Genomic DNA, 48,672 nt, shown 5'->3' on the forward strand with positions numbered 1-48,672 from the left:
GACGTAACTTGTGGTCCAGCGGGCTGCCGCACTCCTCCTGGGCTGAGAGGCCTCCACCGGGGCACCCACTAGACTGGATCGGCATTGCAGGCAGCCGGCGAAGCGGGAGCTCATGGACGACAACAGGGACCGGATGACGGACGAGCTCGAGGTCGAGGTCCGTCGCAGCCCCAAGTACTCGATGTTCATCATCATGGGTGTCCTGGTGGGGTTCATCGCGGCGGGGATCCTCTCCGTGCTGCCGGTGGACACCTCGGACCTCACCGCCGACTACTCCCAGGGCGCCGTGCTGGGCATCCTCATGATGCTGCTGGGCATCGTGGGGGCGGCACTCGGCGGCTTCGTGGCCCTGGTCATCGACCGGCGCAACCTCAAGAAGGCCCGCCGGTACACGGTGCAGGCGGAGTATGTGGCACGCCGCCGCACGGCAGCGCAGAAGGCGGAAGCGGAGCAGAAGGCCGAAGCGGAACGGAAGGCCGCAGCGGAACGGGCCGCCGCCGAGGACGCACAGGTCGCCGGAGCGCCATCCGCCGGGGCCGTGCAACCCACAGCGGCAGGGCCGGCAGCCGGAGCCGCGGACACCGCCGCCGAGGCCGCGCGGCAGGCAGGGACCACGTCCGCGGAGGCGACCGGCACCTCGGGCACCCCGCCGGAGGAGCTCCGCTCCTGAACGCGGACGCACACCCGCGGACCCGGCGACGGGGCCCGCCCCTGGGCCCGGTGACGGGTCCTCCCGCCCGCATCTATGTGGGCGGGAGAGCCCATACGCGGTGTGTCGGAACTCGAAGCCCCGCTCACCGGCCGTGCCAGTCACGTATATGTGTGCGGGCGAGTCCGTACGCGGGGTGAGCCCATACGTGGATGAGCCCATATGCGGGCGCGGCCCCATGCGCGGCGCGAGCACTCCGTGCACCCGGAGGCGGCGGAAGCGGCCCGGACACGGTCTCACGCCCGGACGCGTCGGTAGGGGCGCGAGGGAGTGTGGAACAATGTCCCCGTGCCAGCAGTGAATCTGTCCCGAACGGACCGCAGCCCTCACTCCGACCCCTCCGACCGTGCTTCCGGCTCCCGGAAATCCCCGGAATCCCCTGAACTCCCCGACCTGCCTCCCGGCGAGGAGTGCGGCGTTTTCGGCGTCTGGGCGCCCGGCGAGGAGGTCGCGAAGCTCACGTACTTCGCCCTCTACGCACTGCAGCACCGCGGTCAGGAGTCCGCCGGCATCGCGGCCAGCAACGGCGAGCAGATCCTCGTCTACCGCGACATGGGGCTCGTCTCCCGCATCTTCCGCGAGTCGGACCTGCAGACGCTGCCCGGCCACATCGCCGTGGGCCACACCCGCTACGCCACGACCGGGGCCTCGGCCTGGGAGAACGCGCAGCCTACCCTGGGACCCACGCCCTTCGGCACCCTGGCACTCGCCCACAACGGCAACCTCACCAACGCGGAGACGCTGGAGACGCTCGCGGATTCGGCGCGGGACCACCACCGGCAGACCGTGGCCGAGGCGACGCAGAAGACCCATCGCACGCGCCCGCACCGCGACTCCTCCTCGGACACCTCGCTCATCACGGAGCTGTTCGGCTCCGCCGGCGGGCAGACGCTGCTGGAGTCCGCACAGGAGCTCCTGCCCACGCTGGAGGGCGCCTTCAGCCTCGTCTTCATGGACGAGGGCACGCTCTACGCCGCGCGCGATCGCCACGGCGTCCGCCCGCTGGCCCTGGGCCGGCTGGAGCGCGGCTGGGTGGTCGCCTCGGAGACTGCGGCCCTGGACATCGTGGGCGCGAGCTTCGTCCGCGAGGTGGAGCCCGGCGAGCTCATCGCCATCGACGAGGACGGCCTGCGCTCCTACCGCTTCGCGGAGCCCGACCGCGCCCACTGCGTCTTCGAGTACGTCTACGTGGCCCGCCCGGACAGCGTGCTGGCGGGCCGCACCGTCCACACCGCACGCGCGGACATGGGCCGGGCACTGGCTCGTGAGCATCCGGTCGACGCCGACCTCGTCATCGCCACGCCTGAGTCCGGAGTGCCTGCGGCGGTAGGCTACGCGGAGGAGTCCGGCATCCCGTTCGGCCAGGGCCTCATGAAGAACGCCTACGTGGGCCGCACCTTCATCCAGCCCACGCAGTCGCTGCGGCAGCTGGGCATCCGCCTCAAGCTCAACCCGGTGCGCGAGAACATCGAGGGCAAGCGGCTCGTCATCATCGACGACTCGATCGTCCGCGGCAACACCCAGCGGGCCGTCATCCGCATGCTGCGCGAGGCCGGCGCGGCGGAGGTGCACGTGCGCATCTCCTCGCCGCCGGTGAAGTGGCCGTGCTTCTACGGCATCGACTTCGCCACGCGCGCGGAGCTCATCGCCAACGGGCTCTCCGTCGACGAGGTCGCGAAGTCCCTGGGCGCGGACAGCCTGGGCTACATCTCGATCGACGGCATGGTCGAGGCCACGCGCCAGCCGGCGCACACGCTGTGCACGGCGTGCTTCTCCGGGGAGTATCCGATCCCCGTCGAGAACCCGGGATTCGAACTCACACGCAGGGGGTGCTGACCATGGCAGATCACGAGACCACATACGCCTCCGCCGGCGTGGACGTGGAGTCCGGGGACAAGGCGGTCGAGCTCATGAAGGCGGCCGTGGCCGCAACCCACACGCCCGAGGTCGTGGGCGGGGTGGGCGGGTTCGCCGGGCTCTTCGACGCCTCGGCGCTCAAGGACTACCGCCGCCCGCAGCTCGCGACGTCCACGGACGGCGTGGGCACCAAGGTGGCGCTGGCGCAGCAGCTCGACATCCACGACACGATCGGCCACGACCTCGTGGGCATGGTCGTCGACGACATCGTGGTGCTGGGTGCCAAGCCGCTGTTCATGACGGACTACATCGCCTGCGGCAAGGTGGTGCCGGAGCGCATCGCGGCCATCGTCCGCGGCATCGCGGAGGCCTGCCGGAGTGCGGGTGTGGCCCTGGTGGGCGGCGAGACGGCGGAGCACCCCGGCCTGCTGGGCGTCGACGAGTACGACGTCGCCGGTGCGGCCACCGGTGTGGTCGAGGCGGACCAGGTGCTGGGCGCGGACCGTGTGGTCGCCGGCGACGTGCTGGTGGGACTGCCGGCCTCGGGCCTGCACTCCAACGGCTACTCGCTGGTGCGCCGGATCATCGCCGATGCCGGCTGGTCCCTGGGCCGCGAGGTCCCGGAGTTCGGCCGGACGCTGGGGGAGGAGCTGCTCACCCCCACCCGTGTGTACACCGGTCCGCTGCTGGCCCTCCTGGAGGAGCTGCCCGGCGCAGTCCACTCGATCTCGCACGTGACCGGCGGCGGCCTCAGCGCCAATGTGGCCCGCGTGCTGCCGCGGTCCACGGTGGGCGTCATGCGCCGCGACTCCTGGCAGATCCCGCCGGTGTTCTCCGTGCTGGGCGACCTCGGCGGAGTGCCCCTGCTGGACCGGGAACGGACGTGGAACCTGGGCGTGGGCATGGTGCTGGCCGTGGACGGGGCCCGGGTGGACGAGGTGCTGCACGCCTATCCCGGCGCCTGGGTGCTGGGAGACGTGCGGACGGACGACGGCGCGTTCACCCGCGAGGAGGCCTATGTGCGCGGTGCCAAGGGCGTGGACGCCGGTGGGGCCATCCTGGTCTGAGCGGCCCACGGCCTCGGCGGCGTCGCTTGAGAGGCCATTCCGCCGAGGCCCTTCGCCGCGGGTCCGCGTCATGGGCTGACCGTGCTGCCGAGGGGCGGCGTCGGTGCCCGGCGAGGGCCGTGCGTCAGCGGGCGGTCCGGGCTCCGGGGCGAATGGCACCAGGGTGAATGCGGAGAAGGGACCGGATGCGGTCCGGTCCCTTCCTCCTGCACCTGATGCTCAGCCGACCGTGACGCGATGGCCGGTGAGGCGGTGGCAACTCCGTGAGACGTGTGCAGCCTGCTGGGATCAGCGTGCGGCGTCCTCGTCCTCGTCCGGCTCGCCGTACTTCTCCGCGTAGTCGGAGTAGTCGTCCTCGAATCCGTCCGGACCGTAGCTGTCCGCGTGCGCAGCCTCTCCGCCGAGCTCCCTCTGAAGTGCGCTCAGATCTGTCTCCGGGCTGTTGTACTTGAGCTTCCGAGCGACCTTGATCTGCTTCGCCTTCGCGCGACCACGACCCACTGGCCTGACCCCCTCCGTTGCTCATCCAGGGTGGGATGAGGTCCCTGGTCTGTAATGTGCACGTACTCTGGGGGATTCTACCCGGAATGAAGAGAGGGGGCCATTCTGCCCCGGTACGAGGGTGTCCCGGCGGACGGGAGCCCGCCGGAAGGCGCACGACGCGCGGATACGGAGATTTGAGACCGGCCGATAAGCTGAGGGGCATGTCGTTCTCACGCCCGTACGAGGTCTACCTGCGCGTCTTCGAGCCGGTTTTCGCACATCCGGCGTGGGAGTCCGACGCCGTGTCCGCGAACGACGACGAGGTCCGTGAGGATCTGCGGGCCGAGGCCGACCGCCGCCTGCTCGTGCTGCCTCCGTCGCCCGTGCCCAAGGCGACGCCCGGCACGCGCATCTATCTGCCCGCCTCCGAGACCCGCGACGGGATCACCCGCGCGTGGCCCGTGCAGCAGGAGGTGCTGTCCTGGGGTGCTCTGCAGGAGCTCGAGGAGAACGTTCCCCCTGCTCTGCTCGACCCGCTCGTGCCCCGCGGGGTGCGGCGCGAGGCTGCGATCGAACGCATGTCGTGGCTGCGCGAGGAGCGCGGTGACCGGGTGTTCTCGCAGGTCTCGGCGTGGACCGTGCCGTTCCAGTGGTGGCTCGCGTTCGACGACGAGGAGGACGAGGTCGTCGAGGACGAGAGCGAGGACGGCAGCCTGCGGGTGCGGGTGAGGTGCGATCTGGTGCGCAGCTCCGCGCGGGTGGACTGGACGCGGGACATGCTCGCGGAGAAGGGTGTGCCCTCCGGTGCCAGCGCGGTGGTGGGGGAGTTCAGCGAATGGCTGGACGGCTTCGACGTGAATGCGGTCCTGGAGCTGGATCTGGGTGGGCTGTCCGAGGTGCACTGGCACGGTCGGATGCGCCATCTGGTGGTCGAGTGCATCGCTGCGCTGGCCGCGGGCGAGGACGACGAGGCCGGCGAGATCTTCGCGCGGTACCTCCACCAGGTCGAGCACCTGCGCCTGCTGGCCCGCTCGAACTGACGTGCGGCCGCCGGAGCGCCGGCCTGTGTTGCGGCCTGCGCCGCGGCCGGTGCGCGTCCGGGAATGAGCGAAGCCCGCAAGGTGCCCTTCAGCAGGCGGTGCCCTTCAACAGGTGCGTCTCAGCAGGCGGCGTAGACGTGGGCCTCGTCGCCGGGCGGGGTGAGTCCGCGGTCGCGCAGGAGGGTGAGCGGAGCGCGGCCGGGGGCGGCACATGCCTCCGCGAAGGTGAGTCCGGCCTCGGCGAGGGCATCTGGGTACTCGATCTGGAGGACGTGCTCGCCGTAGACGTCCGTGTAGGCCCGGCACTCGTCCCAGACGGCGCATTCCTCCGTGACGGCGAAGTCGAAGCCGAGGTCGTGCTGGGCCGTGGCGGCGACCTCGGCGGCGTTCTTCTGTCCGGCGGCCATACCCGCCGCGTGCGCCTGCGCCGTGAGGCTGCGTGCGAGCGCGCCGGCACCCGCCTCGCTGATCGCGGGGAACCGCGTCCAGGTGTCGAGGTTGTCGAACTCGACGGCGTCGAACCCGTCGTCCGCGCAGGCCGTGATCACGGGCGCGAGGTGTTCCAGGATGCCGTCGCGCTGCTCCTCGGCAGACGGGTCCAGCACGTATTCGTCCGGCCAGTCGGGGTCGCGGACGGGTTCTCCCGCGGGGGTGCGCAGGAGGAGAGGAGCACTGCCTCGGCGGAGCCGTTCCTCGTCACGGGCCAGCCACTCCGCGGACTCGTCCGGCTGGGTCTGGAAGGCGTTGACGTAGCAGACGCTGTAGGCGCCGGGCTGCGGAGCCGCGGAGGCATCCCGGACGACCACGTCGAGCGGCCGGCCGTCCGCCGTCGGGTGTGCGCCGCCGAGCTGGTAGTCGAAGACCCCGGTGGTGGGCGGGAGCGCGAACGCCCCGGGCGCAGGCGCTGTGCCCACGGATGCGGTGTTCGCAGATGCTGCGGTCTGGGAGGGGCCGGCCTCGGGCGCCGTGCCCGAGGCGTCCGAGGACTGGGCGTGTGCCGGCTGCGGGGAGTGGGAGGGGAGTGACTGCGGGGCGTTCGCGGGCTGCGCGGCGCACCCTGCGAGAGTGAGGCCGCACAGCAGAACGAGGGTGGCGGGGAGGGCGAAGACGGAGGTGGGCACGCCTCATTCTCGCAGGAGGCGGAGACGTGATGAGCCGCAGTGCCGCGGTTCTGCCGGCGCGGGAAACGGGACCGGGCGCGCAGGAACTCCACCGAGCCCCGTCGGAACGGGAGCCGATGGAGCCTCCTGCGCCGGGGCGCCGTGCTCCGGTACCGTCCTCACCGGATCACCGGATCACCGGGTGCGGCGGTTCCGTCCCAGCCCTGCGCTCATCATGAGCGTCGCGCCGCCCAGGGCCAGCAGTCCGGCGCCGAGCGCGAGTCCGGTGAGCTCCGCTCCCGTGCGGGGCATCGAGCTGCCGCCGGCCTCGGATCCGCCGCCGTCCTGTGCGCCGGTCACCTCGAAGCCGCCGGTGAGCGTTGCGAAGCCGGGGCAGCGCACGGTCACGTCGTAGGCGCCGGTGTACAGGTCCGGCCGCGACGTGTCGAGACCGTAGATGAGGACGGCGCCCGCACCGTCCTCGTCGAGCTCCCGGGTGTCCTCGTATGCGACGACGTCCGAGTCCTCCGCGGCGGTGACCGTGAAGGTCGCGAGGTCACCGGGTGCGCAGTCGCTGACCGCGAGGGTCACCCCGCCGTTCTCCGCGTCCACGAACCTCTCGGCGCTGATCGTCGTCGGATCCACCGTGAGGCTCGGTTCGGTCTCCGGCTCGCCGGTGGGATCGTCGCCCGTGATCGTGAACGCGGTGCGGGCGAGCACGCTGGGGCCCTCCCCGCTCTCCAGGACGGAGAGCTCGACCTCGCCGGGCTCCGGTTCCACCCCGTCCGGACGGACGGAGCCCGTGAGCACGCCGTTCGCGTCAGCGGTGAGCTCCTCGAGGTAGAGGGTGCCGGAGGTCGTGTAGGCGGCGGTGGCGACGACCTCCTGATGTGGTTCGAACCCTGTGCCGGAGAAGCCCAGCCCGTCCGCCTCGAGCTCCGAGACGCTGATCGTGTCCCGATCGGTCTGGACGCGGGGTTCGGCGGGAGCCTCCTCCTCCGTGAGGGTGAGGTCTGCCGCGGCCACCAGTGCGCCGGAGGCGTCGCGTACCTCCACGGTGTGCGTGCCGGGGATCGCCACCTCGGTGGTCGCAGGGTGGAGCTGGGCGGCTGCTCGGCCGTCCGCATCGGAGTGCAGGCTCTCCGGCCGGACGCTGTATCCGCCGTCGGCCGTGACCTGGACGGTGTATGCCGTGTCCGGGTCGAGCCCCGTGGCCTCGGCGGTTACGCCGTCCTCGAGGAACTCGATGTCGGTGAGCGTCGTGGGTGAGACGGTAAGCGCCGGTTCTGCGGCCTCTTCCGTGCTGTCCTCCGTCGCCTCCTCCGTGCTCTCCTCCGTGGGTTCTGCGCTCTCGTCGGGCGGGTTCCCGGCGTCGTCCGTGGGGGTCGCCGTGTCCTCGGTCCCGTCTGCGGGCGGAGCCGTCTCCTCCGTGGCCGAGGTCGTCTCCGCGGGAGCGGGTGCCGCCGATGCGGCTGCGGCGCCGTAGCCGGTGAAGGTGAGAGCGACCGCGACGGCGAGGACTGTGCTCTTCAGGGTTCTCATCGTTCTGCCTTTCCGGGCAGCGGATCGTCCTGGCGGGTGCGAAGTCGTCGCCGACACCGGTGCCGGCCGGGCATCCCGTGCGATCCGCGGTCCTTCCGACGGTAGCCCGGGAACACGGGTGCGTCCTGCCTTCGGTCGTTCTGTTCCCGTCGATGACGAAAGTGTTCCACGGGCGTGACCGAGGTGAGACGGCGATGACACCGGTTCGTGATCGTGCCCGGGCCGCTCCCGCGTGCGTCTGCGCTGCACGTGGGGCGGGGGGCCGCGGCAGGTGAGCGGAGGGCTGTCCCCGCCCGCCGGAGTCAGTCGAGGTTGGCGATCCGTGCGACGGTGGCGTTGGTGATCATCACGAGGTCCGTGGGGCGGAGCTCGAGTTCGAGACCGCGCCTGCCGGCTGAGACCAGTACGGTCGAATGGGCGACGGCGGACTCGTCGATGAAGAGGGGGAGGGAGGCGCGCTGTCCCATGGGGCTGATGCCGCCGGTGACGTAGCCGGTGCGGCGTTCGGCCTCGGCGATGCCCGCGAGGACGGCCTTCTTGCCGCCGGCTGCGGAGGCGAGTGCCTTGAGATCGAGCTGGCCGGAGACAGGCACCAGCGCATTCACCGGCGTGGAGTCGACGAGGATGTGGAGCGTCTTCAGGACTCGCGAAGGTTCGACGCCGAGCTTCTCGCATGCCTCACTGCCGTAGCGGCGGGCGGCGGGATCGTGGTCGAACTCGTGTACGGAGAACTCGACGCCGGCGAGGCTGAGCACTCGGATTGCCGGAGTCGCTGCAGCGACTTTGGTTTGACGGGACATGATGCCGTCACGATACGAGATTCTCGGACCGTGAGCGAAATCAGCGTCATGACGGGCCTCGGACCAGGGGTTTTCCCTCGGCTCCCGACAGTGGGTGTTGCGGTGAGCGGTGTGCCGGCGCAGCAGTCCGGTGGTGTGCGCGAGCGGGTCTCAGCCCCACCCCAGCTCGTGGAGCCGGTCCTCCTCTATGCCGTGGTGGTGGGCGATCTCGTGGACGATCGTCACGAGGATCTCCTCACGCAGATGGTCTGCGTCCTCGGAGAAGCGGATGAGAGGGTGCTTGTAGAGGGTGATGGTGTCCGGCGGGACGAAGCTGAACGAGCCGGAGTCCCGTTCCGTGAGGGGGACCCCGTCGTAGACGCCCAGCAGCTCCGGCGTCTCCGGCGGGGGATCGTCCTGGACGAAGAACGCCACGTTGTCCGCGTGCCTGAGCACGCCCGGCGGGACGTCCTCGAGCGCTTCGTCGACGAGGCGGTCGAACAGCTCGTCGCTGATCTCGCTGAGGTCCATGGGAGGAGTCTAGTGAAGGTGCTCGGCAGGCCGAGCCGTGATGCCGGAGGAGGACCCCGCGGCACCTTCCGTGACGCGGGGAGGGCCGGTGAGTGACGCCGGAGGGCGGGTGAGCAGAGTCACGCGCGATCGGTGCGCTGCGGCTTTGCGCTGGGGTCATCCGAGAGGGTAAGCTTACGGAGGTCGCGAGCCGAGCAGGCACGGTGACTGCTGGGCCCCCATCGTCTAGAGGCCTAGGACACCGCCCTTTCACGGCGGCGACACGGGTTCGAATCCCGTTGGGGGTACGTGTACGATGGGTGCTCGTGCCCGCACACAAGAGAATATGGCCCTGTGGCGCAGTTGGTTAGCGCGCCGCCCTGTCACGGCGGAGGTCGCGGGTTCGAGTCCCGTCAGGGTCGCAGAGCAGTGGGAGGGGTTTCCGTGAGGAGACTCCTTCTGCTCTCCGGCCGGCATATTCGGTCCAAATTGAATACGGCTCTGTAGCTCAGTTGGTAGAGCGTTCGACTGAAAATCGAAAGGTCACCGGATCGACGCCGGTCGGAGCCACTGCACAGTTCCCCCGGTTCTCCGGGGGTCTCGTGTGCCGCACGGTGGATGTTCGCATCCTGGCCGTGCAAGCAAGGCCCTGTGGCGCAGTTGGTTAGCGCGCCGCCCTGTCACGGCGGAGGTCGAGGGTTCAAGTCCCTTCAGGGTCGCCAAACGAAAGTGCCCCGCTCTTCTCACGAAGAGCGGGGCACTTTCGCATCGCCGTTGCGCCCAGCCCCCACGCGCAGAGAGCCGGTGGGGCCACGGGCCACGCGAGAGCGGGAGCACGCCGGGGCCGGGTAAGCGCCGTGCGGTGCGTGTCGCCCGTGTGCGATCCCGCGGCCCTACGCCGAGGCCCCTGGGGCGGAACCGCTTCCGCCAGCCCCGTGTGCCGCCGTGCGCGAGCTGCCGGAATCCGCTCCACTCGAACCGTTCGCCTCGCCCTGCGACACGGAGTCCCCCGCCCCGGAACCGCTGGAGCCGGACCCGGAACCCGACCCGGCCGAACCCGAGCCGGAGCTGCCCGAACCGGACCCGGACTCGCCCGAGCCACCGCCGGTCCCGCCGGAACCACTCGAGGTCCCCGAACCGCTGCCCGAGCCCTCGGAATCCCCTTCGGAACCGCTGGTCCCGCCGTCCTCTCCGGTCGAGCCCTCGGAACCGCTTCCCTGCCCCGCGCCCGACTCACCGGTGTCCGTGTCCCCTCCGGATCCGCTGCCGGTCCCGGTCCCACTGTCAGCGCCGCCCTGGTCCGTGCCGCCGTTCCGGGTTCCGGTGCCGGTCCCGGAGTCGCTGCGGCTGCCTGCGCCGTCCCCGGAGCCGTCGTCCGCATCCGCCGAGCCGCCGGACACGGACCTGGAGATCTGCGAGGTGCCGGGCGAGATGTCGGCATCGGTGAAGGATTCGGCGATCACCACCGCGCCCAGCCCGACGCCGAACACCACGGCGCCGATCGCCACCGGGTACAGGACCCGCCTGCGCCGCAGCTTCTGCATCCAGGTCTGCGGGCCGCTGCCGGTCTGGGCGGTTTCGGTCTCTCCGGCGGCCGGGCTGTCTCCTTCGGCTGTGTCCTCACCGTCGCTCCGGCCCTGGGCAGGCCCCTCCGGGCGGCCGTCATGCACTCCCAGCGCACCGGCGCCAGTGCTGGGGAAGCGACGCACCGCGCCCTTGCGTCCGGCACCGCGGCCGGAGGCTCCCGGCTCCGTCTGCACCAGTTTGGTGCCGACCTCCTTGATCTTCTCCTTGCCCTTGTCGAGGCTCTTGCTGTAGAGCGTCACGGCGAGGGCGGTGACGATGCTCGCCACGCTTGCGCCCGCCACCGTTCCGGCCACGCCCAGCTGACCGCCGATGACCGAGGACGTGGCGGCCGCACCCGCACCGGCGAGCAGCTGCGTGACCGATATGCCGCCGTCCTTCTTCTCCTTCTTCCCCGCCTCGTCCCTCTCAGCACCCGCCTCGGCTCCGGCGTTCTCCACACCTGCGGGATCGGGCACTGCGCGGCCTCCGGCGGACGCGGGCCCTCCGGCAGCGGCCGCTCCGCCTCCGAAGTCTGATTCCGTGGCGGGGCCCGAATCCCCGGCGGGAGCCGATGCCGCAGCGGGGACGGCGGCAGCGGTGCCGCGCTGCGCCCCTATCGCACCCGTCTCCTGCGCCGCCATGAGCTCCTCGGTGATGAGAGGCAGCGTCTGCGAGGGCAGCGGCGCGGCCGCAACGGCAGAGCCGCCCGACCCGGCCTGCGTGGAAACGGCCTCATACAGGTCACGATCACGGCTCGCGCCTTCGCGCCGCGAGGGATCCCAGGCACGGGGCAGATCGTCCTGATGCGAAGTCAATGGTCCTCCAAGTGTCTGATCCGACGAGTGTCCCTCATGCCGGTGGGGGTAACCTGACCGGCCGGACGGCAGGCTGAATGGACCCTGACAGCCGTCGGCAGGCCCTCCTCCCTGATCAGCGACGACGTCCGCGACCGTGACCCAGCTGACGCTCGGGTCTCAGGGCGATCACGGGATCGCCGCGCTTCTTTCACCTGTGGGAGAGGAGCCGCCGGAGACCGCCTCGGCCCTCGCCACCGAGGACGGGACGGCACCCTGCTCCGGGTCGCGTCTGCTCAGACCCGCGCCCAGACGTTCTCACCCGCCGTGGCCTCGGCGGATCCGGCGCTGAGATCCGCGAGGGTGCGCAGGCCAGAGTCCAGCTCTGCCGGCGGGACGAACAGGGTGAGGGCGACCTCGGCCCCGTATTCCGCCTCCGTGCTCCAGCCTGCGGACCGAGCGGCGCGTTCCAGGGCCGCGGCCAGCGCGTAGTCGGCCGTGAGGGTGAGGGGAGTGCGCTCCGCGAAGGTGTCGATCCGCGCCGCGTCCGCCGCTGCCGAGGCCGCCTCTCCGTACGCGCGGACCAGCCCGCCGGCGCCCAGCAGGGTTCCCCCGAAGTACCGCGTGACGACGCACAGCACATAGGTGAGGTCTCTGCCGGTGAGCACGTCGAGGATGGGTGCGCCCGCCGTGCCCGCAGGTTCGCCGTCGTCGCTGAACCTCCGCGTCCTCGCGTCCGGATCGAGGACGAAGGCCGTGCAGTGGTGGCGGGCCTTGGGGTGCGCGGACCGGCGCTGAGCGATGAGCGTGCGCGCCTCCTCCTCGGAGGCCACGGGCGCGACGAGCCCGAGGAAGCGGGAGTGCTTGATCTCGATCTCCGCCTCCGCAGCACCCCGCAGCGTCCGGTACTCCTGCGTCTCAGCCATTCCCCGAGCCTATCTGCAGGCATGGCTTATCGGCAGGCATGGCCTGGGGCGGCCTCGGGCCTCTTGGCGGCCCCGGCCTGGAGGCGGCCCGGTCCATTTTGCAGCCCCGGCGCTCCCGGCAGATGCAGGTGCTCTCAGGGCCCGCCTCCGGAGGCCGCCGGCGCACCGTCCCGCCACGTGGAGACGAGGTGCTGAGCGGGCATCCGGCCCCCTATTGTGGACGCGTATTGTGATCGCAGTCTCCGGTCGGCGGGTGTGCCGCACGTGAGCGCTCACCGGGAGCGCGGACCGGGAGCAGGAGGAGGGAACCCCAGTGCTGGAATTCAACGAGGACGAGCTCGAGCAGCTGCGCGCGGATGCGCAGCGCGCCTACGACCTGGACCGGGCGCACGTCTTCCATTCGTGGTCCGCGCAGAAGCAGATCACGCCCATGGTGATCTCCCGGGCGGAGGGCTCCTACGTCTACGACGGCGAGGGCAGGCCTTTCCTCGACTTCTCCTCGCAGCTCGTGAACACGAACATCGGCCACCAGCACCCCAAGGTCGTCCAGGCCATCAAGGACCAGGCCGACGTGCTGTGCACCATCAACCCGGCCCACGCCAATGACAAGCGCTCCGAGGCGGCCCGCCTCATCTCCGAACGTCTGCCGGAGAACCTCAACCACATCTTCTTCACGAACGGCGGCGCTGACGCGGTGGAGCACGCCGTGCGCATGGCGCGGCTGCACACCGGCCGCCGCAAGGTGCTCTCCCGGTACCGCAGCTATCACGGCGGCACGGAGCAGGCGATCAACATCACCGGCGATCCGCGCCGCTTCCGCAACGACGCCGGCGACGCCGGGGTGGTCCACTTCTTCGGTCCGTTCCTGTACCGCTCGGAGTTCCACGCGACCACCGAGGCCGAGGAGACCGAGCGCGCCCTCAAGCACCTCCGCCGCACCATTGAGCTTGAGGGGCCGGAGACCATCGCTGCGATCATCCTCGAGTCCATCCCCGGCACCGCCGGCATCATGATCCCGCCCAAGGAGTACATGCAGGGCGTGCGTGCGCTCGCGGACGAGTTCGGCATCGTCTACATCGCGGACGAGGTCATGGCCGGGTTCGGCCGCTCCGGCAAGTGGTTCTCCTTCGAGCACTTCGACGTCGTCCCGGACCTCGTGACCTTCGCCAAGGGTGTGAACTCCGGCTACATCCCGCTGGGCGGTGTCGCCATCAGCGACGACATCTACGACACCTTCGCCGATGTCTCCTACCCCGGCGGTCTCACCTACTCCGGCCATCCGCTGGCCTGCGCCTCCGCCGTGGCGACCATCAACGCGATGGAGGACGAGGGCATGGTGGAGAACGCCGCGCACCTGGGCGAGACGGTCGTCGGCCCGCGTCTGCGCGCACTCGCGGAGAAGTCGTCCATCGTGGGCGAGGTGCGCGGTGCGGGCATGTTCTGGGCGATCGATCTCGTCAGGGACAAGGAGACCCGCGAGGAGCTGGCGCCCTACGGCGGCGCCTCCGCGGAGATGAACGAGGTGGTGGGCAAGCTCAAGGCAGGCGGCATCCTCCCGTTCGTGAACTTCAACCGCCTCCACATCGTGCCGCCGCTCAACATCACCGCCGAGGAGCTGAACGCGGGCCTCGACGTGTACGAGAAGGTGCTCACCGAGGCCTGAGCCGCGGATCTCTGCGGGCTGAGCCGCGGTCTCGCCGCGCTGCTCTTCGCCGTGTGATCAGTTCCCCCAGCCGTTTCTCGCGAAATGGCTGGGGGAACTGATCACACGGCGTTCTGCTTCGGCAGGGCCTCGGGCGATGTGCCGTACGGAGCGAGCGTACAGCCGCCGCCTCACTCCCCGGCTGGCACACTGGGTGGAGACCGGCCGTGCCCGCGCGGCCACGAGGAAAGCGAATCGACGATGCTCATCTGCGAAGACCTGTTCCTGCTGCTGACCACGGACGAGGGCGGCACCGAGCCGTGGGTCTCCTACCGGGACTACGGCCTGGCCGCCGGTCTGCTCGCAGACCTCACCCTGGCCCAGTGCCTCACGGTGGAGCCCGGCCGCTGGGGCGGCACCAAGGTGAGCCTCGCTGCTGAGGCCGACCCCGCCTCGACCGCAGCGCTGCGGGAGCAGTCGCCGCCGCTGGCGTTCGGCATCGAGGCGCTCGCGGACAGGAAGCCCACCGCCGTGAGCACAGTCGTCGTGGCCGGCTGGTTCAACCCTCGGCAGGCGATCGTCGACGGACTGACGGAGCGCGGCATCGTCGGCGTGGTCGGGAAGCGGATGCTCGGTCTCGTGCCGGAGAAGCACCCCACCCTGGACGCTCGGCCGGAGGCGGACACCCGCGCCCGGCTGCTCGCTGCGCTGCAGGGCGCCCGCCCGGCAGCGGCGGATGCGCTCATCCTCAGTGTCCTCAAGAGCCTCGGCGCGGCTCCGCACGTCCTCAAGGCGGAGCTCGAGGCCGCCGGGATGCGGCGCGGCCAGGCGCACAAGCGGATCGACGAACTCACGGAGGCGCTGCCGGTCGAGGCCTCGGCAGGTGGGAAGGCCGTGGCCTCTGCGATCGCAGGCATCCAGGCGGCGATCGGCGCGGCAGTGGCGGCGAGCGTCGCCGGAGGCGCAGCGGCCTCGAACTGAGCGGTAGCCTTCTTCTCATGCCTGAAGGCCATCTCCTCGTCGACAACCTGCTCTCCGTCTGGTGGATCCTGCTCGCGGCGGCGCTGGCCCCGGTCTGCGCGCTCGTGGTGCGGCGCCGTGTGCCGGACGTCGTGTGGCTGCTGGCGTTCGGCGTGCTGATCGGTCCGCACGCCCTGGGGCTGGCGGCGCCCACGGAGGCCGTGGAGTTCCTGCGTGAGCTGGGCATGGGCTTCCTGTTCCTGCTCGCGGGCTTCGAGGTGAGCCCCGCAGACATGCGCGGGAGGCAGGGACGGCATGCGGCTCTCACGTGGGTGATCTGCGCGGTGCTCGGAACGGCGGCCGGCCTCCTGCTCACGCAGGGCGAGGTGCAGGTCGCGATCGTCCTGGGCATCGCCTCGACCTCCACGGCGCTGGGCACGCTGCTGCCCATCCTCAAGGACTCCGGGCTCATGAGCCGCCCGCTGGGTGCGGCCGCCATGGTCCACGGTGCCTACGGCGAGCTCCTGCCCATCCTCGCGATGTCCCTGCTGCTCTCCAGCCACGGCACCTGGCAGGCAGCACTCGTGCTGCTGCTGTTCATGGCGGCCGCGGTCATCACGGTGGTGACCCCGGCGAGGATCCTCCGGCGCATTCCGCTGCTGGGCCGGGCCGTGGCGGCGGCGTCCAACACCACGATGCAGACGACGCTGCGCCTCACGGTGTTCATCCTCATCACGCTCATGCTGCTGACCGCGGTGCTCGACCTCGACGTGGCACTGGGCGCATTCGCCGCAGGTCTCCTGCTCAACGTCGCCTTCCGCGCGGTGGCGCCGGACCACGGCCAGGAGATCGCGCACAAGGTCGAGATCGTGGGGTTCAGCTTCCTCATCCCGGTCTTCTTCGTCACCAGCGGAATGGGCATCGACCTGGGCGCCGTGCTGAGCGAGTGGCCCATGCTGCTGGGCTTCGTGTGCGTCATCGCGGTGGTGCGCGGCCTCGTGGTGTGCGCACGGGAGAGGTTCACGCCCACCGGCTCCGGGCTCACGGATCCGCGGGAGCAGATCGCACTGGGCCTCTATTCCGCCACCGGGCTGCCGCTCATCGTCGCGGTCACGCAGATCGCTGCGTCCTCGGGTCTCATCAGTGCGACCACCGCCTCCGTCATGGTCACCGGCGGTGCGCTCACGGTGCTGGTGTTCCCGTTCGTCGCGGGTCTGCTGGTGAAGGAGAAGCGGCCCGAGGCGGAGGCCGGCTCCGGGACTGTGCCGGCCGACTGAGGGCAGCGGCGGACTGTGGACAAGCACGCCCCTTCGTTTCGCACCTTTCAACGGTGTGCGCACGAGCACACATGCGCACACCGTTGAAAGGTGCGAAACGTGCCTGCGCAGGCGGGCGAGGCCGCACCCCTCACAGCGCCCAGTGCGTGAACTCCCCGCCGGCCATCGTCGCGAGCACGTCGATGTCCCTGATGCGTGCGGGGTCCGCCGTGACGGGATCGTCCGCCAGGACGACGAGGTCCGCGACCTTCCCGCCCGTGAGGGTGCCCTTGAAGGACGAGTGGCCCGAGGCCTCGGCGGCGGTCCGGGTGTACGCGGCCACCGCCTGCTCCGGTGAGAGACATTCCTCTGCCGCGCCCATGACGTCACCGGTGCCGGTCGCCCGGTCCACGTAGGCCTGGATCCCGCGCAGCACGGCACCGTCCGCGCAGGGGCGGTCCGAGGAGCCCGGCATCATCACGCCGGCGTCCGCGAACGAGCGCGCGCGGTAGAGCAGCCTGCGGCGCTCCGGCCCCAGCGAGCGGTTCATGCCGTCGCCGATGTCCCTGGCGAACGCCGCCTGCGGCGTCACCGCGATGCCGTACTCCGCGAGGGTGGGCAGATGCTCGTCATGGACCACCGCGGCGTGCTCGATCCGGTTGGGGTGGGCGCGAGGGCCGTAGGTGTCGATCGCCTCGACGATGGTGGCGACGGCGTGGTCCACCGCGAGGTCGCCGATCGCGTGCACGGCCACCGACCAGCCGGAGCGGTAGGCGTCGAGGGTGAGGCGGCGGAGGGCCTCGGCGTCGTCCTGCAGGTATCCGGCGGTGTCGCGGCCGGCGTAGTTCTCGCGCAGCGCCGCGGTCTCACCGCTGAGGGCACCGTCCATGAAGATCTTCACCGGCCCCAGACTCAGCCATTCGTCGCCGAACCCGGTGCGCATGCCGGTGTCCAGGCCGATCCCGTAGTCGTCCGCCTCGTGCGCGCTGATTCCGTGGAGCCCTGTGGCCATCGGCATGAGCTGGGCCCGGGCGCGGAGCAGCCCTCGTTCGCGGGCCAGCTGGTAGGCGTGGAGCTCGATGGGGGAGTGGCCGATCCAGCCGGCGAAGATGCCGCACTCCCCGAAGCTCGTGATCCCCTCCCGCGCGTACTGCGCGGTGGCGAGGTCCAGCGCGTGCACCAGCGTTTCGAGCGAGTAGGGGCGGATGAGGTCCTGCACCAGCTCCTGCGCCGTCTCCTCGACGAGCCCGGTGGGGTTCCCTGCCGCGTCGCGGACCACTCTGCCGCCTGCGGGATCCGTGAAGCCCGGTTCCAGGATGCCCGCCAGGCGCATCGCCGCGGTGTTGACGATGGCGGAGTGCCCGGACTGCTGGCGCAGGAACAGCGGCCGCCCGCCCGTGATCCTGTCGAGGACGGCGAGGTCCGGGTAGGCGCCGCCGTAGTCGCGGTGCCCGTAGCCGGTCGCGCTGACCCATTCCCCGGCAGGCACCGCCGCCGAGGCCGCCTCGAGCTTCGCGTACACCTCCGGCAGGCCGCCGGGCAGGGCGGTGCAGTCCACGCTCGCGAGGGTGAGACCGTACCAGGCGGTGTGGCAGTGGACGTCGTTGAAGCCGGGCAGCACCGCGGCGCCGTCGAGGTTGATGCGCCGGCGGGCGTTGAGGCTGCGGACGTCCGCGTCGAAGCCCACGATGCGGCCGTTCCACACCCCGAGGGTCCGGGCCGCCGGCTTGGAGTCGTCGATGGTGCGGATCCGTGCGTTGTCGAGGATGAGGTCGAGCATCATGCGCTCACTCTAGGGCGCGGGGAGGCGCGGCGCTGCTGCGGTTCAGCGCCGGTAGACGCGGCTCAGCGGTGGCGCGGTGTCTCCGCCTCCCACAGCAACCCACCCCGGAAACGCACTCTGCCACCCACCTATAGGTGGGTGGCAGAGTGCGTAAGGGGTGTGAAGCTGCATGCAGGGCGGTCGGAGGCGTACGTCCTCCCACCTGCGGGCTCCTCCACCTCCGAGCGCTCACGTCCGCGGCAGGCGCACCGTGGGATCCGTCCGGATGTGCAGCAGCGCCGGACCCTCGTGGGCGAGGGCCTCTGCGAGGGTGGGGGCGAAGTCCTCCGTCCGCTCCACGGTGTATCCGCGCCCGCCGCACGCCCGCGCGTAGGCCGCGAAGTCCGGGTTCGTCATGCTCGTCCCGGACGGCCGGCCCGGGTACTCCCGTTCCTGGTGGCCCACGATGGTGCCGTAGACGGAGTTGTCGTCGACGATCACCGTGATGTTCGCGCCCTCGTGCACCGCCGTGGCGAACTCCTGGCCGTTCATCATGAAGCAGCCGTCCCCCGCCAGTGCGATGACGGGTGCTTCTGGCCTGGCCAGCGCCGCCGCAACCGCGGCCGGTGTGCCCATGCCCATCGCGCCGTTCTTGGGTGCCAGCACGCGGGAGCCGGCCTGCAGTGGCCAGTACCGCAGGGCCCACGCCGAGTAGTTGCCCGCGCCGTAGGCGAGCGTGAAGGCCTCCGGCAGCACGGCTGCCGCCTCACGATAGGCGCGGTCCCGGTCGAGGTACTCCTCGCTGCGCTCGCCGCCGACCACCGTGGTCCGCCACTCCGCGTAGCGGACGCGGAAGGGCGCGTACCACGCGGATTCCGCTGCGGCCGGCTCTTCCGCCTGTGCAGCCGCCGGCCGGTTCTGTTCGTTCTCCGCCAGCGCTGCGACGAAGGAGTTCACGTCTGCGGTGATGAGCGTGTCGAGCGGTCCGAAGTGCCCGTGGGCATCCGGATCCGGTCCCACCACGATGGTCGTCCGCGGCTCCGTGCCGATCGAATACGAAGCGCTCATCACATCGGAGCGGACGCCGCCTAGGTAGAGCTGGAGATCCGCGGCGTCGAAGGCTTCGCGCGTCCCGGCGAAGCTCGAGTAGCCCAGCGGTCCCAGGAACGCCGGGCTGCGGTGGTCGACGATGTCGTGTGCGCGGAAGTCTGCGATGATGCCCACGCCGCGGGCCTCGGCCCATGCCGCCAGTGCCTCGCCGGCCTCCGCGGTCCAGCCCTCGCCGCCCACCACCACCGCGGGGCGAGCTGCCGCGGCGATGGCGGCCTCGACCTCGGCGATGCCCTGCGGTGCGGGTGCGGACACCGGGCGAGGTGCCACCACGGGAGAGGTCGTCAGCTCCAGCAGGCGCTCCTCCGGCAGGCCCACCACCACCGGTCCGGGGCGTCCGGACGCGGCGGTGTGGAAGGCGTCCGCGACGATGCGGGCCGTGGAGTCCGGGTCGTCGACGATGAGCACCTTCTTGGCGGTGGAGCCGAACCACGCGGTGATGTCGAACTCCTGGAACGCCTCCCGGCCGCGCTGCTCCGTGGGGATGAGGCCGGAGAACAGCACCAGCGGAGTCTTGTCCTGATACGCCGTGTGCACGGCGATCATGGCATTGGCCGCCCCCGGTCCGCGGGTGACCATGGCGACGCCGGGGCGACCGGTGAGGCGGGCCTCGGCCAGCGCCATCCAGCCGGCGCCGCCCTCCTGGCGGCACACCACGGTGCGGACGGGGGAGTCGTAGAGGCCGTCGAGCACGTCGAGGTAGGACTCGCCGGGGACGCAGTAGACCCGTTCCACCCCCTGCTCCTCGAGCTGGCGGACGAGGAGGTGGCCTGCGGACCGTGCGCCGGATGCGGCCGGGGAAGCTGACACGGCCGCATCCGGCGCGGACGCCGGGGAGGCCGCGGAGGAGGGTGTGGATGCGGAGGAAGCCGTGGATGCGGAGGCGGGTGTGACTGCGCTCATATCCCACATCTATCACGCGGCGCGGACGCGAAGGAGGGTGTGTCTGCGGGGTGGACCCGGCTGGGGCGCGGTGTGAGGCGGGTGGTGTCATCCGGCGGGGCCCGGAAACGGACGCAGCCGCCCACATATGCGTGGGCGGCTGGGACGCTATGCGGTGTGGCCTTCGGGAGGGCCCCGGAAACGGGCGTTCCCACCCACTCATAGGTGGGTGGGAACGCCGGTATGAGGTGTGGGCCGGCTTTCCCTCTGTGCGGTGCGCGGACTCGGCCCCACGCTGTGCGGGCGCAGGTGTGCGGATCCGGAGGTGCGGGCGGCTGTGCCGACACGCGGCGTGTGAACGGCAGCGCCGATGTGCGGCGCAGCGCCGCACATTCGGAGAGGCGAAACAGCCCCGCCGCTCAGGCCCAGTCCAGCTCCGCCCCTCAGCCCACTGACGCTCGTTCGGGCCCAGACCGACCGCTCAGCCGAGGTCGACGACGGAGCGGCTGCGGCCTTGGCCCAGGCGGATCGCGATGAGGAGCACGGCCGTGCCCGCCAGCGCCAGCAGCACGCCCACCGCGGAGGGTGCCCGGTAGCCCCAGCCCGCCGTGATGACGACGCCGCCCAGATAGGCGCCCAGCGCATTGGCGAAGTTGAACGCGGCGTGGTTCATCGCCGCGGACATGTTGGGTGCGTCGCTGGCCTCGCGCAGCAGCCGCGCCTGCAGCCCCGTGGTGAAGAGGCTCATCGCGATCGCGTTGAGGAACATGACGGGCAGCACCAGGTACCAGATGTGCGTGAGGAGCGCCGTGAGGGTGAGCAGCACGGCCATGCCGAACACGCCGGCCAGCGCGGACTTGTCGATCGAGCGGTCGATGCACGGGCCCGCCACCAGCGAGCCCACCGTCATCCCGCAGCCGTACAGGACCAGCACCCAGGGGAGCAGGTTGGGCGAGATGCCGGTGACCTCGGTCATCGTGGGGGTGATGTAGGTGTAGAAGGCGAACGAACCGCCGAACCCGATGGCCCCGGCCGCCAGCGGCAGCCAGATCTGCGGGCGCGTCATGGACGCGAGCTCCACCCGTGCGGACGCCCCCGGCCGGGCCGGCACGGAGGGCAGGTACGTCAGCAGCCCCACGATCGTCACCAGCCCGATCACCGCGACCACCAGATAGGCCGAGCGCCAGCCGAAGTGCGTCCCCATCCAGGTGGCGGCCGGCACGCCCACGATGTTCGCGATGGTCAGCCCCATCATCGTCCGGGCGATCGCCGTTCCGGACCTCTCGGGCTTCACGAGGCTGGCGGCCACCACTGCGGCGATCCCCAGGGTGACTCCGTGGGGCAGGCCGGTGAGGAACCGGGCGATCAGCAGGGTGAGCAGGTTGGGCGCGATCATGGTGAGCAGGTTGCCCACCGTGAAGATCCCCGCGCACATGAGGAGCAGGCGCTTGCGGTCCATCCGCGAGGTGAGGGCCGTCAGCACCGGTGCGCCCACGACCACGCCGATCGCATAGGCGCTCACCGCCCAGCCCGCCTGGGGGTTGGTGACGCCGAGGTCCTCGGCGATCCACGGCAGCAGGCTCATGGAGGCGAACTCCGTGGTGCCTACGGCGAACCCGCCTGCGGCGAGCGCCGTGATCGCCATGGGCGTGGAACGTGCACGGGGCATGGTGGGTCCTCGCGAATCGACGGTGGAAGGGTTCGAGTCTAGGACCTGGGAGGGGGCGAGCACAGGCTCTCGGGGGTGCTCGTGACAGGACTCACCCGGCCCGAGGCCGGCTCCGGTCAGCGATGCGGGCCGGCCTCGGGGTGCGTCGTGGCTCGTGCGGCCGTGCGCGCGGCGGCGTGTGCGGGTGGGTGCCTCGGCCTCGGGTGCGGACGTGCGGAAGCCTCGGGTCCGGATGTGCGGAACAGGCCACGAGACGGGAGGATCCGTCAAGCCGGCGCTCAGGTGGTTACCATGATCCATGTCGGAAGCCCGTCCACTCGCGCGTACGCATGTGTACGGCCCACCCAGTGAGGACCTCCCCGAGGATTATGAGCGAAGAGAACGAACCCCAGAACGGCGTCGAGCCGGAGACCGGCCGGCCTGACGGCTCTGTGGGCAGCGGCCTGGCGATCCCGGATCCGGAGCCCACTGTCGCAGGGCTCTCAGCGGAGGAGACCACTCTCAAGTTCCGTGCCGCCCGTTCGCTCTTCCGCGGCTCCATCAGGGCCGCCCACCGCCCCGTGGTCACCGGGACGCGCAACGTGCCCAAGCACGGCCCGGTGATCATCGCGAGCAATCACCGCTCCTTCGCGGATTCGATCTACCTCTCTGCACTGTCGCCGCGCCGCGTGAGCTTCATGGCGAAGGCCGAGTACTTCGAGGGCCGCAACCTGGGCAACAGGCTGGTGGGCGGCTTCATGTCCGCGGTGGGTGCGTTTCCCGTGGAACGCGGTTCCGCCGCCGCTGCGGTGAAGGCCCTGGAGACGGGGGAGGAGATCCTGCGGGCCGGCGGCGTGTTCGGCATCTACCCGGAGGGCACGCGCAGCCGCAACGGTGAGATCGGGGAGGGCAAGACGGGGGCGGCGGAGCTCGCGATCCGCACCGGCGCGACCATCGTGCCGGTGGGCCTCGTGGGCACCGAGGACGTCATGCCCGTGGACGCCCGGTTCCCGCAGCCCAAGAGCTTCTCCGTCACGTTCGGCAAGGCGATCCCCGCACCGCAGCGGCAGCACCCCGCCGGGAAGCAGCGGAAGGACCTCACCGAACAGATCATGGCCGCGATCCGCGCCCTCGTCGCCGAGGCCGAGCACGAGCGCGAAGCTCACCGCAGCAAGCGCCGCCGCTGAGGTTCGGGGGTCTGCAGTTCTCTTCTGCGGCCCACTCTGCAGGTTACGTCTGCGTAGCGGCCGCCCAGCACGGCCGCTACGCAGACGTAACTTAGGGGTGTGGGTGTGGGAAGGCCCCCGGGTTGCCTGCGGAGGCGTGCTCGCAGATCTGCGGGGACCGGCTCAGTCGTCGAAGAGGATGACCTGCCGCACCGCACGGCCGTCGGCCAGTGCGTCCAGCGAGGCGTTGATGTCCTCGAGCCGTATCCGTGAGGAGATGAGCTCCTCCACCGGCAGCCGGCCCTCTCGCCACAGCCGCTCGTAGACGGGGATGTCCCGGCTGGGCACTGCCGAACCGAGATAGGACCCCACCACCGTGCGGGCCTCGGCGGTGAGGGTGAGCGGGGTGATCGAGGAGACGGCGTCCGGGGCGGGGAGGCCCACGGTGACCGTGGTGCCGCCGGGTGCCGTGGCCTGAAACGCGGTCTCGAAGGCGCGCGGGTGTCCGGCCGCCTCGACGACGACGGGTGCCTTCACCCCCTGATCTGCGACCTCGGCCGGGGTGTGCACCGCATGTGCGCCCAGCTGGGAGGCCCGCGCCAGCTTCTCCGGGTTCGCGTCCACGCCGATCACACGCCCCAGCCGCAGCGACAGCGCTGTGAGCAGTGCGGCCATGCCCACGCCGCCCAGGCCCACGATCATGATGTCGTCCCCGTCTGCAGGCTTCCCCGCGTTGAGCACGGCGCCGCCGCCGGTCAGCACGGCACAGCCCAGCACGGCTGCGATCTCCGGCGGCACGTCCGCGCCCACCGGCACCACGGAGCTGCGGTGGAGGACGGCATGGGTGGCGAAGCCGGACACGCCCAGGTGGTGGTGCATGGTGCCGGTGCCGAGGTCCGGGCCGGAGCCGGTGCCGGAGCCGTCATCAGAGCCGGTGTCGGCGGAACCCGTGCCCGAGGCGCCGTGCAGCCGCACGTGCCCGCCCACCAGCGTGCCCGCATTGTTCACCGCGCTGCCGGGCGTGCAGGGCAGCTTGCCGTCGGTGAGACAGGCGGCGCACTCGCCGCAGCGGGGGAGGAAGACGGTGGAGACCTGCTGTCCCGCCTCCAGGTCCGTGACGTTCGCGCCCACCTGTTCGACCACTCCGGAGGCCTCGTGCCCCAGGAGCATGGGTACGGGGCGCGGCCGGTTGCCGTCCACCACGGAGAGGTCGGAGTGGCAGAGGCCGGCGGCGCGCACGCGGATGAGGACCTCGTCCGGCCCGGGAGCATCGAGCTCCAGTGTCTGCAGCTCCAGCGGCTCGGACTCCGCGTAGGGCCGGGGGCGGCCGATCTCTGTGAGCACTGCGCCGGTGATCTGCACGGCTTCTCCTCTGCGACGCTGGGTGAGGTGCCTGCGGTGCCTCCGCGGGCCGGTCCCCATGATAAGGCTTACCGGCGGGCCGGACGGATCAGCTCAGACCAGCGGAGCCTTCCTGAGCATGCTGCGCCCCACGATCCAGAGCACGAGGCCCACCATGCACATGGAGCCGAACAGCAGGCCGCCGAACACGCCGCCCAGCACGCCGAACACCCCGAACACGATGCCCTGCGCGCTGACCGGCGGAGCGAGGACGGCGTCGACGGTGTCGGACGTGTCCGAGCGGTTGACCTCTGCACTGCAGGTCACGGTGTACGTGCCCGCCTCGCCCGCGCTGAAGCCCCCGTGTGAGCGGTAGCTCCTGCCCTCGAACGTGAAGGAGGAGCTCAGGTGCGAGCTCAGCTGCTGTGGGTCGGGCCCGTCGACCTCGCAGGCGCGCCCGAGGTCGGGTGAGACCGGCGTCGGCGAGTTCGGTGGAGGAGTGCTGCTGCCCGCGCTGCCGCTCGCGCCGTTGCTGCCCGCGCCGGAACTGCCGGTGTCGCCGGAACTGCCCGGGCCGGAACTGCCGCCCGGACCGGAACTGCTCGCGCTGCCGGGATCTCGTGCGTCGCGGTCCGTCGCCGCAGCGTAGTAGAGGCGCTGCTCGCCCGCCTCCAGCTGGACCTCCGTGGGCCCCTCGATCGGCACCGCCTGGTCTCTGATGGAGGCGACGCTGCGGAAGTTCATGATCGCGACGATCACACCCACCGTCACCACGACGAGCACGAATCCGCCGCCGATGAAGAAGAGGAGCCGACCGGCAGTGCGCAGACGGGCACCGGGGCGAGGCCCGGGAGAACGGGAACGTGCGTCAGCGGACTGCATGCCGCCAGTGTTCCAGAACCGCCGCCTGCCTCGCCGCCGCCGGCTGTCCCAAGACTGCCACGTGCACCACGTGCAGCAGATGCAGCACGGGCAGCGCCCGCCGCGCCCAGCACGCCGCACACCGCCGTGCGCCTCGCACACCGCCGTGCGCCCCGGACACGCCGTGCGCCTCGCACACCGCCGTTGACCTCGAGGCCGGCCCAGCTCGTCGATGTCACCGCGCAGTGCGGCCGAAGCGCAGTGCGGCCGAAACACAGGGTGACCGATACGCATGGCGGCCGAAACCGCGCACACCGAGGCCGCCCGCTCACGCGCCCGCGAGCAGGAACCCTCCGATGCCCACCAGGCTCGCGCCGGCCACGGCCTCGGTCCTCCGCGCGACCTTGGGACGCTGGAAGAGACCGCCGAGGCTGGAGAGGAACAGGACGAGGAGCACGTACCAGACCAGCGCCATCGCCACGAACATCCCGGCGAGCACCAGGTGTCCGGCGACCGGTCCCAGGGCGCTCAGCTCGAACTGCGGGAACAGCGAGATGTAGAACGCGGCGAGCTTGGGGTTGAGCAGGTTGGAGAGGAGGCCCTGCCGGAAGCTGCGGCCGCGCGAGGAGGTGGGGGTGACCGCGCTGACCATCTCGATCGTGCCCGTGACCGGCTCCGCGTCCTCACCGGTGCGTGCGGCCTCGGCAGCACTGTCCTTCGCCTCGCGGCGCAGGCGCATGTACGACCGGAACGCCTGCACGCCCAGGAAGAGGAGATAGATCCCGCCCGCGATCTTCACCACGGTGAACACGCCGGAGAAGTTCAGCAGCAGGGCGGTGATGCCAAGCGCCGCGCCGGTGGCGACGATCGTGTTGCCCACCATGATCCCCGTCGCCGTCCAGCGCGCACCGGAGCGGCCGCCCTTCGCGGCATTCTTCAGCATGAGCATGAGGTCCGGTCCGGGGACGATGAGGATGACGACGGTCGCCAGGGCGAAGGCGAGCAGCTGTTCGGTCATGGCGGTTCCCTTCCGAGGCGCGGAGCAGGACGGTGCGGGGGTGCACGGAGGCGGGTGGGCCGGGGCGGTCGGAGGGCCGCCGCCGGGGCCGGGATCCGGCCGGGCGACGGTCACGCCTGACGGCGGGGCGCCGCCACGGCCAGAGCACACAGTAGACGGTGGCGGCCCCGCAGTCATCCCGCGTTCGGGGCGCGGACGCGCAGTGTCACGGTGACCTTCCTCTCGATGTCCGTCCCCGTTGATAGGTTTGCAGTGGAGCGGCGGCCGCGCCGGCGCGGGCGGTTCCCACGGAGAGGTGGCGATGATCTCATGACGACGCTGGCGGAGAGGGCCGAGGCCCTGGCCCGGTCCGCACATGCGGGGCAGACGGACAAGGTGGGCGCGGACTACATCGGCCATCCCGGCCGGGTGGCGGCGAGGACGGCGCTCATCGCGCCGGAGGCCATCCGCGAGGAGGCGGTCGCGGCGGCGTGGCTCCACGACACGGTCGAGGACACCGAGGTGAGTCTGCGGGCGCTGCGGGAGCAGGGCTTCCCGGAGTCCGTGGTGGATGCCGTGGACAGGCTCAGCAGGCGACCGGGCGTGACGCCGGAGGAATACTTCGCGCGGCTGCGCGGGAGCGCGGTCGCGCGGATCGTCAAGGTCGCGGACCTCATCGACAACACCACGCCGGAACGGGCAGCGCAGCTGGACGCGCCCACGCGTGAGCGCCTGCAGGAGAAGTACACCCGTTCGTGGCAGCTGATCCTCGGCGAGGTGTGAGGGCCGGCCCTCACACGGCCACGCGGCAGCAGCCCAGAAACCGCGCGGCGTCGTGGAGCAGGCACCGCTTATTGACGGGATCATCGCTCGGGAGGCGCGGGAAATCAGCGCGGAGAGCGCAGCAGGTGATGTTTCACCCAGTGACGCCCCCGGCAGGTTGCCGTGGCCCTTATCCTTTTCGTCATGAGCACTGACCTGACCTCCGCGCTGGAGCGGCTGTCGGAGCTGGAGGACCCGGCGGTGCGCGCGGCCAATGAGAAGCGCGGCGACGACCACGGGGGGAATCTCAGCCGGCTGCGCGCTCTGGCGAAGTCGATCCGGAAGGACCACGCGCTCGCCGTCCGGCTGTGGGACGCCGGTGACACCGCGGCACAGCTGCTCGCCCTCCTCGTCTGCACCCCGCGGAAGTACACGGTCGCGGAGCTGGACTCGATGGTCCGTTCCACGCGTGCTCCCAAGGTGCACGACTGGTTCGTCAACTACGTGGCGAAGAAGTCCCCGCACGCTGAGGAGCTGCGGCAGAAGTGGCTCGCGGATGCCGATCAGCGAGTGGCCTCCGTGGGTTGGGCCCTCACGGCCCAGCGAGTGGTGAAGGACCCCGAGGGCCTCGACCTCGATGCGCTGCTCACGCGGATCGAAGGGGAGATGCGGGACGCGCCCGCAGACCTCCAGTGGTCGATGAATGAGACCCTCGCCCAGATCGGCATCCACCATCCCGCTCTGCGCGCGCGTGCGGTGCGGATCGGCGAGGATCTGCAGGTGCTCGCCGACTACCCCACCTCTCCCGGCTGTACCTCCCCGTTCGCCCCGGTCTGGATCGCGGAGATGGTGCGCAGGAGCGGAGAATGACGCTCGCAGGAGGGGAGAGGACCGCCGAGGCCGCGTGCGGGCTGGGAGTGCTCACCGACGGCGTGCACCGGCAGCGCGGGCGCGCGGGGCTTCTCTGCCGGAGCATCCGCTTCGGGGAGATCAGTCTCATGGGCGCGCGCGGCACAGCGGTGGAGCTGGTCGGGAGGCCGGAGGCGCAGCAGGCTGAGATGTTCGAGCTCGCCTTCCTGGGCAATGGGCTGATCAGCCACGACGGGTTCCGCGAGGGCACGCCGGTGCCGGCGCGCCTGCTCCTGGTGCCGCCCGAGGCCTCGGGCTCCGTGCGGCTGCTGGGCAGCTGGGAGCTCCTCGTCGTGGGGCTGCCGTGGGAGGCGATGGAGTCCTTCGTCCCGAATCTGCCCCGCCGGCCCGATCTCTTCACGGACACCGCGCTCCTCGAGGACTCCATGCATGCGTTCGCGCACGAGGTGCTGGCGGCGGAGAAGCCGGCCACGGCGATCGAGAGCTACGCGGTGGGGCAGCTGCTCGTGGAGATGGGCGGTGCCGTGCTGCTCAATCGTCTGGGCGGATTCCGCTCCGCGGGCAGTCCGCAGGCGGTGCTGCGGGACAGGGCGATGGCGATCATCGCGCAGCAGTGCACGGACGTGGAGCTCACTCCCGCGCTCGTGGCGGAGGAGGTGCAGTCCTCCCTGCGGCAGGTGCAGGCGGTGTTCGCAGAGGCCGGCACCACGGTGGCCGGGGAGATCCGCAGGCAGCGGGCGCGTACGGCCAGGGGTCTGCTGATCGACAGCCGGTTCGACGTGCTCAGCGTGGAGGCGATCGCGGAGCGCTCCGGGTTCGGCACCACCATGAGCATGCGGCGCGCTCTCAAGGACCATTACGGCACGAGCCCGCGGGAGCTGCGCAAGAACCGGTGAGCGTGCTCTGCGCGGTGCCCGTTCCTCGGCGGACGCGCTGCGCCCGTTCCCTGAGGATGCGCGGCATGCTCCGCGGGCGGTGACTGCGGCAAGCCGTGTTGTGAGGGGAGGCTGCCGGAGCAGATGTCCGAGGTGTCCGCTGACTGAGAAGATCACGTTCCGTGACGCTCAGAAGCAACAGTACGCGCAGGCTTGGATCGAGACGCGAAGAGTTCGACGGTGAGCCTTCTTCTCCCTCGGATCGCGGCTTAGATTCATCGTCGGATGGAGATCCCCGGTGAGTTCGCTGGGAGCATCTCCTCGCTCAGCGAACTGCTGTTCCGCACACCCATCACACTGAGGAGTCTTATGACTGACGCGCTCACCAACCAGGGCATCTCCCGCCGGTCCGTCGCCAAGGGCGCCGCCTGGTCCGTCCCCGTCCTCGCCGCCGCGGTCTCCGTGCCGATGGCCTCCGCCTCCACGGCGGAGAGCTACGACGTGGGCGTCTCCGCCAGCTGCGTCGGCAACTACGATCTCGACCAGCTGCGGTCGGGCCTCGGCGACACTGTGCGCTCCCTGCCGGGTGGAGTACTCCTCGCGCCTCTCATCACCCCGATCACGAACACGCTCGTCGACACCCTCAAGGGCCTCCTCTCCGGCCTCGGGTTCGAGGAGTTCGAGAGCCGCGGCTTCAACATCCAGGCCGTTGAGGGCACCGTCCCCGCCGGCACGCAGTTCACGCTCTCCGGCGGCGGGCTCATCAACATCAACCTGCTCGAGGACGCCCTCGGCGGCGCGGGTGCGAACGCCCTCGGCCTCGTCTCCATCAACGGCGACGACGCCGTCATCGAGCTCACCCGCGACCTCGCAGAGGGCGAGACCCAGCTCATCAGCCTCCGGGGCGATGCGGTGGACCTCTCCGTGGGCGGCACCGTCACCTTCGGCCTCGTGGGCAGCGACAACCCGTCCACCGCTCCGGGCCAGCCCAACACGTCCTCGCAGAACTTCGTCGTGGTCGAGACCAGCCTGGGCAACCTGAACCTGGTCAACGACCTCATGGACGCGGTCGAGGGCGTCCCCGGCATCGGCGCTGTCCTGAGCCTCATCACGACGCCGCTGCGCAACGCCCTCTCTGCGCTCACCGTCACTCTGCAGCTCTGCCCCGGCCAGGAGCCCCCGGCCGGCGCCTGAGCCCGGGACTGAGTCTCAGGTACTCTGCTCCCATGTCGATGAGCCCCGCCGAGTTCGCTGCTGCGTTCTCGGCGGGGCTCCTCGCATTCACGCTCATCGCTTCCGGCGCCTCCAAGGCGGGGCGCACCTCCGGCACACTCGCGTCGATGATGACGCTCCGGGTGCCGGAACCTCTGCAGCGCCGGTGGGTGGCCGGGCTGGTTCCGGTCTGGGAGATCGGCCTCGCGGCTGCGCTCCTCGTGGCTCCTGGGCCGTTCCGTGCACTCGCCGGTGGTGCGGCTGTCCTCACCATGCTGGTCTTCACCGTGCTGATCGCCGGTGTGCTGCGCCGGGGAGAGGAGGCGGACTGCGGGTGCTTCGGCCCGTTCGCAGCCACGGACCGGGTGACGGGCTGGACTCTGGCGCGCAACATCGTGCTCGTGCTCGCAGCGGTCCTCGCGACCGCAGGCACCTGGTCCGCTCCTGCGCTCCTGCAGGTCCTCGTCCGCAGCGACGCTCTCTCACTCGTCTCGCTCTGCCTGGGCTGGGTGCTGGTCGCCGTCCTCGTGCTGCTCCGCACCCGGACCGTGCTCCGGCGCGAGCTGCGCAGGGCACCTCGTGCCATGAGCGGCATGGGCGCACTGAGCCCGGCGGTCCACGCGCCGGGAACCACCGCCTCCGAGACCGGCGCGCGCGGCGCAGAACCCGGCGCTCGGGCTGTGGCCTCGGGCGGCCGTGTGGGCGGCTCCGGCGGCGATGGCGGTGCGGGCGGTGCGGCCTCGGGCGGTGAGGGCGCAGGCGGAGACGCGGCCGGCCTCGGCGAACCCGACGGCTGGGAGCCTCCGCCGCTGTCACCGGCCTCCATCGCCCTGGGGCTCGATCCGGCGCGACCCGGCGAGGTGCGCATGGGCGAGCAGATTCCCCGGTCGGAACTCGTGAGCGCCACCGGCATCACCCAGGAGCTGCCGGACCTCGGCGACGGCCGGCCCACGCTCCTCCTCTTCCTCAGCACCAGCTGCGGCAACTGCCATCCGGTGGCCGAGCGCGCCGCGGGATGGGCCGAGGAGCTGGCCCCACTGCAACTGCGCGTCGCCACCTCCTCCACGCCTCGGGAGATGGAGCGCATGTTCCCTGCGCTCCTGCCCTACACGCGCTACGGTGCCGCCTCCGCGCTGAGCCGGCTGGGCGTGCAGCGCAGCCCGGCGGCGGTGCTGCTGGGCGGGCGCGAACAGCCGGTGATCGCCTCGCCGCTGGCCTACGGCCTGCAGGAGATCGAGGGGCTGGTGGAGGCCGTCAGCGGCGCTCGTTGAGCGTGTTCCCCCGCTGTGTGCGGGTCTCCTGCCCGTCACGGTCGGTCGCTTCCACTCCCAGGCCCTCGGCTCGCACCGGGCGGACGAGGAGTGCCCAGGCAGGCGGATGCCGCAGGGAGACGACCCCCAGCACCCGCTCCACCGGCCCCGTCCCCAGTGTGAGTCCCCAGGCTGCGGCGAACAGCAGGCAGACGGCGAAGAACAGCAGCAGGACCAGCACGTGCGCGGCGGTCCCCGCCTGCTGCCAGAAGGCCATGCCGGGGAGCGCGTGGAGGAACCACGTGAGCAGCGGGACGTGCAGCACGTAGATCGTCAGCGGCATCCTGCCCACCAGCGTGAGCGGCGCGCAGAGCACCCGTGCCCCTCTGCGCAGACGCGCGGCACGGGAGTCCACGAGCAGTGCTGCGGCTCCGTAGACGGCCAGCGCACGCCCCAGGTCGTAGAGCATCTCCGGGTAGCCGCCCCGCACCATGCCGCCGGCGGCATCCTGTCGCCCCACCAGCACCCAGGCGATGACGGTGACGACCAGGCCTCCGGCCGTGAGCGCCGCGCAGCGGACGCCGCTGTTGCGCACGTGCCGTGACAGCACGATGCCCACCAGCAGGAACGGCAGCAGCCAGGTCACGTGGTAGGCCCGGCCGGTGAAGAGCCATTCGAGGACGTATGCCAGCGGATGCCCGGACACCTGCGGGTTCAGCAGAGCCGGATGACCGGCGAACAGTGCTCGCACGGCGTCCACCGCCGGCGGTGCGGCGGCGAAGACGAGCGCGGCGCTCACCAGGAGCCAGCGGGACCGGAGGAACAGGAACGGCAGCGCGGCGAGGAACGTCATGCCGAGGTAGGAGAGCACCACATCGACATGTGAGGTGGTCTGGGAGAGGGCGAGGCCCAGCAGGATCAGGGCCAGGCCGCGGAGCGCGTACTCGAGGCGGAACCTGGATCGCTCTGCACGGCCCATCGTCTGTGCGGTGAGCAGCGCGATGCTGGAGCCGGCGGTGAACATGAAGAGCGGCGTGGCGGCCCCGCTCAGAGCGGAGACGGCGGAGAGCAGCCCGTCCGGAAGCGCGCCCTCCACGAGGATCCGCGCATGCGCCCAGATCATCCCGATGATGGCGAGGCCGCGGATCACATCGATGGCGACGACGCGGGGTCGTGGTGCCGGCGTCCTGCGTCCGGCAGCGGCCGTGCTCATCCGTCCACACCTCCGAATCGGCCCAGCGGCCAGATGATGCTGAAGGCCTCGCCGGTCACGTCCTCCGTCCGCACCCAGCGGACGCAGTCTCCCGCAGGCTCCGCGGCGGCGCTGCGGCACTGCGTGATCCCGTCGGAGCTGTTGCCGCGGTGATCGCCGAGCATCAGCAGGCGGTCTTCGGGCACTGTCACGGGCGCGAAGCAGCGCTGCGAGCGCGCTTCCGTCTCACAGTCCATCCGGCCCGCCTCGAACGGCAGGTCGTCGAAGACATAGGGCTCGTCCAGTGGCTGGCCGTCGACGAGCAGCCTGCCCTCCGCATCGCAGCACTCGACCGTCTGCCCCGGTGTGCCGATCACCCGCTTCACCAGCATGTGCTTGGTGCCGGGTCCGATGCCCAGCCAGTCACCCGCCACGCGCTTCACCTGCTGTTTCGCGGAGTGCGTGAGCGAGGCCTCGGGTGCGGGAGTGTTGGACGGCCAGAGGTCCTCCTGCGTGTGGAAGACGACGACGTCCCCGTTCTCCGGGGTGCCGTCCGCCCAGGGACCGGCGTAGGCGAGCCGGTTCACCAGGATCCGGTCGCCCACCTGGAGCGTCTGCTCCATCGAGCCGGACGGGACCTGGAACTGCTTGACCAGGAACGCCTGCACGAGGCCCAGCACCAGCAGGGCCGCGGCCAGATGGGTGAGAGGGTGGCCGGCGATCCGCCGAGGCAGAGGGGGGCGCGGTGCGGTCGCACCGTGAGCCTGCGCATGAGTATCTTCCGACATGAGGACTTCAGTTTCTCATGAGCGCGGGGTGTGGCCGGCAGTTCAGGGGTGCTGCGCCTCTCCCTGCGGGGCGCTGCGCAACCGGCTCAGCGTGACAGCTCAGCTCCGCATTCCCCACGCAGCTCCTCCCCATACACAAGTTACGTCTGCGTAGCAGCCGTGGTGGGCGGCCGCTACGCAGACGTAACTTGTGTATGAGGGGGAAGTTCGCGCCTCAGGCGGCTGCGGCCTCGGCACCCGTCCGGGCCTCGGCCGCGGTCTTCCGCTTGTCGATGCTGCGGCAGAGGGTGGCGAAGAGCGCGCCCGAGACGTTGTGCCACACGGAGAAGACGGCACCGGGCAGGGCCGAGAGCGGATCCATGTACTGGGCGGCGAGCCCGGCGGCGAGCCCGGAGTTCTGCATGCCGACCTCGATCGCGGTGGTGCGGCGAGAGGGCACCGGCAGGCGGAAGAGTGCCGCCGCGCCGTAGCCGAGCGCCATGCCGGCCACGTTGTGCAGGATGACCGCCACGAGCACCAGAAGTCCGGCGGAGATGATCGTCTCCGCACTGCCGGAGACCACGATCGCGACGATGACGGAGATCGCGAGGACGGAGAGCCAGGGGAGGACCGGCAGCAGAGCCTCGGTGATCCTGGGCAGCAGCATGCGGATGACGATCCCGGCGAGCACCGGCAGCAGGACGACGTTGACGATGGTCAGGGCCATGGAGCCGCCGTCCAGCGGCATGTACTGGCCCGCGAGCCAGAGGGTGAGGAGCGGGGTCAGCAGCGGCGCCAGGAGGGTGGAGATGGAGGTCATCGTCACCGACAGCGCCACGTCCCCGCGCGCCAGGTAGCTCACGACGTTCGAGGCGGTGCCGCCGGGCGCGCAGCCCACCAGGATGACACCGGCGGCGATGAGCGGCGGCAGATCCAGCAGGGTGACGATGCCCAGCGCGACCAGCGGCATGATCACGTACTGGGCGACGACGCCCAGCAGCACAGGCACGGGACGCTTGATGACAAGGCCGAAGTCGACGGGACGGAGAGTGAGGCCCATCGTGAGCATGACGACGCCGAGCATCGGGTTCACCGCAGGCGCTGCCTGGGAGATCGTGTCCGAGAAGAAGAAGCCCGCGAGTCCGCCCGCGATGATGAGGAGGGGGAAGACGAGGACGGCGAAGTAGCCGCTCCTGTCCTCGGCCCTGGTCGCCGCGGTCGCGGCATCGTTCTCTGCGCCGTGCTGTGCGCTGCGGGCCGCAGTGCTGTCTTCCTGTGCGGGCGTGGGCATGGTTCCTCCGAGTGCGTGGGTGTGCGAGCGCGTCTGTGCGCCACGGTCACTGTACTCAGCGGGGAACAAGGCACTCTGCTGTTCCGAAATGCGGGCGAAGCTCGGACGACCGAGTGAGCGGGCGCACGTGACGCCGGGGTTCTCCAGCGGAATCCGCTCAGGCGGAGGGGCGGATCCGGAAGCGGAGTGGCGCGTCCGGGCGGGAGCGCGGAGGGGCGGAGTCCCGGGGGCGGAGGAAGCCCCCCGGAGCGGTGGACCTTGGGACAGTGACGCGCCCGAGGTCGTCTGCGGTTCTCGGACCGGGACGCGTCTGCGGACGCGGGAGTGCGGAAGAGAGCTGTCGGGACCCGACCACAGGTATCGGCAGAAGATCGCCGAGGCCTCAGCGCCCTGCTGTTCCAGGATATGCGGCGGAGGGGGTCTTGCCGCAAGGCCCCCTGCGCGGGTGAGAATCGTGCTCCTCCCCTCCTCCCGCCCTCCCGTCCTTCCGCCTCAGAGGAGCTCCTGTGCCCACATCAACCTTCTTCGCCCTGCCGTCCCGTCTGCACCACAAGGCCTCGCCTGCTCTCCTCGCGGAGGACGAGGCCCGGTTCTCCGCCCTCGCCCGGGCGCTCGATGAGCGCAAGGAGGAGCTGGACCGTCGGCTCGCCGGCCTCCGCCGCGCTCGGGGTGGTCACGGTGAGGCGGCGCTGGAACGTGATCTCGCGATCCACCGGCTCACTGCGGAGCTGCGGCTGCTGCAGCGCTTCGGGGTCGAGGTCTGCCTGGGGCGGATGGTGCCTGCTGACGGGTCCGCGCCCATCTGGGTGGGCCGCCGCGGCCTCGCCACGCCGGACGGCACGCAGCTCCTGGTCGACTGGCGCGCGCCCGCCGCCGCGCCGTTCTTCTCCGCCACCCGTGCCGACCCGCAGGGGCTCGGGAGCCGCCGCCGCTACCGCTGGTCCGGCCCGCACGTGGTCGACTACTGGGACGAGGCCCTCACCGAGGAGGCGCTCGCCGAGGCCGCAGCGGCAGCCACTGCAGCGGCCGGTGCCGCAGCAGCCGGTGAGGCACCGGCCTCCTAGGCTGCCGTGAGGGCCGAGGAGGTGACCTCGGAGCACAGGACCGACACCTCGGCAGCGGCCGGTGCGAACCCGGTCCGGCACAGCGGGGCCTTTCGCCCGCTCGCGCTCGACGAGCAGTCCTCCTTCATCGAGAGCCTGGGTGCCGCGCGCACTCCGCAGATGCGCGATGTGCTCGCCACGCTCCAGGCGGACCAGGACGCCATCGTCCGTGCGCCCGCAGCGGGGCCCCTGGTGGTGGACGGCGGACCGGGCACCGGCAAGACCGTGGTGGCGCTCCATCGCGCCGCGCATCTCCTCTACTCGCAGCCGCGTCTGCGCAGTCAGGGCGGGGTGCTGGTGATCGGTCCCCATCGGGCATACCTCGACTACGTCGCGGACGTGCTGCCTTCGCTCGGGGAGGACAGCGTCCGGCTGTGCACGGTCACCGATCTCGTGCCGGAGGGCGACGCCGTCACGTGTGCGCAGGCAGGAAGCAGTGCCCTCGCCGAGGCCTCTGCACTGTCGTGCGGCTCGTCCCCGTGCGAGCAGCCCCCGGTGTCCGTCGCGCAGGCGGCCGCCGCCCAGCACGACGCTTCCGACGAGGCCCGGCGCATCAAGGAGACGGCGGATCCGGAGACGGTGCTGGAGGCCGCTGTCCGCATCTACGAGGAGCCTCCGGAGGAGGAACTCCGCGTGGAGACACCATGGGCCGACCTCGCCCTCCGCCCGGCGGAGTGGCAGGAGGCCTTCGCCGCACCTGAGCCCGGCACCAGCCACAACGAGGCTCAGCTCCAGGTGTGGGAGGCGCTGGTCGAGATCCTCCACGACCAGCTGACAGGCCTCGGCGACGTTCCGATCCATCACCTCCGGCGTGCGCTCGCGCAGGAGGAGGATCTGCGCACGCTCTTCTCGCGGTCCTGGCCGCTGCTGTGCCACCAGGACATCGTGGCCGACCTCTGGACGGTCCCGGACTATGCGCGGCTGTGCTTCCCGGACCTCGGCCGGGATCAGGCTGAGGCGCTCAGGCGTGCAGATCCGCGGGCCTGGACCGCGGAGGACCTGCCCTTCCTCGATGCTGCCCGCCGTCGCATCGGGGATCCCTCTGCGCCTGCGCACGCGGCGCGCCGTGCCGCGGCCCGTACGGCCGAGGCCGAGGAGAGGCAGAGCGTCGCCGCTCATCTCATCGAGGCCGACGACAGCGAGCTCCAGCTCATGTCCATGCTGCGCGGGCCGGATCTGCGCGAGGCACTCCTCGAGGACGAGGCCGCGCCTGACGTCGCCGTCGGCACGACGGGCGCGGTCGTGCGCGGCACGGCCTCGGGCAGGGCGGTCTCGGGCAGGGCGGCCTCGGCGGCCGGGGACGCCCGTCTGGACGGCCCCTTCGCGCACATCATCGTCGACGAGGCGCAGGAGCTCACGGATGCGCAGTGGCACATGGTGCTGGCCCGCTGCCCGTCCCGCAGCCTCACGATCGTGGGCGACCGTGCGCAGGCACGCCGAGGGTTCGCCCATTCATGGGAGGAACGGCTGGGCCGCGTGGGTCTTGACCGGATCCGCAGGGCAGGGCTGAGCATCAGCTACCGGACCCCCGCCGAGGTGATGGCCGAGGCCGCCCCGGTGATCCGGGAGGTGCTCCCGGGGATCGCGGTCCCGCGTGCGGTGCGCCGCACCGGTGCGCCGGTGGTGCACGGGCGGGTCGAAGACCTCGAGCGCATCCTCGCCGAGTGGCTGCGCCGGGAGCCGGAGGGGATCGCGTGCGTCATCGCCTCGGAGGCGGTGAGAGGGGGAGCCGGGGCGCAGCTGCGCGCGATCCGTGAGGCTGGGATGCCGCCGGAGCCGGCAACGCCGCATGCGGCGGATGAGCTGGCGCGGGAGGCGGGCGAGGCGGCGTGGGAGGCGGACGAGATGACACGGCGCGTGCGCATGCTCACCCCCGAGACGGCGAAAGGGCTCGAGTTCGACCTCGTGGTCCTCCTGGCGCCGAACTCCTGGGGTGAGGACGTCACTGCAGCGGTGGACCGCTATGTCGCGATGACGCGCTCCACCCGCGGCCTCGCGCTCCTGGAATGAGCGTGCAATGAGGAATGAGCGTGCAGTGAGGGGATGCCCACCCAAGCGTGCCATGGGCAGCAGCTCCGTTGTGTGATCGCTTCACCTGGCCACTCACGCACAGATGGCCGGGCGAAGCGATCACACCGCCGGAGGAAGGGAGGTGGGAGCCGCGCCCCGCGGACGCGGCTCCCACCGCATCCCGCTCCCGGCTCACACCGCGCTGTCGAGGCCCTTCTCCTTCAGGCGCTCACGGGTGTTGGGGTTGACGGACGGCCGGAACGGGATCTCCACGACCTCGCCCCAGACGGGATCTCCCGGGGTCTCCGCGTACTGGTCCGGCAGGTGCACCCAGACCGGAGTGCCCAGCCGGGTCATGGCGACCGGCACGTAGCCCATCGCGATGTTCGACTCCAGCTCCGGGGAATACCAGGGCGAGGTCACGTATCCCACGGGGGCGCCGCCGGGCTCCGCACTGATGAGCCAGAAGTCCGGTGCATAGTCGTCGATGGGCTTCCCGCCCAGCCGCATGCCCACGAGCTGGTGGGTGAACGGAGGATCGCCGGCCTCGATCCGGGCTCGCGCCGTCTCCAGCGCGGCCTTCCCGATGTAGTCCGCCGTCTTCTCCCTGGGCACCTGGTACGCGAGGTTCACCTGGAACGGCAGGGTCTCCACGTCCATGTCCTGTCCCCAGGAGAGGATCCCGGCCGCGATCCGCCTGTGGTGCGAGGGCGCCACGACCGCCAGGCCGTGCGCCTCGCCGGCGGCGAGCACCGCGTTCCACAGCTGCTCCGCGTACCGGGTGGCGTCGTAGAGGTAGATCTCGTAGCCCTTCTCACCGGTGAACCCGGTCTGGGAGACGATGACCCTGCACCCGGCGATCCGCGCGCTCATGAGGCCGTACGAGGGCAGATCCACGACCTCGGGCCCCACCAGGTCCGCCATGAGGTCCACGGAGCGCGGTCCCTGCACCTGGACGGGAGACACGTCGATCTCCGCGATCTCCACGTCGTAGGTCCCGGCGACGTTCACGCCCTGCAGCCACAGGAGCAGGTCGGAGTCGGAGAGGCTGAACCAGAACTCGTCCTCGCTGATCCGCAGGAGCACGGGGTCGTTGAGGATCCCGCCGTCCTGGTTGCAGAGGATCACGTAGCGGGCGCGCATGGGCGGGATCTTCGTGGCGTCGCGGGTGATGACGAAGTTCACGAACGCCTCCGCGTCCGGGCCCTTCACCCGGATCTGGCGCTCCACCGCCACGTTCCACAGCGTCACGCGGTTCACCAGCGCCTCGTACTCGGCCATCATCCCGCCGTCCTCCCACGGGACGTAGCCGCGCGGGTGGTACATCCGGTTGTAGACCGAGGCGCGCCAGCAGCCGGCCTGCATCGACAGCTCCCAGTACGGGGACTTCCGCACGCGGGTGTCGATGAGCATCTCGACGGGAGTGGGCCCGGACTGGCGGAGGTTGATGGGCACCAGCCGGTCGCTCTGGTCGACGCTGGGGACGTTCTCGTCGACGGGGTCCTCGCCCACGTCGAGTGCGGCTTCCAGGTCCGGCGCGGTGTCCGTGCCTGCGCCGGCCTGCGGTTCTGCGCTGGTGGGCGGTTCGGGGGAGGCGGCGGTGCGGCCGCCCTCGGGGAAGGTGTCGGTGTCGTCGAAAGTGGTCATGAGGATCTCACCATCCGCTGTTCGTGCTGACTCGCTCGGAGCGTTGCCTCGCTCGGAGCACTGCCGTGGCCGAACCTGCCTGCGGTTCCCGCAGCTGCGGTGGATCCGCCCCGTGATGACGGTGCACGAGGTGTGGTCCGCCGCCGTTGCCGAACCCGCCTGCAGTTCTATAATATGGAACTGCAGTCCCATAACATGAGTGTAGCCCGCGCTCCGGCGTCGAGGCTATGGTGTGGATCACATTCCTTTCCCGGAGGGGAGGCTGGCGAGGATGGCACTGCGGCGAGGACGCCTCAGCGAAGCCCAGTCCGCCGTGCTGCGTGAGCTCCTGGAGGCGCCCCGCCTCGAGGTGCTGCCCACGAAGTCCGTGGTCTCGGCCGTGATGGAGAACCTGCCGCAGGGCCGCATCGTGACCGTGACGGCCTCGCCCGGGATGGGGCTCGAGCGGACGCTGAGCACGGCGGTGAGTCTGCAGGAATCCGGCTATCGCACGGTTCCGCACCTCGCGGCCCGGATGGTCGAGAGCAGAGGCCGGCTGGAGGAGATCGTCGGCCGCCTCACCGGTGCCGGGGTGGACTCCGTCTTCGTGCCTGCCGGCGATGCCGCTGAACCTGCCGGACCGTACACCGGGGCGCTCGATCTTCTGCGCGACCTCGCGGAGCTGGGTTCTCCCTTCGGGCACGTGGGCGTCGCCGGCTACCCCGAGTCCCATCCGACGATCCCCGACGGGACGACGGTCCGAGCCATGACGGACAAGAGACCGTACGCCACCCACGTGGTGAGCAATCTCTGCTTCGATCCCGCGCGGGTCGCCGCGTGGACGCGCACACTGCGGGAACGGGGCGAGGCGCTGCCCGTCCTCATCGGCGCGGCGGGTGCGGTGGAGCGCACCCGGCTCCTCAAAGTGGCCGGGGCCATCGGTGTGGGGGAGTCGGCCCGCTTCCTCGCCAAGAACCGCTCGCTCTTCGCACGGATGTTCACCCCCGGCGGTTTCAGCCCGGAACGGTGGCTCCGACAGCTGGTGCGGGAGCTCGACGCGCAGGGAGTTCCCGTGCTCCCCGAGAAGGGGGCCGAGGCCTCGGGGACGGGAGCGCGGGAACCCTCCGAGCGGAGGGCGGCTGCTCCTGAGGCCGGGGCAGTGTCCACCCCCGAGGTGGGGGCCGGGGCCGAGTCAGCATCCGCGCCCGAGGCCGAGGCCAGGGCCGCGCGTGAGGTCGGAGAGGGGCCTGCCCAGCACCCCCGGAGAGGCGGACACACCTACGGCCGCGGAGACGGGCCCGTGCCCGCGTCCGGATCCGTGGTCCGCGGCCTCCACGTGTACACGTTCAATCAGATCGCGGCGACGGAGACGTGGCGCCGTGATCTGGTCGAACGCCTGAGCCGAGAGTGAGAGGGACGGAAGGCGAGGAGCCCGGACCGCTGCGCGCTCGTCTCAGGCTGTGCGCGATCTTCTCTGGTTGCGCGCAGGCGTCTCAGGAGGTGCCGCGGCGCTGCGCGAGTCCGCGTTCGAGTGAGCGCGCCGCCTTCATGAGCAGGGTGCCCATCCGGGCGTGCTCGCCCTCCAGCCGCAGCGATGGGCCGGAGATTCCGAGCGCTGCGTGGACGGATCCGTCGGGTCTGCGCACGGGTGCGGCGATGCCGTCGAGTCCCTCCTCGAACTCGCCGCAGGTGACGGCGTAGCCGCGCGTACGCACCTGCTCCAGGTCGGCCTCGAGCGCGGGGAGAGTGGTGAGGGTGTGCGGTGTGCAGGACTCCAGCTCGCCCTCGGGCAGCGGCAGGGCACCGAAGGCGTACATCACCTTGCCCAGGGCCGAGGTGTGTGCCGGCACCTCGGCGTTCACCCAGCTGGTCGCACCCAGCACGTAGGCGGAGTCGACCTGGGCGATGTGCACGACGGTGTCACCGCTGGGAACCCCCAGCGTCACCGTCTCCGAGGTCGCCTCACCCACCTGTTCGAGGAGCGGCTGGGCCGCGGCCGCGAGGGTCTGGACCCTGTCGAACCGTGAGGCGTACTCGGCGAACAGAGGGCCTCCGCGGAAGAGGCCCTCGCGATTGCGCTCGAGGAGCCCGCCGCGTTCGAGTGCCTGCAGAAGGCGGGAGGCGGTGGAGCGGGCCAGGCCGGTCTGCTCCACCACGGCCGTGTAGGAGACGGGGTCCTCGGCCCGGACGACGAAGGCGAGGACCTCTGCGGCGCGGTCGATCGACTGCGTACCGCTGCTCATGGCTCTCTCCGTCCTGGGGTGGGTGGGACGTCTCGAGGATACCCGGGCTCTCTCAGGCTCCCGCCGGACCGGGGTGCTCACTGTCCTCTGGCGCGCCCGGCCCCGCCCGGCCTCGCGCGCTCGGCACACCCCTCCCGCTTCCCCCTGCTCTCGTGCCCCTTCCTGTGCCCCCTCCCTCGTAGGTTACGTCTGCGTAGTGGCCGTGCAGGGCGGCCGGTACGTAGACGTAACCTACGAGGGGACAGGGCTCCTCGTCCGGATGCCCGCAGCCCGGGGCCGGACGCCCGGTGGGCCGTTCCCGAGACCGGACCTCCAGCCTCGGGAGCGGCGAGAGGCTCAGTCCTCGACCAGTGCGCCTCGGCTGAAGACGCTGTGGATGCTCTCCTCCGGGCGCGCCAGCACGGTGACGTCCTCGAGCGGGTTCGCGTTCAGCAGGACCAGGTCCGCGTAGGCACCCTCTGCGAGGATCCCCAGATCGCCCTCGGCCTGCAGGAGGCGTGCGGCCGTGGTCGTGGCCCCGCGCAGGACCGCCCCTGCGGACTGCGCCTGGGCGCGGATCTCGAACTCCTGGCTCTGGTACTCCCACATCTCACCCAGCAGGTCCGAGCCGTAGGCGATGTTCACGCCCCCGCGATCCGCGAGCCGGAGGGCTTCGAGGCCGGCGTAGAGCACGTCGTCGACCTTGGCCTGGCTCGCGGCGGGCAGCCCGAGGCGCGCGCCGTCGGCCTTGAGCCGCTGGTAGGTCACGAGGGTGGGGACCAGGAAGGCGTCGTGCTCGAGGAACAGCCGCACCGTCTCCTCATCGAGGAGGTTCCCGTGCTCGATCGAGCGCACGCCCAGGCGCAGGCCCCTGTTGATCGCCCGCGCGGTGTAGGCGTGGCCGAGCACGTAGCGGTTCGCGGCCTCGGCCTCCTCCACGGCGGCCAGGATCTCCGAATCGGAGAACTGCGTCGAATCGACCCTGTCGGTGGGAGAGGCGACGCCGCCGGAGAGCATGAGCTTGAGATGGTCCGCGCCGGTGCGGAACTGCTGGCGGGCGCCGCGGCGGACCTCGTCCACGCCGTCGCAGACGAGGCCGATGTGCGGGCAACACTGGTGGTTGTCCACGAGGGCGTTGCCCGGCCCGCGCATGTCCGCATGTCCGCCGGTCTGAGAGAGCGACTTGCCGCCGAAGAACAGGCGCGGCGAGACGAAGAGGCCTTCGTCCGCTGCGCGCGCGAGCCCGAAGTCCGCGCCTCCCGCATCCCGCAGCGCGGTGAACCCGCGGCGCAGGGCGCCCTGCATGGTGTTGATCGCGCAGGCGGTCAGGTAGGCGGGGGACTCGTCCCCGAGGCTGCCGAGGTCGGGGGAGTTCGCGAGCACGTGCACATGGCAGTCGATGAGGCCCGGGGCGGCGATGCGCCCCTCCGCGTCGAAGACCTCCTCGCCGGGCGCGGGGGCGGCACCCACCGACGCGATACGATCGCCGTTGAAGCGGAGGGTGGTGGGTGCGGAGACGGTCTCGGCCTCCGGATCGAGGATGCGGACATTCGTCACTGCGGTCGCGCGGGGATCGAGCTTCACTGCGTGCGCCTTCCGTTCGCGGATGGGTGTCTGCCGCCCACCGTAGGCTTATGCAAAGGACTTTGCAATGACGGACGAGTTCATCGCCGGTTGGATCGACACGCTCCTGGACGGCCGCGGGGCTCCGCCCGCCATGGCCCGGGTGCTGGAAGTCCTGCGCACTGCGCCGCAGGAGGCCGCCTTCGCCACGGTCAAGGCGATGGCCGCGGCGGCGCACGTCAACATCGCGACGGTGACGCGGACCGCGCAGTTCCTCGGCTTCACCGGCTGGCCGGCATTCATCATCGAGTACCGCGGGCACTACCTGGCCGGTCTGCGCGCGGACAGCATGCTCGCGCCGGCGGGAGAAGTGGGGGCGAGCGGTCCGCGCGAGGTGGTGCTCGGGGACATCAGCACCCTGCAGGGCATGGCGGAGGGGCTCGACGAGGACGCCTACTCCAGGGCCGCCGCACGCATCCGCAGCGCCCGGCGGACGGTGGTGCTCGCCACCGGCACCTACCTCGCGCCGGCCGAGGTCCTGGCCCACAACGGCCAGCTCCTCGGCTACGACCTCGAGCTCCCGCACGGCCCCTCGTCCGCGCAGCTGAACGCGGTCCGCAAGCTGGGGGAGGGGGACGTCGTGATCGCCTTCACGGTCTGGAAGACCGCGGAGATCGTCCTCCGGCTGGCGCGGTTCGCCCGGGAGCGCGGGGCTGCGCTCGTCGTCTTCGCCGACCGCTCCACGGAGGCGGCACGGCTCGCCGAGGTGGTCGTCACCGTCCCCAGCGAGAGCTCGCGCTACCTCCCCTCCACGATTCCCGCGGTGGCCGCCGTGCAGGCCGTGCTCACCGTGCTCGCGGATCTGGACCGTGAGCACGTCGAGGCCCACCTGCGCGAGGCGGACGAGCTGTGGCGGTCCATGGGGATCGTGGAGCCCTAGGGGGCGGGGCCACGAGGGGGCACCGGCCGCGCCCGTGTCGTGCTCTCGCCGGAGCGCGGCAGGCAAAATTGTTTGCATTCGTGTGTGACGGCGGGCATACTGGTCCGGTTCCGCCGTCGACCCCCGAGGTGCCACATGTCCATGACGAACATCGTCGTCCTCGTCCTCTACCTCGCGCTGATGATCGGCGTGGCCGCATGGTTCTCCCGGAGAAAGTCGATCCGGGACGGCGGCGACTTCATCATGGCCGGCCGTTCGCTGCCCACGTTCGTGCTGGGCGGCACGCTCCTGGCGACCTTCGTCGGCTCCGGCTCGATCATCGGCGGGGCCAGTTTCGTCTTCACCAACGGTCCGCTGGCGGGCATCTTCTTCTTCATGGGGACCTTCGTGGGTATCGTCGTGCTGGGCCTCATGTCCCGGCGCATCCGGAAGAGCTCCTTCAACACGGTGCCGGAGCTCCTGCGCGCGCGGTTCGGACCGCTCACCGGAGTGATCGGCACCGTGCTGGTGCTCGTGGCCTTCATCGGCATCTCCGCCTACCAGTTCACCGGCACCGGCTACATCCTCAGCCTGATCACCCCGCTCAGCGAGGTGCAGGGGACGATCGTCGCGCTGGTCCTCATCGGCTTCCTCGCGGTCTCCGGCGGGCTGAAGTCCGTGGCGTGGACGGACTTCCTCTCGTCGCTGCTCGTGGTGCTGGGTCTGGGCGGAGCGCTCGCCTACCTCTTCGTCAGCGACCTCGGCGGGATCGGCGGCTACGTCGACCAGCTCGATCCCGCGTTCCGGTCCGTGACCGGCGTGCTCGGTCCGCTCCAGATCCTCGGCTACTTCCTGCCGCTGTTCCTGCTGATCCTCGGCGACCAGAACATGCATCAGAGGATCGGCGCGGCCAAGGACACCGCGACAGCGTTCAAGGCGATCCTGGTGTTCTTCGTGGGAGCGGTCCTCGTGGTGGGGCCGATCATCCTGCTGGCGTCCTCGGCGAGCATCCTCAACCCCGAGTCCGATCCGGACATGGCGATCCTGGGCCTGGCCGCAGGGGAGTTCGTGCCGGAGACGCTGGGGGCCGTGATCCTTGTGGCGGCGCTGGCGATCATCGTCACGACGGGCTCCTCGTACCTGCTCACCTGCTCCGGCAACATCGTCTACGACCTGGTCTTCCGGCCGGGAAGCCGCCGGCAGCGCGAGGCGGCCGCGGAGCCGGAGCGCGCCCAGCGGCAGGAGGTGCGGATCAGCCGCCTGTCCGTGGCGGGAGTGGCCGTGCTCGGCTACGTCATGGTCCAGTTCTTCCCCTCGCTGCTCGCCCTGCAGATGTACGCCTACACGATGTACGGCGCCGCCATCACCCCGGTGGTGATCGCCGCGCTGTTCTGGAAGCGCGCGAGCGCGGCCGGTGCGATCGCCTCGATGGTCGCCGCGGGTGCCGTGACCGTCTGCTGGGAGGTTCTCGGTCCTGTCGAGCAGGTGGCGTCCGTGGTCGTCGCGCTGCCCGTCTCCCTGCTCGTGCTGGTGACGGTGTCGCTCGCCGTGCCGCAGCGTTCCCCGCAGGTGCCGCAGCCCTCCCGGTAGGTCCTTCCCGCAGGCTTCCCCACAGCCCTTCCCGCAGCTCTCCGGGCGGGTGCTGTGCCCCTTGCCCCGCCCCCTCCCGCAAGTTACGTCTGCGTACCGGCCGCCCTGCACGGCCGGTACGCAGACGTAACTTGCGGGGAGAGGCTGGGCCTGAGGTGTGGGTCGTGTGGGCCTGGGAGTTCGCGTGGAGCCGGGAGTCCGCGTGTGTAGCTGGGAGTTCGCGTGTGGAGCCGCGTCAGTGTCGCCGGCGTCCGGACAGCGCGACGAGGCCGAGGACGAGCGCGGCGAGCAGCGCAGCCCCGCTCGCCGCGAAGAGGACGACGGACCAGCGTGAGTGGTCCTCGCCGGTGATCCCGTAGGTGTCCGCGAGCGCCATGCCGGAGGCGAACGAGGCGAAGAAGTATCCGGGAGCGCCGCACACGAGCAGAAGCAGGAAGTACAGGGTCACCGGCGCCCGCCTCAGCTGCGGTGCGGCATAGGCGAAGATCAGTCCGGCGACTGCGAGGACCACCCCCACCGAGAGGACGATGAGCGCGAAGCTGTGTCCCAGCGACTCGCCGGCGGCCGCGACCTCGTCACGGATCACCGCCAGGCTGCGCCCCGGTGCGGCCGCCCGCGGGTTGAGCACCATGATCTGGAGCGCGGCGAAGGCCGCATAGGCCAGCACCACCGCGAAGCCCGCCCACGCACACGCCCGCGGTCCCATCCGCGGGGCCGGGGGCGAGGCCTCGGCGGAGGTCCGGTGGCGGGGGCTCCCGACAGCTGCGCTGCTCGTCATGCCGCTCAGAGTACTGCCCGCAGCCGCGCCCGAGGCCGGCTCCCGCGCGCTCCCGCATCACCTTCGCCGTATTGTGATCTGAATGCTCCGATGCCGAGGCCGGCACCGGCCTCGGCTGGTCCGATCGCTTCACCCAGCCATTTCGGCGTGGGTGGCCGGGTGAAGTGATCCCATGAGATTCGGTCCAGAAGTTCCGGGCCGCCCACGTTCGTTCGGGCCACCCAGCCCAGCGATAGGCTCCGCTCAGCCGCTCAGCCCAGCGATAGGCGCCGCTCAGTCGCTCAGTCGCTCACAGTGAGCACCAGTTTGCCCGTGGTGCGGTTGGTCTCGCCCGCGGCGTGCGCCTTCGCGGCCTCGGCGAGCGGGAAGACCTCCGCGATGAGCGCGCGCAGCCGTCCGGTCTCCACGAGATCGGCGACGGCGCTCATGCCGGCCTGATCCGCTTCCACGAGCATCACCTGGGCGCGCACGCCCAGGCGCTCGGCCTCGGCGGAGAGGCCCCCGGCCGGCACCGGCACGGTGGAGACGAGACGGCCGCCGGGCTTCAGCGTGCGCAGTGAGCGGAGCTGGTTCTCGCCGCCCAGGGTGTCGAGGACGACGTCCACGTCGCTCACCGCCTCGGCGAAGTCCGTGGTGCGGTAGTCGATCATCTCGTCCGCGCCGAGGCCCATGACGGTCCCGTGCTTGGGCGCACTCGCCGTGCCGATGACCTGAGCGCCCAGTGCCTTCGCGATCTGCACAGCCATGTGCCCCACCCCGCCGGCGGCTGCGTGGATGAGGACGCGCTCGCCGGCGCGCAGCTCCGCGACGTCCACGAGGCACTGCCAGGCGGTGAGTGCCGCGAGCGGGATCGCGCCGGCCTGCACATGGTCCACCGAGGCCGGCTTGCGGACGAAGGCGCGGGCGGGACCCGTGACGAACTCCGCGTGGGAGCCGGCGCCGTGGGGGTAGGGCAGCATTCCGAACACCTCGTCGCCCGGCCGGAACAGGGTGACGCCCAGCCCCACCTGCTCCACCACACCGGAGACGTCCCAGCCCAGCACGTAGGGCGGGTCGCCCAGGAAGCGGCGGCCGGCGCGGTGCTTCCAGTCAGTCGGGTTGACGCCGGCCGCCCGCACGCGCACGAGGATCTCGCTGATGCCGGGCTCCGGGCGCGGGACGGTGACCTCGTGCAGGACCTCGGGTCCGCCGTGCACCTCCTGCCGCATCGCACGCATGGTGGGTGCGGCCGGGACCTGTGTGCTGGATGTGCTCGCCTCGCTCATGCGCCCACTGTGCCAATGGTCGCGGGGAGCGGCAAGCCGACCGCTCCCGAGGCGCCGGCCCGGCCAGCGTGTGGCCCCCGCCCGGATGCCCCGGTGCCCAGCGGCCCCCACCCGAGGTGCCGGCCCGGTCAGCGTGTGGCCCCGCCCGGGTGCCCCGGTGCCCGGCGCACCGCTCCCGAGGCGCCGATAGGCTTGCGCACATGTGTGCAGTTCCCTCCGGTCTCGACCCCGCCGTGGTGAGCGGCATCGACGCGCGCCTGGCCGGTGTCGAGGCCGATCACGGTGTGCGGATCCTCTGGGCGATCGAGAGCGGCAGCCGTGCGTGGGGCTTCCCCTCGCCGGACAGCGACTACGACTGCCGCTTCCTCTACGTGCGCCCGCGGGACGCGTACCTGTCCCTGTGGCCGGAGCGCGACGTCATTGAGACGCCGCTCGACGAGACCTACGACGTGAGCGGGTGGGACCTCGGCAAGGCGGTACGGCTGCTCGTCAAGGGCAACGCCACGGCCGTGGAATGGCTGCGCTCGCCCATCGTCTACTCCGGCGATGAGGGCTTCAGGGACCGTGCCCTCGCACTCGCGGCCGAGGTCGTGGACCGCGAGGCCCTGTGCCGGCACTACCTGCACGTGGCCCAGCAACAGAAGAGCCGGCCGCACACGCTCAAGCGGTTCTTCTACGCACTGCGGCCGGCCGCCGCCCTGCGCTGGCTCGCCGCGCATCCGGAGTCCGCCGTCCCGCCCATGGAGCTGCGCGCGCTCCTGCGCGAGGCCTCGGCGGAGCCTGCGGTGCAGGACGCGGCCGAGGAGCTCATCGCGCTCAAGTCCGTGACGCGGGAGCTGGGGGCCGGCGAGCCTCCGGCCGTGCTCACCCGCTTCGTCGAGGACGAGCTCACCCGGGCCGCCGAGCGCGAGGCAGGGCGGGACGCCGCGGTCCGCTCCGGGGAGCAGTGCGCTGCTCCGGGCGGCGGTGCCGGGCACCACGGTCCTCAGCACGCCGGCACCGAGCAGGGCAGCTCCCGGCAGGACGCAGCGCGGGCGCGGGCGGACGCGTTCTTCCGCGCAGAACTCGACATCTGGTCGGCCGGCTGAGCCGGAGTCTGCCTGGCTGGGACAGGGCACGGCCGGGCCGGTCTTCCGAGCCGGCGCCCCAGCCCCTTCGACGTGCAGATCGAGGCTCAGTCCGCTGCCGGTTCGGACCAGCGTCTGTATGCGGTCGTTCGGCACCGGGGCGACGGGACATCGCAGTGACCGCTTCTGTGCGGTCAGGGGACTGAACCTCATCCCTCAGCCTCTAGGGGAGAGGTCACCCCTTAAGCGGCTCTTCGGACATCCGGTGGGGGGGCGCGCCGGGTGAGGTTCGGCGGGTAGGGGTCGAGGTCC

General features: G+C 71.2%; 40 protein-coding genes and 4 tRNA genes. 23 read left to right on the forward strand and 21 right to left on the reverse strand.

All coding sequences use genetic code 11. From position 1 onward, the window contains the following. Positions 1 to 112 precede the first annotated feature (112 nt). The 3 genes from ABD240_RS08935 (at position 113) to purM (ending at position 3,633) form a co-directional block, all read left to right on the forward strand. The gene (locus ABD240_RS08935) at positions 113 to 670 is read left to right on the forward strand and encodes a hypothetical protein (RefSeq protein WP_291795242.1); all 558 of its coding nucleotides are present in this window, start codon (positions 113 to 115) and stop codon (positions 668 to 670) included. A gap of 432 nt (positions 671 to 1,102) precedes the next feature. Continuing rightward, on the forward strand, positions 1,103 to 2,545 hold the full coding sequence (gene purF, locus ABD240_RS08940) for an amidophosphoribosyltransferase (RefSeq protein ID WP_344336950.1): 1,443 nt from the start codon (positions 1,103 to 1,105) through the stop codon (positions 2,543 to 2,545). A 2-nt stretch (positions 2,546 to 2,547) separates the two neighbouring features. Then, positions 2,548 to 3,633: a phosphoribosylformylglycinamidine cyclo-ligase gene (purM, locus tag ABD240_RS08945; RefSeq protein ID WP_344336921.1), complete on the forward strand. Its 1,086-nt coding sequence runs from the start codon at positions 2,548 to 2,550 to the stop codon at positions 3,631 to 3,633. Positions 3,634 to 3,921: 288 nt separating this feature from the next. Here purM and ABD240_RS08950 read toward each other — a convergent pair whose 3' ends face one another. Further along, positions 3,922 to 4,134: a DUF3073 domain-containing protein gene (locus ABD240_RS08950; protein ID WP_291792810.1), complete on the reverse strand. Its 213-nt coding sequence runs from the start codon at positions 4,132 to 4,134 to the stop codon at positions 3,922 to 3,924. A 203-nt stretch (positions 4,135 to 4,337) separates the two neighbouring features. On the opposite strand from ABD240_RS08950, the gene ABD240_RS08955 reads away from it, so the two are divergent. After that, a complete protein-coding gene (locus ABD240_RS08955; protein WP_291792807.1) occupies positions 4,338 to 5,156 on the forward strand; it encodes a DUF8083 family protein in 819 nt (272 codons plus the stop codon). A gap of 119 nt (positions 5,157 to 5,275) precedes the next feature. Here ABD240_RS08955 and ABD240_RS08960 read toward each other — a convergent pair whose 3' ends face one another. From ABD240_RS08960 to ABD240_RS08975, 4 genes are all read right to left on the reverse strand, one after another. Then, positions 5,276 to 6,277, reverse strand: coding sequence for an endo alpha-1,4 polygalactosaminidase (locus ABD240_RS08960; RefSeq protein WP_344336922.1), 1,002 nt, complete (start codon positions 6,275 to 6,277; stop codon positions 5,276 to 5,278). Between the two features lie 174 nt (positions 6,278 to 6,451). Next, the gene (locus tag ABD240_RS08965) at positions 6,452 to 7,798 is read right to left on the reverse strand and encodes a hypothetical protein (RefSeq protein ID WP_344336923.1); all 1,347 of its coding nucleotides are present in this window, start codon (positions 7,796 to 7,798) and stop codon (positions 6,452 to 6,454) included. Between the two features lie 302 nt (positions 7,799 to 8,100). Beyond that, positions 8,101 to 8,598 carry a Cys-tRNA(Pro) deacylase gene (ybaK, locus tag ABD240_RS08970; protein WP_291798970.1) on the reverse strand — a complete coding sequence of 166 codons (498 nt, stop codon included), beginning with the start codon at positions 8,596 to 8,598 and terminating at the stop codon, positions 8,101 to 8,103. 150 nt (positions 8,599 to 8,748) lie between these two features. Next, positions 8,749 to 9,108 (reverse strand): metallopeptidase family protein, encoded by a 360-nt coding sequence (locus tag ABD240_RS08975; RefSeq protein WP_344336924.1) that lies wholly within the window; start codon positions 9,106 to 9,108, stop codon positions 8,749 to 8,751. A 214-nt stretch (positions 9,109 to 9,322) separates the two neighbouring features. On the opposite strand from ABD240_RS08975, the gene ABD240_RS08980 reads away from it, so the two are divergent. The 4 genes from ABD240_RS08980 to ABD240_RS08995 all read left to right on the forward strand — a co-directional run bounded on the left by ABD240_RS08980 (position 9,323) and on the right by ABD240_RS08995 (position 9,809). After that, positions 9,323 to 9,395 (forward strand) — tRNA-Glu (locus ABD240_RS08980). A gap of 40 nt (positions 9,396 to 9,435) precedes the next feature. Beyond that, a tRNA-Asp gene (locus ABD240_RS08985) sits at positions 9,436 to 9,509 on the forward strand. Between the two features lie 75 nt (positions 9,510 to 9,584). Next, positions 9,585 to 9,657, forward strand: a tRNA-Phe gene (locus tag ABD240_RS08990). 75 nt (positions 9,658 to 9,732) lie between these two features. After that, positions 9,733 to 9,809: transfer RNA gene (locus ABD240_RS08995), tRNA-Asp, on the forward strand. Between the two features lie 171 nt (positions 9,810 to 9,980). Here ABD240_RS08995 and ABD240_RS09000 read toward each other — a convergent pair. Continuing rightward, complete coding sequence (locus ABD240_RS09000; protein WP_344336925.1) at positions 9,981 to 11,468, reverse strand: hypothetical protein; 1,488 nt, start codon at positions 11,466 to 11,468, stop codon at positions 9,981 to 9,983. 275 nt (positions 11,469 to 11,743) lie between these two features. Then, on the reverse strand, positions 11,744 to 12,373 hold the full coding sequence (locus ABD240_RS09005; RefSeq protein WP_344336926.1) for an IMPACT family protein: 630 nt from the start codon (positions 12,371 to 12,373) through the stop codon (positions 11,744 to 11,746). A gap of 313 nt (positions 12,374 to 12,686) precedes the next feature. Here ABD240_RS09005 and ABD240_RS09010 point away from each other — a divergent pair, with 313 nt between their 5' ends. The 3 genes from ABD240_RS09010 (at position 12,687) to ABD240_RS09020 (ending at position 16,252) form a co-directional block, all read left to right on the forward strand. Further along, on the forward strand, positions 12,687 to 14,036 hold the full coding sequence (locus tag ABD240_RS09010) for an aspartate aminotransferase family protein (RefSeq protein WP_291798961.1): 1,350 nt from the start codon (positions 12,687 to 12,689) through the stop codon (positions 14,034 to 14,036). Between the two features lie 240 nt (positions 14,037 to 14,276). Continuing rightward, positions 14,277 to 14,996, forward strand: a complete 720-nt coding sequence (locus ABD240_RS09015) for a GOLPH3/VPS74 family protein (RefSeq protein ID WP_291798959.1) — start codon at positions 14,277 to 14,279, stop codon at positions 14,994 to 14,996. A 17-nt stretch (positions 14,997 to 15,013) separates the two neighbouring features. After that, positions 15,014 to 16,252, forward strand: a complete 1,239-nt coding sequence (locus ABD240_RS09020; RefSeq protein ID WP_344336927.1) for a cation:proton antiporter — start codon at positions 15,014 to 15,016, stop codon at positions 16,250 to 16,252. Positions 16,253 to 16,382: 130 nt separating this feature from the next. On the opposite strand, the gene ABD240_RS09025 is transcribed toward ABD240_RS09020, so the two are convergent. From ABD240_RS09025 to ABD240_RS09035, 3 genes are all read right to left on the reverse strand, one after another. Then, positions 16,383 to 18,014, reverse strand: a complete 1,632-nt coding sequence (locus ABD240_RS09025) for an amidohydrolase (RefSeq protein WP_344336928.1) — start codon at positions 18,012 to 18,014, stop codon at positions 16,383 to 16,385. Positions 18,015 to 18,242: 228 nt separating this feature from the next. After that, on the reverse strand, positions 18,243 to 20,006 hold the full coding sequence (locus ABD240_RS09030) for a thiamine pyrophosphate-dependent enzyme (RefSeq protein ID WP_344336929.1): 1,764 nt from the start codon (positions 20,004 to 20,006) through the stop codon (positions 18,243 to 18,245). Between the two features lie 460 nt (positions 20,007 to 20,466). Then, the gene (locus ABD240_RS09035; RefSeq protein ID WP_344336930.1) at positions 20,467 to 21,654 is read right to left on the reverse strand and encodes an MFS transporter; all 1,188 of its coding nucleotides are present in this window, start codon (positions 21,652 to 21,654) and stop codon (positions 20,467 to 20,469) included. 368 nt (positions 21,655 to 22,022) lie between these two features. On the opposite strand from ABD240_RS09035, the gene ABD240_RS09040 reads away from it, so the two are divergent. Beyond that, positions 22,023 to 22,820 carry a lysophospholipid acyltransferase family protein gene (locus tag ABD240_RS09040; protein ID WP_344336931.1) on the forward strand — a complete coding sequence of 266 codons (798 nt, stop codon included), beginning with the start codon at positions 22,023 to 22,025 and terminating at the stop codon, positions 22,818 to 22,820. Between the two features lie 162 nt (positions 22,821 to 22,982). Here ABD240_RS09040 and ABD240_RS09045 read toward each other — a convergent pair whose 3' ends face one another. The 3 genes from ABD240_RS09045 to ABD240_RS09055 form a co-directional block, all read right to left on the reverse strand. Then, on the reverse strand, positions 22,983 to 24,161 hold the full coding sequence (locus tag ABD240_RS09045; protein WP_344336932.1) for an alcohol dehydrogenase catalytic domain-containing protein: 1,179 nt from the start codon (positions 24,159 to 24,161) through the stop codon (positions 22,983 to 22,985). A gap of 93 nt (positions 24,162 to 24,254) precedes the next feature. Next, a complete protein-coding gene (locus tag ABD240_RS09050; RefSeq protein ID WP_344336933.1) occupies positions 24,255 to 25,022 on the reverse strand; it encodes a hypothetical protein in 768 nt (255 codons plus the stop codon). A gap of 307 nt (positions 25,023 to 25,329) precedes the next feature. Continuing rightward, entirely contained in the window at positions 25,330 to 26,019 is a 690-nt protein-coding gene (locus ABD240_RS09055; protein WP_344336934.1) for a LysE family translocator, read from the reverse strand. A gap of 309 nt (positions 26,020 to 26,328) precedes the next feature. Here ABD240_RS09055 and ABD240_RS09060 point away from each other — a divergent pair, with 309 nt between their 5' ends. The 5 genes from ABD240_RS09060 to ABD240_RS09080 all read left to right on the forward strand — a co-directional run bounded on the left by ABD240_RS09060 (position 26,329) and on the right by ABD240_RS09080 (position 30,988). Further along, the gene (locus ABD240_RS09060) at positions 26,329 to 26,781 is read left to right on the forward strand and encodes an HD domain-containing protein (protein WP_291794387.1); all 453 of its coding nucleotides are present in this window, start codon (positions 26,329 to 26,331) and stop codon (positions 26,779 to 26,781) included. Positions 26,782 to 26,964: 183 nt separating this feature from the next. Then, entirely contained in the window at positions 26,965 to 27,630 is a 666-nt protein-coding gene (locus ABD240_RS09065; RefSeq protein ID WP_344336935.1) for a DNA alkylation repair protein, read from the forward strand. After that, a complete protein-coding gene (locus tag ABD240_RS09070; protein ID WP_291794383.1) occupies positions 27,627 to 28,526 on the forward strand; it encodes a helix-turn-helix domain-containing protein in 900 nt (299 codons plus the stop codon). Before ABD240_RS09065 ends, ABD240_RS09070 begins: the two co-directional genes overlap by 4 nt. A 348-nt stretch (positions 28,527 to 28,874) precedes the next feature. Further along, positions 28,875 to 29,699 (forward strand): hypothetical protein, encoded by an 825-nt coding sequence (locus tag ABD240_RS09075; RefSeq protein ID WP_344336936.1) that lies wholly within the window; start codon positions 28,875 to 28,877, stop codon positions 29,697 to 29,699. Positions 29,700 to 29,731: 32 nt separating this feature from the next. Further along, positions 29,732 to 30,988, forward strand: a complete 1,257-nt coding sequence (locus ABD240_RS09080) for a MauE/DoxX family redox-associated membrane protein (RefSeq protein ID WP_291794379.1) — start codon at positions 29,732 to 29,734, stop codon at positions 30,986 to 30,988. Here ABD240_RS09080 and ABD240_RS09085 read toward each other — a convergent pair. From ABD240_RS09085 to ABD240_RS09095, 3 genes are all read right to left on the reverse strand, one after another. Next, a complete protein-coding gene (locus ABD240_RS09085; protein WP_291794377.1) occupies positions 30,972 to 32,180 on the reverse strand; it encodes an acyltransferase family protein in 1,209 nt (402 codons plus the stop codon). The genes ABD240_RS09080 and ABD240_RS09085 overlap by 17 nt on opposite strands. Continuing rightward, positions 32,177 to 32,947, reverse strand: a complete 771-nt coding sequence (gene lepB / locus ABD240_RS09090; protein ID WP_344336937.1) for a signal peptidase I — start codon at positions 32,945 to 32,947, stop codon at positions 32,177 to 32,179. Before lepB ends, ABD240_RS09085 begins: the two co-directional genes overlap by 4 nt. 214 nt (positions 32,948 to 33,161) lie before the next feature. Further along, positions 33,162 to 34,217, reverse strand: coding sequence for a bile acid:sodium symporter family protein (locus tag ABD240_RS09095; RefSeq protein WP_344336938.1), 1,056 nt, complete (start codon positions 34,215 to 34,217; stop codon positions 33,162 to 33,164). Positions 34,218 to 34,723: 506 nt separating this feature from the next. Here ABD240_RS09095 and ABD240_RS09100 point away from each other — a divergent pair. Beyond that, on the forward strand, positions 34,724 to 35,281 hold the full coding sequence (locus ABD240_RS09100) for a hypothetical protein (RefSeq protein WP_344336939.1): 558 nt from the start codon (positions 34,724 to 34,726) through the stop codon (positions 35,279 to 35,281). Between the two features lie 21 nt (positions 35,282 to 35,302). After that, a complete protein-coding gene (locus ABD240_RS09105) occupies positions 35,303 to 37,330 on the forward strand; it encodes a HelD family protein (protein ID WP_344336940.1) in 2,028 nt (675 codons plus the stop codon). 192 nt (positions 37,331 to 37,522) lie between these two features. On the opposite strand, the gene ABD240_RS09110 is transcribed toward ABD240_RS09105, so the two are convergent. Further along, positions 37,523 to 38,977, reverse strand: a complete 1,455-nt coding sequence (locus ABD240_RS09110; protein ID WP_344336941.1) for an aminomethyl transferase family protein — start codon at positions 38,975 to 38,977, stop codon at positions 37,523 to 37,525. Positions 38,978 to 39,248: 271 nt separating this feature from the next. On the opposite strand from ABD240_RS09110, the gene ABD240_RS09115 reads away from it, so the two are divergent. Beyond that, a complete protein-coding gene (locus ABD240_RS09115; protein ID WP_344336942.1) occupies positions 39,249 to 40,367 on the forward strand; it encodes a methylenetetrahydrofolate reductase in 1,119 nt (372 codons plus the stop codon). A gap of 82 nt (positions 40,368 to 40,449) precedes the next feature. On the opposite strand, the gene ABD240_RS09120 is transcribed toward ABD240_RS09115, so the two are convergent. Both ABD240_RS09120 and ABD240_RS09125 read right to left on the reverse strand, forming a co-directional pair. After that, positions 40,450 to 41,199 (reverse strand): IclR family transcriptional regulator, encoded by a 750-nt coding sequence (locus tag ABD240_RS09120; protein ID WP_291794816.1) that lies wholly within the window; start codon positions 41,197 to 41,199, stop codon positions 40,450 to 40,452. A 336-nt stretch (positions 41,200 to 41,535) separates the two neighbouring features. After that, the gene (locus tag ABD240_RS09125) at positions 41,536 to 42,762 is read right to left on the reverse strand and encodes a metal-dependent hydrolase family protein (protein WP_344336943.1); all 1,227 of its coding nucleotides are present in this window, start codon (positions 42,760 to 42,762) and stop codon (positions 41,536 to 41,538) included. A 67-nt stretch (positions 42,763 to 42,829) separates the two neighbouring features. Here ABD240_RS09125 and ABD240_RS09130 point away from each other — a divergent pair, with 67 nt between their 5' ends. Beyond that, on the forward strand, positions 42,830 to 43,681 hold the full coding sequence (locus tag ABD240_RS09130; protein WP_291799230.1) for a MurR/RpiR family transcriptional regulator: 852 nt from the start codon (positions 42,830 to 42,832) through the stop codon (positions 43,679 to 43,681). A gap of 135 nt (positions 43,682 to 43,816) precedes the next feature. Further along, positions 43,817 to 45,250 carry a sodium:solute symporter family protein gene (locus tag ABD240_RS09135; protein ID WP_344336944.1) on the forward strand — a complete coding sequence of 478 codons (1,434 nt, stop codon included), beginning with the start codon at positions 43,817 to 43,819 and terminating at the stop codon, positions 45,248 to 45,250. Between the two features lie 235 nt (positions 45,251 to 45,485). On the opposite strand, the gene ABD240_RS09140 is transcribed toward ABD240_RS09135, so the two are convergent. Together ABD240_RS09140 and ABD240_RS09145 are read right to left on the reverse strand one after the other, a co-directional pair. Then, complete coding sequence (locus ABD240_RS09140; protein ID WP_344336945.1) at positions 45,486 to 46,028, reverse strand: hypothetical protein; 543 nt, start codon at positions 46,026 to 46,028, stop codon at positions 45,486 to 45,488. Between the two features lie 281 nt (positions 46,029 to 46,309). Continuing rightward, complete coding sequence (locus tag ABD240_RS09145) at positions 46,310 to 47,293, reverse strand: NADP-dependent oxidoreductase (protein ID WP_344336946.1); 984 nt, start codon at positions 47,291 to 47,293, stop codon at positions 46,310 to 46,312. A 200-nt stretch (positions 47,294 to 47,493) separates the two neighbouring features. On the opposite strand from ABD240_RS09145, the gene ABD240_RS09150 reads away from it, so the two are divergent. Continuing rightward, complete coding sequence (locus tag ABD240_RS09150) at positions 47,494 to 48,381, forward strand: nucleotidyltransferase domain-containing protein (protein ID WP_344336947.1); 888 nt, start codon at positions 47,494 to 47,496, stop codon at positions 48,379 to 48,381. Positions 48,382 to 48,672: the final 291 nt, after the last annotated feature.

The organism is Brevibacterium salitolerans (genome assembly GCF_039531405.1).
Lineage (GTDB): Bacteria > Actinomycetota > Actinomycetes > Actinomycetales > Brevibacteriaceae > Brevibacterium > Brevibacterium salitolerans.

Excerpts from the sequence above, each read along its gene's own strand:
- lepB (WP_344336937.1), bottom strand. The coding sequence starts at position 32,947 with ATGTCGGAAGATACTCATGCGCAGGCTCACGGTGCGACCGCACCGCGC.
- ABD240_RS09065 (WP_344336935.1), top strand. The coding sequence starts at position 26,965 with ATGAGCACTGACCTGACCTCCGCGCTGGAGCGGCTGTCGGAGCTGGAG.
- ABD240_RS08935 (WP_291795242.1), top strand. The coding sequence starts at position 113 with ATGGACGACAACAGGGACCGGATGACGGACGAGCTCGAGGTCGAGGTC.
- ABD240_RS09075 (WP_344336936.1), top strand. The coding sequence starts at position 28,875 with ATGACTGACGCGCTCACCAACCAGGGCATCTCCCGCCGGTCCGTCGCC.
- ABD240_RS09070 (WP_291794383.1), top strand. The coding sequence starts at position 27,627 with ATGACGCTCGCAGGAGGGGAGAGGACCGCCGAGGCCGCGTGCGGGCTG.
- purM (WP_344336921.1), top strand. The coding sequence starts at position 2,548 with ATGGCAGATCACGAGACCACATACGCCTCCGCCGGCGTGGACGTGGAG.
- ABD240_RS09115 (WP_344336942.1), top strand. The coding sequence starts at position 39,249 with ATGGCACTGCGGCGAGGACGCCTCAGCGAAGCCCAGTCCGCCGTGCTG.
- ABD240_RS08965 (WP_344336923.1), bottom strand. The coding sequence starts at position 7,798 with ATGAGAACCCTGAAGAGCACAGTCCTCGCCGTCGCGGTCGCTCTCACC.
- ABD240_RS09135 (WP_344336944.1), top strand. The coding sequence starts at position 43,817 with ATGTCCATGACGAACATCGTCGTCCTCGTCCTCTACCTCGCGCTGATG.
- ABD240_RS09005 (WP_344336926.1), bottom strand. The coding sequence starts at position 12,373 with ATGGCTGAGACGCAGGAGTACCGGACGCTGCGGGGTGCTGCGGAGGCG.
- ABD240_RS09025 (WP_344336928.1), bottom strand. The coding sequence starts at position 18,014 with ATGATGCTCGACCTCATCCTCGACAACGCACGGATCCGCACCATCGAC.
- ABD240_RS08955 (WP_291792807.1), top strand. The coding sequence starts at position 4,338 with ATGTCGTTCTCACGCCCGTACGAGGTCTACCTGCGCGTCTTCGAGCCG.
- ABD240_RS09035 (WP_344336930.1), bottom strand. The coding sequence starts at position 21,654 with ATGCCCCGTGCACGTTCCACGCCCATGGCGATCACGGCGCTCGCCGCA.
- ABD240_RS09110 (WP_344336941.1), bottom strand. The coding sequence starts at position 38,977 with ATGACCACTTTCGACGACACCGACACCTTCCCCGAGGGCGGCCGCACC.
- ABD240_RS09130 (WP_291799230.1), top strand. The coding sequence starts at position 42,830 with ATGACGGACGAGTTCATCGCCGGTTGGATCGACACGCTCCTGGACGGC.
- ABD240_RS09040 (WP_344336931.1), top strand. The coding sequence starts at position 22,023 with ATGAGCGAAGAGAACGAACCCCAGAACGGCGTCGAGCCGGAGACCGGC.
- ABD240_RS09150 (WP_344336947.1), top strand. The coding sequence starts at position 47,494 with ATGTGTGCAGTTCCCTCCGGTCTCGACCCCGCCGTGGTGAGCGGCATC.
- ABD240_RS09095 (WP_344336938.1), bottom strand. The coding sequence starts at position 34,217 with ATGCCCACGCCCGCACAGGAAGACAGCACTGCGGCCCGCAGCGCACAG.
- ABD240_RS09085 (WP_291794377.1), bottom strand. The coding sequence starts at position 32,180 with ATGAGCACGGCCGCTGCCGGACGCAGGACGCCGGCACCACGACCCCGC.
- ABD240_RS09015 (WP_291798959.1), top strand. The coding sequence starts at position 14,277 with ATGCTCATCTGCGAAGACCTGTTCCTGCTGCTGACCACGGACGAGGGC.
- ABD240_RS09055 (WP_344336934.1), bottom strand. The coding sequence starts at position 26,019 with ATGACCGAACAGCTGCTCGCCTTCGCCCTGGCGACCGTCGTCATCCTC.
- ABD240_RS09120 (WP_291794816.1), bottom strand. The coding sequence starts at position 41,199 with ATGAGCAGCGGTACGCAGTCGATCGACCGCGCCGCAGAGGTCCTCGCC.
- ABD240_RS09145 (WP_344336946.1), bottom strand. The coding sequence starts at position 47,293 with ATGAGCGAGGCGAGCACATCCAGCACACAGGTCCCGGCCGCACCCACC.
- ABD240_RS09050 (WP_344336933.1), bottom strand. The coding sequence starts at position 25,022 with ATGCAGTCCGCTGACGCACGTTCCCGTTCTCCCGGGCCTCGCCCCGGT.
- ABD240_RS09140 (WP_344336945.1), bottom strand. The coding sequence starts at position 46,028 with ATGACGAGCAGCGCAGCTGTCGGGAGCCCCCGCCACCGGACCTCCGCC.
- ABD240_RS08975 (WP_344336924.1), bottom strand. The coding sequence starts at position 9,108 with ATGGACCTCAGCGAGATCAGCGACGAGCTGTTCGACCGCCTCGTCGAC.
- ABD240_RS09080 (WP_291794379.1), top strand. The coding sequence starts at position 29,732 with ATGTCGATGAGCCCCGCCGAGTTCGCTGCTGCGTTCTCGGCGGGGCTC.
- ABD240_RS09020 (WP_344336927.1), top strand. The coding sequence starts at position 15,014 with ATGCCTGAAGGCCATCTCCTCGTCGACAACCTGCTCTCCGTCTGGTGG.
- ABD240_RS09060 (WP_291794387.1), top strand. The coding sequence starts at position 26,329 with ATGACGACGCTGGCGGAGAGGGCCGAGGCCCTGGCCCGGTCCGCACAT.
- ABD240_RS09030 (WP_344336929.1), bottom strand. The coding sequence starts at position 20,006 with ATGAGCGCAGTCACACCCGCCTCCGCATCCACGGCTTCCTCCGCATCC.
- ybaK (WP_291798970.1), bottom strand. The coding sequence starts at position 8,598 with ATGTCCCGTCAAACCAAAGTCGCTGCAGCGACTCCGGCAATCCGAGTG.